This is a genomic window from Microbulbifer donghaiensis (genome assembly GCF_900129095.1).
GTDB classification, from domain to species: Bacteria; Pseudomonadota; Gammaproteobacteria; order Pseudomonadales; family Cellvibrionaceae; genus Microbulbifer; species Microbulbifer donghaiensis.
The window spans coordinates 1-57,267 of the sequence record NZ_FQVA01000004.1 but is presented as its reverse complement, the minus strand read 5'-3'; the positions used below and the strand labels follow the sequence as shown (position 1 = coordinate 57,267).

At 61.7% G+C, this 57,267-nt stretch carries 54 protein-coding genes and 1 other RNA gene (1 of these 55 only partly in view); 26 read left to right on the top strand and 29 right to left on the bottom strand.

The genetic code is table 11. From position 1 onward, the window contains the following. Positions 1–413, top strand: the end of a protein-coding gene (locus tag BUC36_RS14060; protein ID WP_073276279.1) for a UDP-glucose dehydrogenase family protein. It extends 919 nt beyond the left edge of the window; the window shows 413 of its 1,332 coding nt (coding positions 920–1,332); the start codon falls outside the window, past its left edge; its stop codon occupies positions 411–413. Between the two features lie 70 nt (positions 414–483). On the opposite strand, the gene BUC36_RS14055 is transcribed toward BUC36_RS14060, so the two are convergent. The 4 genes from BUC36_RS14055 to BUC36_RS14040 form a co-directional block, all read right to left on the bottom strand. Beyond that, a complete protein-coding gene (locus BUC36_RS14055) occupies positions 484–1,845 on the bottom strand; it encodes an O-antigen ligase family protein (protein WP_084536072.1) in 1,362 nt (453 codons plus the stop codon). Between the two features lie 361 nt (positions 1,846–2,206). Continuing rightward, complete coding sequence (locus BUC36_RS14050; protein WP_073276275.1) at positions 2,207–3,169, bottom strand: branched-chain amino acid transaminase; 963 nt, start codon at positions 3,167–3,169, stop codon at positions 2,207–2,209. A gap of 69 nt (positions 3,170–3,238) precedes the next feature. Beyond that, positions 3,239–6,091, bottom strand: coding sequence for a bifunctional [glutamate--ammonia ligase]-adenylyl-L-tyrosine phosphorylase/[glutamate--ammonia-ligase] adenylyltransferase (glnE, locus tag BUC36_RS14045; RefSeq protein WP_073276273.1), 2,853 nt, complete (start codon positions 6,089–6,091; stop codon positions 3,239–3,241). A 191-nt stretch (positions 6,092–6,282) separates the two neighbouring features. Beyond that, a complete protein-coding gene (locus BUC36_RS14040) occupies positions 6,283–8,058 on the bottom strand; it encodes a type IV pilus assembly ATPase TfpB (RefSeq protein ID WP_073276271.1) in 1,776 nt (591 codons plus the stop codon). A 154-nt stretch (positions 8,059–8,212) separates the two neighbouring features. On the opposite strand from BUC36_RS14040, the gene BUC36_RS14035 reads away from it, so the two are divergent. From BUC36_RS14035 to BUC36_RS14025, 3 genes are all read left to right on the top strand, one after another. Further along, entirely contained in the window at positions 8,213–8,890 is a 678-nt protein-coding gene (locus BUC36_RS14035) for a TIGR00153 family protein (RefSeq protein WP_073276269.1), read from the top strand. An 11-nt stretch (positions 8,891–8,901) separates the two neighbouring features. Continuing rightward, on the top strand, positions 8,902–10,176 hold the full coding sequence (locus tag BUC36_RS14030; protein ID WP_073276267.1) for an inorganic phosphate transporter: 1,275 nt from the start codon (positions 8,902–8,904) through the stop codon (positions 10,174–10,176). A 102-nt stretch (positions 10,177–10,278) separates the two neighbouring features. Next, positions 10,279–11,076: a PhzF family phenazine biosynthesis protein gene (locus BUC36_RS14025; protein ID WP_073276265.1), complete on the top strand. Its 798-nt coding sequence runs from the start codon at positions 10,279–10,281 to the stop codon at positions 11,074–11,076. A gap of 3 nt (positions 11,077–11,079) precedes the next feature. Here the strand turns inward: BUC36_RS14025 and BUC36_RS14020 are convergent, their stop codons facing one another. Then, the gene (locus tag BUC36_RS14020; RefSeq protein ID WP_073276263.1) at positions 11,080–11,538 is read right to left on the bottom strand and encodes a DUF6314 family protein; all 459 of its coding nucleotides are present in this window, start codon (positions 11,536–11,538) and stop codon (positions 11,080–11,082) included. Between the two features lie 18 nt (positions 11,539–11,556). Here BUC36_RS14020 and BUC36_RS14015 point away from each other — a divergent pair, with 18 nt between their 5' ends. The 4 genes from BUC36_RS14015 to ilvD all read left to right on the top strand — a co-directional run bounded on the left by BUC36_RS14015 (position 11,557) and on the right by ilvD (position 17,181). Continuing rightward, entirely contained in the window at positions 11,557–12,411 is an 855-nt protein-coding gene (locus BUC36_RS14015) for a carboxylate/amino acid/amine transporter (protein WP_073276261.1), read from the top strand. A 2-nt stretch (positions 12,412–12,413) separates the two neighbouring features. Continuing rightward, the gene (gene argE / locus BUC36_RS14010; RefSeq protein ID WP_200797283.1) at positions 12,414–13,577 is read left to right on the top strand and encodes an acetylornithine deacetylase; all 1,164 of its coding nucleotides are present in this window, start codon (positions 12,414–12,416) and stop codon (positions 13,575–13,577) included. Positions 13,578–13,894: 317 nt separating this feature from the next. Next, positions 13,895–15,217 carry an amino-acid N-acetyltransferase gene (gene argA / locus BUC36_RS14005; protein ID WP_073276259.1) on the top strand — a complete coding sequence of 441 codons (1,323 nt, stop codon included), beginning with the start codon at positions 13,895–13,897 and terminating at the stop codon, positions 15,215–15,217. Positions 15,218–15,345: 128 nt separating this feature from the next. Further along, on the top strand, positions 15,346–17,181 hold the full coding sequence (ilvD, locus tag BUC36_RS14000) for a dihydroxy-acid dehydratase (RefSeq protein ID WP_073276258.1): 1,836 nt from the start codon (positions 15,346–15,348) through the stop codon (positions 17,179–17,181). A gap of 266 nt (positions 17,182–17,447) precedes the next feature. Here the strand turns inward: ilvD and BUC36_RS13995 are convergent, their stop codons facing one another. From BUC36_RS13995 to lgt, 10 genes are all read right to left on the bottom strand, one after another. Next, complete coding sequence (locus tag BUC36_RS13995) at positions 17,448–18,098, bottom strand: energy transducer TonB (protein WP_084536070.1); 651 nt, start codon at positions 18,096–18,098, stop codon at positions 17,448–17,450. Positions 18,099–18,319: 221 nt separating this feature from the next. Then, a complete protein-coding gene (locus BUC36_RS13990; protein WP_073276256.1) occupies positions 18,320–19,654 on the bottom strand; it encodes a tetratricopeptide repeat protein in 1,335 nt (444 codons plus the stop codon). Between the two features lie 12 nt (positions 19,655–19,666). Next, entirely contained in the window at positions 19,667–20,290 is a 624-nt protein-coding gene (locus BUC36_RS13985; protein WP_073276255.1) for an energy transducer TonB, read from the bottom strand. Positions 20,291–20,296: 6 nt separating this feature from the next. Continuing rightward, positions 20,297–20,698 carry an ExbD/TolR family protein gene (locus BUC36_RS13980; protein ID WP_073276253.1) on the bottom strand — a complete coding sequence of 134 codons (402 nt, stop codon included), beginning with the start codon at positions 20,696–20,698 and terminating at the stop codon, positions 20,297–20,299. 119 nt (positions 20,699–20,817) lie between these two features. Further along, complete coding sequence (locus BUC36_RS13975) at positions 20,818–21,345, bottom strand: MotA/TolQ/ExbB proton channel family protein (RefSeq protein WP_073276251.1); 528 nt, start codon at positions 21,343–21,345, stop codon at positions 20,818–20,820. Between the two features lie 14 nt (positions 21,346–21,359). After that, positions 21,360–22,730 carry a MotA/TolQ/ExbB proton channel family protein gene (locus BUC36_RS13970; RefSeq protein ID WP_073276249.1) on the bottom strand — a complete coding sequence of 457 codons (1,371 nt, stop codon included), beginning with the start codon at positions 22,728–22,730 and terminating at the stop codon, positions 21,360–21,362. Further along, on the bottom strand, positions 22,727–23,509 hold the full coding sequence (locus BUC36_RS13965; RefSeq protein ID WP_073276247.1) for a DUF3450 domain-containing protein: 783 nt from the start codon (positions 23,507–23,509) through the stop codon (positions 22,727–22,729). Before BUC36_RS13965 ends, BUC36_RS13970 begins: the two co-directional genes overlap by 4 nt. A 287-nt stretch (positions 23,510–23,796) precedes the next feature. Further along, positions 23,797–24,309, bottom strand: coding sequence for a dihydrofolate reductase (locus BUC36_RS13960; RefSeq protein WP_073276245.1), 513 nt, complete (start codon positions 24,307–24,309; stop codon positions 23,797–23,799). A 10-nt stretch (positions 24,310–24,319) separates the two neighbouring features. Beyond that, the gene (locus tag BUC36_RS13955; RefSeq protein ID WP_073276243.1) at positions 24,320–25,153 is read right to left on the bottom strand and encodes a thymidylate synthase; all 834 of its coding nucleotides are present in this window, start codon (positions 25,151–25,153) and stop codon (positions 24,320–24,322) included. 3 nt (positions 25,154–25,156) lie between these two features. Beyond that, positions 25,157–26,011 carry a prolipoprotein diacylglyceryl transferase gene (gene lgt / locus BUC36_RS13950; protein ID WP_073276241.1) on the bottom strand — a complete coding sequence of 285 codons (855 nt, stop codon included), beginning with the start codon at positions 26,009–26,011 and terminating at the stop codon, positions 25,157–25,159. 94 nt (positions 26,012–26,105) lie between these two features. Between lgt and BUC36_RS13945 the strand changes: the two genes are divergently transcribed. The 5 genes from BUC36_RS13945 to BUC36_RS13925 all read left to right on the top strand — a co-directional run bounded on the left by BUC36_RS13945 (position 26,106) and on the right by BUC36_RS13925 (position 32,838). After that, on the top strand, positions 26,106–26,921 hold the full coding sequence (locus tag BUC36_RS13945) for an NRDE family protein (protein WP_073276239.1): 816 nt from the start codon (positions 26,106–26,108) through the stop codon (positions 26,919–26,921). A 400-nt stretch (positions 26,922–27,321) separates the two neighbouring features. Continuing rightward, positions 27,322–29,259: a L,D-transpeptidase family protein gene (locus BUC36_RS13940; protein WP_073276237.1), complete on the top strand. Its 1,938-nt coding sequence runs from the start codon at positions 27,322–27,324 to the stop codon at positions 29,257–29,259. 174 nt (positions 29,260–29,433) lie between these two features. Continuing rightward, positions 29,434–30,711 (top strand): L,D-transpeptidase family protein, encoded by a 1,278-nt coding sequence (locus BUC36_RS13935; RefSeq protein ID WP_073276235.1) that lies wholly within the window; start codon positions 29,434–29,436, stop codon positions 30,709–30,711. Between the two features lie 3 nt (positions 30,712–30,714). Then, a complete protein-coding gene (locus BUC36_RS13930; protein WP_073276233.1) occupies positions 30,715–31,920 on the top strand; it encodes a L,D-transpeptidase family protein in 1,206 nt (401 codons plus the stop codon). Positions 31,921–32,301: 381 nt separating this feature from the next. Further along, positions 32,302–32,838 carry a peptidoglycan L,D-endopeptidase MepK gene (locus BUC36_RS13925; protein WP_073276231.1) on the top strand — a complete coding sequence of 179 codons (537 nt, stop codon included), beginning with the start codon at positions 32,302–32,304 and terminating at the stop codon, positions 32,836–32,838. 104 nt (positions 32,839–32,942) lie between these two features. Here BUC36_RS13925 and BUC36_RS13920 read toward each other — a convergent pair whose 3' ends face one another. Then, positions 32,943–34,121 (bottom strand): imelysin family protein, encoded by a 1,179-nt coding sequence (locus tag BUC36_RS13920; RefSeq protein ID WP_234994999.1) that lies wholly within the window; start codon positions 34,119–34,121, stop codon positions 32,943–32,945. 42 nt (positions 34,122–34,163) lie between these two features. Beyond that, on the bottom strand, positions 34,164–34,829 hold the full coding sequence (locus BUC36_RS13915; protein ID WP_073276227.1) for a histidinol-phosphatase: 666 nt from the start codon (positions 34,827–34,829) through the stop codon (positions 34,164–34,166). Positions 34,830–34,978: 149 nt separating this feature from the next. On the opposite strand from BUC36_RS13915, the gene BUC36_RS13910 reads away from it, so the two are divergent. The 3 genes from BUC36_RS13910 (at position 34,979) to BUC36_RS13900 (ending at position 38,926) form a co-directional block, all read left to right on the top strand. Then, positions 34,979–35,668, top strand: a complete 690-nt coding sequence (locus tag BUC36_RS13910) for an RNA pyrophosphohydrolase (RefSeq protein WP_084536068.1) — start codon at positions 34,979–34,981, stop codon at positions 35,666–35,668. Between the two features lie 122 nt (positions 35,669–35,790). Continuing rightward, complete coding sequence (gene ptsP / locus BUC36_RS13905) at positions 35,791–38,052, top strand: phosphoenolpyruvate--protein phosphotransferase (RefSeq protein ID WP_073276225.1); 2,262 nt, start codon at positions 35,791–35,793, stop codon at positions 38,050–38,052. A 217-nt stretch (positions 38,053–38,269) separates the two neighbouring features. Beyond that, on the top strand, positions 38,270–38,926 hold the full coding sequence (locus BUC36_RS13900; RefSeq protein WP_073276223.1) for a hypothetical protein: 657 nt from the start codon (positions 38,270–38,272) through the stop codon (positions 38,924–38,926). 119 nt (positions 38,927–39,045) lie between these two features. On the opposite strand, the gene gcvH is transcribed toward BUC36_RS13900, so the two are convergent. Together gcvH and gcvT are read right to left on the bottom strand one after the other, a co-directional pair. Then, positions 39,046–39,432 (bottom strand): glycine cleavage system protein GcvH, encoded by a 387-nt coding sequence (gene gcvH / locus BUC36_RS13895; protein WP_073276221.1) that lies wholly within the window; start codon positions 39,430–39,432, stop codon positions 39,046–39,048. 87 nt (positions 39,433–39,519) lie between these two features. Continuing rightward, positions 39,520–40,608 carry a glycine cleavage system aminomethyltransferase GcvT gene (gcvT, locus tag BUC36_RS13890; RefSeq protein WP_073276219.1) on the bottom strand — a complete coding sequence of 363 codons (1,089 nt, stop codon included), beginning with the start codon at positions 40,606–40,608 and terminating at the stop codon, positions 39,520–39,522. Between the two features lie 351 nt (positions 40,609–40,959). Here gcvT and BUC36_RS13885 point away from each other — a divergent pair, with 351 nt between their 5' ends. Beyond that, positions 40,960–41,652, top strand: a complete 693-nt coding sequence (locus tag BUC36_RS13885) for a 2OG-Fe(II) oxygenase (protein WP_234994998.1) — start codon at positions 40,960–40,962, stop codon at positions 41,650–41,652. A gap of 60 nt (positions 41,653–41,712) precedes the next feature. On the opposite strand, the gene BUC36_RS13880 is transcribed toward BUC36_RS13885, so the two are convergent. Continuing rightward, positions 41,713–42,279, bottom strand: coding sequence for a CBS domain-containing protein (locus tag BUC36_RS13880; protein WP_073276217.1), 567 nt, complete (start codon positions 42,277–42,279; stop codon positions 41,713–41,715). A gap of 149 nt (positions 42,280–42,428) precedes the next feature. On the opposite strand from BUC36_RS13880, the gene BUC36_RS13875 reads away from it, so the two are divergent. Beyond that, positions 42,429–42,677, top strand: a complete 249-nt coding sequence (locus BUC36_RS13875) for a hypothetical protein (RefSeq protein WP_073276215.1) — start codon at positions 42,429–42,431, stop codon at positions 42,675–42,677. Positions 42,678–42,836: 159 nt separating this feature from the next. Here BUC36_RS13875 and BUC36_RS13870 read toward each other — a convergent pair whose 3' ends face one another. The 6 genes from BUC36_RS13870 to BUC36_RS13845 all read right to left on the bottom strand — a co-directional run bounded on the left by BUC36_RS13870 (position 42,837) and on the right by BUC36_RS13845 (position 49,483). After that, complete coding sequence (locus BUC36_RS13870) at positions 42,837–43,952, bottom strand: CNNM domain-containing protein (protein WP_073276213.1); 1,116 nt, start codon at positions 43,950–43,952, stop codon at positions 42,837–42,839. Between the two features lie 5 nt (positions 43,953–43,957). Next, a complete protein-coding gene (locus BUC36_RS13865; RefSeq protein WP_073276211.1) occupies positions 43,958–44,941 on the bottom strand; it encodes a rhomboid family intramembrane serine protease in 984 nt (327 codons plus the stop codon). An 83-nt stretch (positions 44,942–45,024) separates the two neighbouring features. Continuing rightward, on the bottom strand, positions 45,025–46,260 hold the full coding sequence (locus tag BUC36_RS13860) for a UbiH/UbiF/VisC/COQ6 family ubiquinone biosynthesis hydroxylase (protein WP_073276209.1): 1,236 nt from the start codon (positions 46,258–46,260) through the stop codon (positions 45,025–45,027). Positions 46,261–46,317: 57 nt separating this feature from the next. Next, on the bottom strand, positions 46,318–47,559 hold the full coding sequence (gene ubiH, locus BUC36_RS13855; RefSeq protein ID WP_234994997.1) for a 2-octaprenyl-6-methoxyphenyl hydroxylase: 1,242 nt from the start codon (positions 47,557–47,559) through the stop codon (positions 46,318–46,320). Beyond that, positions 47,556–48,929, bottom strand: coding sequence for a Xaa-Pro aminopeptidase (pepP, locus tag BUC36_RS13850; protein WP_234994996.1), 1,374 nt, complete (start codon positions 48,927–48,929; stop codon positions 47,556–47,558). Before pepP ends, ubiH begins: the two co-directional genes overlap by 4 nt. Continuing rightward, complete coding sequence (locus BUC36_RS13845) at positions 48,929–49,483, bottom strand: UPF0149 family protein (RefSeq protein ID WP_073276207.1); 555 nt, start codon at positions 49,481–49,483, stop codon at positions 48,929–48,931. Before BUC36_RS13845 ends, pepP begins: the two co-directional genes overlap by 1 nt. 205 nt (positions 49,484–49,688) lie before the next feature. Between BUC36_RS13845 and BUC36_RS13840 the strand changes: the two genes are divergently transcribed. The 4 genes from BUC36_RS13840 to BUC36_RS13825 all read left to right on the top strand — a co-directional run bounded on the left by BUC36_RS13840 (position 49,689) and on the right by BUC36_RS13825 (position 51,140). Further along, entirely contained in the window at positions 49,689–49,892 is a 204-nt protein-coding gene (locus tag BUC36_RS13840; RefSeq protein ID WP_073276205.1) for a TIGR02449 family protein, read from the top strand. After that, entirely contained in the window at positions 49,892–50,212 is a 321-nt protein-coding gene (locus BUC36_RS13835) for a cell division protein ZapA (RefSeq protein WP_073276203.1), read from the top strand. The genes BUC36_RS13840 and BUC36_RS13835 overlap by 1 nt, the downstream gene beginning before the upstream one ends. 128 nt (positions 50,213–50,340) lie before the next feature. Further along, positions 50,341–50,521: non-coding RNA, 6S RNA (ssrS, locus tag BUC36_RS13830), on the top strand. Between the two features lie 25 nt (positions 50,522–50,546). After that, positions 50,547–51,140, top strand: a complete 594-nt coding sequence (locus BUC36_RS13825; RefSeq protein WP_073276201.1) for a 5-formyltetrahydrofolate cyclo-ligase — start codon at positions 50,547–50,549, stop codon at positions 51,138–51,140. A gap of 104 nt (positions 51,141–51,244) precedes the next feature. Here the strand turns inward: BUC36_RS13825 and BUC36_RS19055 are convergent, their stop codons facing one another. Further along, positions 51,245–51,382, bottom strand: coding sequence for a hypothetical protein (locus BUC36_RS19055; protein WP_170833165.1), 138 nt, complete (start codon positions 51,380–51,382; stop codon positions 51,245–51,247). A 254-nt stretch (positions 51,383–51,636) separates the two neighbouring features. After that, positions 51,637–53,151 carry a threonine ammonia-lyase, biosynthetic gene (ilvA, locus tag BUC36_RS13820; protein WP_073276199.1) on the bottom strand — a complete coding sequence of 505 codons (1,515 nt, stop codon included), beginning with the start codon at positions 53,149–53,151 and terminating at the stop codon, positions 51,637–51,639. Positions 53,152–53,386: 235 nt separating this feature from the next. Here ilvA and rpiA point away from each other — a divergent pair, with 235 nt between their 5' ends. The 3 genes from rpiA (at position 53,387) to BUC36_RS13805 (ending at position 55,366) form a co-directional block, all read left to right on the top strand. Then, positions 53,387–54,061, top strand: coding sequence for a ribose-5-phosphate isomerase RpiA (gene rpiA, locus BUC36_RS13815; protein ID WP_073276197.1), 675 nt, complete (start codon positions 53,387–53,389; stop codon positions 54,059–54,061). Between the two features lie 96 nt (positions 54,062–54,157). Continuing rightward, on the top strand, positions 54,158–54,787 hold the full coding sequence (locus tag BUC36_RS13810) for a transglycosylase SLT domain-containing protein (RefSeq protein ID WP_073276195.1): 630 nt from the start codon (positions 54,158–54,160) through the stop codon (positions 54,785–54,787). 201 nt (positions 54,788–54,988) lie between these two features. Continuing rightward, positions 54,989–55,366, top strand: coding sequence for a DUF4168 domain-containing protein (locus tag BUC36_RS13805; RefSeq protein ID WP_084536066.1), 378 nt, complete (start codon positions 54,989–54,991; stop codon positions 55,364–55,366). A 59-nt stretch (positions 55,367–55,425) separates the two neighbouring features. On the opposite strand, the gene BUC36_RS13800 is transcribed toward BUC36_RS13805, so the two are convergent. After that, complete coding sequence (locus tag BUC36_RS13800) at positions 55,426–55,746, bottom strand: helix-turn-helix domain-containing protein (protein ID WP_073276191.1); 321 nt, start codon at positions 55,744–55,746, stop codon at positions 55,426–55,428. A gap of 305 nt (positions 55,747–56,051) precedes the next feature. On the opposite strand from BUC36_RS13800, the gene BUC36_RS13795 reads away from it, so the two are divergent. After that, the gene (locus BUC36_RS13795; protein ID WP_084536064.1) at positions 56,052–57,101 is read left to right on the top strand and encodes an AraC family transcriptional regulator; all 1,050 of its coding nucleotides are present in this window, start codon (positions 56,052–56,054) and stop codon (positions 57,099–57,101) included. Positions 57,102–57,267: the final 166 nt, after the last annotated feature.

Sequence of the window (57,267 nt, the reverse complement as noted above, 5' to 3'; positions counted from 1 at the left end):
TCACCGCGCGCTTCGGCGAAGACCTGAGCGGCAAGACCTTCGCGCTGTGGGGCCTCGCCTTCAAACCCAATACCGACGATATGCGCGAAGCGCCGAGCCGCGTGCTGATGGAACAGCTGTGGGCGCGCGGGGCAAAGGTGCAGGCGTTCGATCCGCAGGCGATGGAAGAGTGCCAGCGCATTTACGGTGTGCGCGACGACCTGCAATTGTGCGGTACAAAGGAGAGCGCACTGGCTGGCGCCGAGGCGCTGATCATCGCCACCGAGTGGCAGCAGTTCAAGGCGATCGACATCAAGGCGGTGACCGGCGGCCTGAAAGCACCGGTGATTTTCGACGGTCGCAACCTGTACGAACCGAAGCAGCTGGCCCGTGCCGGTATCGACTATTACTGTGTCGGCCGCCCGCACGTATAAGCCGGACAGCTAATTGCTCAGCAATAAAAAAGGGGCGCCAACGGCGCCCCTTTTTTATTGCTGAATACAATTATTCAGCTGATTGTCGGGGAAAATCCGCCCGCAGTATCTGGGTCGCGATACCCGCACAGACCAGCCCGAAGACATAGCTGCCGCTGGCAAAAAACAGATACGACTCGAAACAGTTGATCACCAGCCAGAACAGGGTAAAGCACAGGAAAAACAGCAGCAGGTCTCCCGGCAACTCACCGCGCCGCCAGGTCTTCACACTGCCTATCAATAGCCAGCCGACCAACGCCAGCAGCAGCAGGCTGCCCAGCAGGCCGTTGTTCACCTGCAGATCCAGATAACTGTTGTGCAGGTGCCCGAAGGAGTCCTTGAGATGCTGCGGCATGGTCGCCGACTGCTCGATCACCAGGCTGCGCCCCTTGCCACCCCAGCCGAGCAGCGGCCGCTCCTGTATCCAGGGCAGCGCCTCCATCCAGGTATGCAAACGGATACCGGTACTGGTAAACGGCGCACTGTCGAAATCCCCCGCCATCACCGCGTCGATAGTCTCTCTCTCATAGTCGAGCCGCTCGACAATGATGCCGCCAAACTTGGCCCCGACAGCGACCAGCGCGGCGACGGAAAGGACACTGATCACCGCCAGTCGCGGCCAGCTCTTCGCCCCCCAGCGGATAAACGCCGCACGCAGAGCGGCAATGCCGAGAAACAGCACCGCCAGGCTGAGCCCCAGCCAAACCCCGCGGGTCTGGGAATAGAGCACCGCCAGTAAGCAGATAGCGACCGCCACGAGCCACAGGAAGCCAAAGACCGAAAGCGGCTTCACCGCGCGGAACAGTCGCGGGGCCAGTACGATAAGCCCGAGCAGCGCGGTACCGAACAGCAGGGCCGTGTGCTGGGCATTGTGCAGGCCGAAATCGATACGCTGGCCGGTGGCGCCGGCCGCCCACTCGGCGAAGCCACCGCCGACCACCCAGGGCGCGAGCAGCAGCGCCACCAGCGCCACCGACCACAGCAGCAGCGTATTGCGGACGCTGCCCCCGAGCCAGCAGGCGATGGCGGCGAAGGCAAACCAATTGCCGAAGCGGTGCAACTTGGGCGAGGACTCGGCGAATTCCGGGTGCTCCTGCAGTATCGCCACCCAGGTCAGAATCTGGATCAGGACAGAGGCGCCGAACAGCCAGGCCACCGGCGAGCGGAGCAACTGGCGGCCGTGGCGAAACACGGCCCAGCCGGTGACCAGTACCAGCAGTATCTTGAGAGGGCCCACCTGATCGTCGGCGAGCGGCCAGATAAAAGCGCTGAGCAGTATGACCAGGCAACCGAACAGTTGCAGAGAGGGGGAGACATCCAGCAAGCGGTTCTGCTGCCAGATTGGGCGCTCGGCGCTGAGCAGCCTTCCCGAAACACTACCTAGAGAAAACAAAACCCGCTCCCGTAATGCGAAGTCGCTGACAGGCCGGGCACTGCGCCGACCGCCTTATGGGCATATATCGGCCCCGCTGCACAACCGTCATAGTTGATGTGGCGGCAGGACTCGCCCGCTGATAATCCGACACTCCTCCCTGAAGTCTGCGCCGTCACAAACCGCTCCGCGCCCGCTGGGTGTTCGCAGCATGCAGGCAGTGACAAACGAAAAAACCATCGCCCGACTGTCGCCTGCTGCACAGTCGAGGGATGGCTATTCTACGAAAAGTTGCGCCAAGGCTCTAGCGAAGACCGGCACCGGTGTGAGCGATCGCACACCGGTGCCCGGACGCGAGGCGGCGGGCCGCGAAAATCGCGACCTAGACTGCCGCCAGCCGGCCCGTCTCGCCGAGGCCGGAGTCTGAAACATCGCTCAGCCAGCCGAGGTGGGCCTGGCTGCGACCCTGTACCACATCGAAATACAGCCCCTGCAGGCGCTTGGTGATGGGCCCGCGGCGACCGGCGCCGATGGTGCGGCCGTCGAGCATGCGGATCGGCAGTACCTCCGCCGCCGTGCCGGTAAAGAAAGCCTCGTCGGCGATATAGACCTCATCGCGGGTGATGCGCTTTTCCACCACCTGGTAGCCGCACTCCCGCGCCAGCTCGATCACGGTGTTGCGGGTGATACCGTCCAGGCAGGAGGTGAGCTCCGGCGTATAGAGCACACCGTCGCTGACGATAAAGATATTCTCGCCACTGCCTTCCGCCACATAACCCTCCGGGTCCAGCAGCAGCGCCTCTTCGCAGCCGTTGCGGATGGCCTCCTGCAGCGCCAGCATGGAATTGATGTAGTTGCCGTTGGCTTTCGCCTTGCACATGCTGATATTGACGTGATGGCGGGTATAGGAGGAGGTATTCACCTTGATACCCAGCTCGCGCGCCTCCGGCGACATATAGCTGGGCCACTCCCAGGCGGCAACGATCACGTGGGACTGCAGGGCGTCGGCACGCAAACCCATACCCTCGGAGCCGTAGAAGACCATCGGCCGCAGGTAGGCTTCGTGCAGATTGTTCTCGCGCACCACCAGCTTATGCGCCTCGTTGAGCTGTTCGGCATCGAAGGGCATGGACATGTTCATGATTTTGGCGGAGCGGAACAGTCGCCGGGTGTGATCCTGCAGGCGGAAGATGCTGGTACCACTCTCTGTCTCGTAGGCCCTCACGCCCTCGAAGACCCCCATGCCGTAGTGCAGGGTATGAGTGAGGACGTGCACGCGCGCGTCGCGCCAGGGAACCAACTCGCCGTCAAACCAGATAACGCCGTCGCGGTCGGCAAAAGACATGGAAAACTCCTACAGATCCTGAAAAACAGTTTAATCGCATGGCAGAAGACGCGTCGGCGAATCGGTGATTCAGCCGAACAATTGCTGCCAGTTTTTCTGAACGGTCTTTCTTTCCGCTGTGAATTGGTCACCGTTAACTACTCCCGGCAATTGTTGTAATGCCAGGCGATGACCTTCAGATCGGTAGGCTTTGTAGGCGTCGATCAGATGCTCGGCTTGGTGGGCCGGCATCAGGCCCGCGTCAATGAGACTCTCGAGAATGCGGATATTGTCGGTATAGCGCACTATCGACGGCGCTCGTTGCGCCCAGGCCAGTGCAGCATATTGAACCAAAAACTCGATATCGACAATACCGCCCGGCCCCTGCTTCAGATCGAAGTTTTTATCATTGCTCTTATCCAGGTGCGCACGCATTTTATCGCGCATCGCGACCACTTCTTCGCGCAATTTATTCTCGTCCCGCGCCTCGCAAAGCAATTGCAGGCGCAGCCGTTCGAAGTCCGCACAGAGCCGCGCACTGCCGGCCACCGGCCGCGCGCGCACCAGCGCCTGGTGCTCCCAGGTCCAGGCGCTCTCGCGCTGGTATTTTTCGAAGGCCGTCATGGATGTCACCAGCAGGCCGGAATTGCCGGACGGGCGCAGCCGCGTGTCCACCTCGTACAGGGGGCCACTCAGGGTGCGGGTCTGCAGGATGTGAATCAGCCGCTGCGCCAGACGGGTGTAGAAGCGCAGGTTGTCGATACTGCTGGCACCGTCGGTGTACTGCTGTGGATCGGCGTCGTGCACGAAGACAATATCCAGATCCGAACCGTGCCCGAGCTCCAGGCCGCCGAGCTTGCCGTAGGCGATGATGGCGAAGCGCGTATCCTCCGCCGAAGTCCCGGGCGGCACCCCGTGTTTCTCCGCCATCTGCCCCCAGGCCAGCTCCAGTGATTGCTGCAGTATCGCCTCCGCCAGCCAGGTCAGGGCGTCGCTGACCTTCATCAGCGGCAGCACGCCGCTGACTTCCTGCGCGGCAGTGCGCAGGCTCTGGCTCTGATTGTAGTGGCGCAGCGCTTCCATCTGCGCCTCCAGGTCGGCGGGATCGACGCGCAGCATCTCGCGGCGCAGCTCATCGGCGATATCCGCCGCGGAGGAAGGCGCCAGCAGCCGGCGGGAATCCAGCAGCTCGTCCAGCAGTATCGGGTGGCGCGCCAGCTGCTCGGCGATCCAGGGACTGGCGCTGCACAGGCGCAGCAGCTGGCTGAGTACCGGCGGGTTCTCATTGATCAGCACCAGGTAGGCGCTGCGGCGCAATACGGAACGAATCAGCGGCAGTACCCGCGACAGCGCCAGCAGCGGTTCCTGCTCCTGCGCGGCTGCGGCCAGCAGCAGCGGCATCGTCTGATCCAGGCGCGCGCGTGACGCCGCGGGCAGCGCGGCGACCATGGGCGACCCACGCAGATCCGCCAGCAGATCCAGCGCCTCGCGCGGCGCCCCATAACCGCCCTCCTCGAGCGAGCGCAGATTGGCCGCTGCACTGGCGTCATCGGCACAGCTGAGCCAGAGCCCCTCCCACTCCTCCGCCGCGCTGGGTTCGGCGATCTCCTCCGGCGGCGCTATGACCGCATCGAACTCGCGCTCCACTACCACCCGCGCTTCAGTCAGCGCTTCCTGCAACTGTTGCCAGCCGTCGCGACCCAGCGCGAACGCCAGACGGTGCCGGCGCTCCTCATCGGCCGGCAATGTCTGCGTCTGCTGATCCCGCTCCGCCTGCAGGGCGTGTTCCACCCGGCGCAGCAGCAGATAGGCCGCAGACAGCCGTGCGGCCGAGCCGGATTCCAGGTGGCCGTCCTGCTCCAGCAGCGGCAACAGCTTCAACAGGTTGCGCTCGCGCAGCGCCGGTTCGCGACCGCCGCGAATCAGCTGAAAGGCCTGGGCGATAAACTCCACCTCGCGGATGCCGCCGCGGCCGAGCTTGATGTTGTCGGTCAGGCCGCGGGCGCGCACCTGGCGCTGGATCAGCGCCTTCATTTCGCGCAGCGCGTCGATGGCACTGAAGTCGATATAGCGGCGGTAGGTGAAGGGGCGCAGCAGTTCCATCAGTTCCGCCGCCACCGCCTCGTCGCCGGCCACCGGCCGCGCCTTGACCATCGCGTAGCGCTCCCACTCGCGCCCCTGGGTCTGGTAGTAGTCCTCCAGTGCGGCAAAGTGGCTGACCAGCGGGCCGCTGTCGCCGTAGGGCCGCAGGCGCATATCGACGCGGAACACAAAACCGTCGGCGGTGAGTGCGTCCAGGGATTTAATCAGGCGCTGGCCGAGGCGCTGGAAGAATTTCTGGTTTTCGATGCTCTGCTCGCCGTCGGTCTCACCCGGTTCCGGGTAGGCGAATATCAGATCGATATCCGATGACAGATTCAGTTCGCAGGCACCCAGCTTGCCCATCCCCAGCACCACCAGCGACTGGGCATTGCCGTCGCGATCGCGCGGTACGCCGTAGCGCGCCACCAGCTGGCGGTGGTGCCACACCTGCGCCGCCTGTATGCACTGCTCGGCCAGTTCTGTCAGCCGCAGACAGACCCGCGGAATATCCCACTGGCCGGCGAAGTCACGCCAGATCACCTCGGCGGTGACGCGGTTGCGCAACAGGCGCAAGTGACGGTCAAGTGCCCCTTCGTCTTCCAGCGCGTCGATATCGATCGCCACCAGGCCCAGATCGGCGCTTTGCAGCAGATCCGGCAACAGCTGCGGCTGGCGGCAGCACTGCTGGTAGAGAAAATCGGAGCCGATGAAACTGCGCGCCAGTGCCAGCTGTAAGGAGTCATCCTGCAACAGCGCTTCGGCTGTTGCGACCTGCTCCTCGCCCGCGGAGTCGCACCAGTGGCTCCAGCGGTCTCCAAGCTGTGAAATAAATTCGGCAGGGCAGCTTTTGAATAGCGGCATTTTCGACTTCCTATCGCGGCCATCGGCCGCTCCTATACGGGCAAAGAATCAGTGGCAAAGAATAGCGGAGCTCAATGCGAAGGCCCTGATGCCGGGGGGCGTTTGTGAAACGATTGCCGATCAGGCTGTTGAGCAAACGGCCACCGGCAGCAGGGCCGCCACCGGGATTTCTAATTGGTCCCCGGACGCCACTAGAAGGCTATATCCGGCGGCGGCGCCACGCGCAGCACTTCGGCCACGGTCGTGATGCCGGCGGCCACTTTCTTGGCGCCGGACAGGCGCAGGCTGTTCATGCCCTCGCGCATAGCCTGGCGGCGCAGCTGCTGCAGGTCGCAGTCGGCGGTGACCAGTGCCTGGATCGACTCGGTGAACGGCAGTATCTCGTAGATGCCCTGGCGGCCGCGGTAGCCGGTGTTGCGGCATTCCAGGCAACCCTCCGGGCGGTAGACGGTTTCCGGCAGCGGCGCCTTCCACGGGCGCACCAGCGCCTGCCAATCCTCCTCGCTGACCTTGTCCTTGCGCTTGCACGCCGGGCACAGGGTGCGCACCAGGCGCTGCGCCATCACCCCCAGCACCGTGGATTTAAGCAGATAGTGAGGCAGGCCCAGGTCCAGCAGGCGGGTCACCGCGGTCGGCGCATCGTTGGTGTGCAGCGTGGAGATCACCAGGTGGCCGGTCAGAGCGGCCTGCACCGCCATCTGCGCGGTCTCCAGGTCGCGGATCTCGCCCACCATGATGATGTCCGGATCCTGGCGCATCAGCGTGCGGATACCGGCGGCAAAATTGAGCCCGATGGCGTGGTGCACCTGGGTCTGGTTGAAGCTCTCCTCCACCATCTCGATCGGATCCTCGATGGTGGACACATTGACTTCGCTGGTGGCCAGCTGCTTGAGACCGGTGTACAGGGTGGTGGTCTTACCGGAACCGGTGGGCCCGGTGACCAGCACTATGCCGTTGGGGCGCGCCAGCATCGTCTGCCAGCGCGCCAGGTCGTCGCCGCCGAGGCCCAGGTCGCTGTAGGAGCGCGCCAGCACCTCGGGATCGAAGATCCGCATCACCAGTTTCTCGCCGAAGGCGGTCGGCAGCGTCGACAGGCGCAGCTCCACCTCGCTGCCATCCGGGCGCTTGGTCTTGATGCGGCCGTCCTGGGGTTTGCGCTTTTCCGCCACATTCATGCGGCCGAGGATCTTCAGGCGGCTGGTCACCGCGGCGTTGACCTGGTCCGGCAGTTCGTGGATCGGGTGCAACACACCGTCGATACGGAAACGGATGCGCCCGACGTTGCGGCGGGGCTCGATATGGATATCGCTGGCGCGCTGGTCGAAGGCATGCTGCAGCAGCCAGTCGACGATGTTGACGATGTGCTGGTCGTCCGCGTCCGGGTCCTTGAGCTTGCCCAGCTCCAACAACTGCTCGAAGTTGCCCGCCGCGGAACTGCCCTTCAGACCGCTGGCGCCGGAAATGGAGTTGGCCAGGGAATAGAACTCGACGCAGTAACGCTGGATATCCGCCGGATCCGCCACCACCCGCTGCACGGCGCGACCACTGGTATGCTCCAGTTGCTCCTCCCAACCGCTGGTATACGGCTGGGCCGTGGCCACCAGCAGCATGTCCTTGTTCGCCTCCACACACAGGATCTGGTGGCGCTTGGCGAACTGGAAGCTCATCACCTCGGTCACCGCGGCCACATTCACCTTCAGCGGGTCGATATGGTAGAGGCCGTGGGAAGAGGTATCCGCCAGCCACTGGGCCAGGGTATCGGTATCCAGCAACTTGCCCGGGCGCTTGAGGTTATCCAGCTCGCAACTGGCGATGTAGGTGAGCGGGTGCATCTGCGCCTGCTCGGCCGTGCGCGGGGTGCCGATCAGGCGGTTGGCGTCCATACGGCTGACGTAGCCCTGTGCGACCAGATCCTCCAGTATTCCGGGTAGATCCAGCAATCTGTCCGCCATTTTGCTCACTGCCATCGGGCAACCCCATCATCTATTCTTTTGGTGTCGACGGCGCATTGTAGCTCTATCGGCGCGCGGCGACAGCGCACTCTTCCCGCCCAATTACCGAATTTGCGGCAACTTGGGGTACCATGCCGCCGATTTTGCATCCAGAGCAACGGAGCTAACCATGCCCCTGACCAATATCGCCAACCTGTTTGGCCGCTCGCCGATCAAACCGATCGAGAAGCATATGGCTACGGCTCACGAGGCCTCAGCCGACCTGATCCCCTTTTTCGATACCCTGATGCAAGGTGATCTTGTGGAGGCGGAAAAGATTCAGCTGCGCATCTCCGCCAGCGAGAACCGCGCCGACGACATCAAAAAGGACCTGCGCCTGCACCTGCCGGACAGCCTGTTTATGCCGGTTTCCCGTACAGACCTGCTGGAACTGCTGCGCGCCCAGGACGAAGTGGCCAACACGGCCCAGGATATCGCCGGGCTGGCAACTGGCCGCAAGATGCAGATTCCGGAGTCTCTGCAGCCGCTGATGAAGACATTTGTCGCCAGCGCCGTGGCCGCCTCGGCGCAGGCTCTGAACGCAATCAACGAGCTGGACGAGCTGCTGGAGAGCGGCTTCGCCGGTCGCGAGGTGGATATCGCCAAGCGCATGACCGAGGAGCTGGACGACCTGGAGCGCAAGTCCGACAAGCTTGAGGTCGAGATACGCGCGGCGCTGTTCGCGATCGAGAAAGACCTGCCGCCGGTGGACGTGATGTTCCTCTACCGCATCATTGAATGGGTTGGCGATCTGGCCGACCGCGCCCACAGCGTGGGCAACCGCTTACAGCTGTTGCTGGCACGCTAAGGGGGCGCACCGTGGAAATCCTCAGTCAATACGGCACTATCCTGCTGATCCTGGCCTGTGTGTTCGGCTTCTTTATGGCCTGGGGCGTGGGCGCCAACGATGTCGCCAATGCCATGGGCACGTCGGTGGGCTCACGTGCACTGACGATCAAGCAGGCGATTCTGATCGCCATGATCTTCGAGTTCGCCGGTGCCTACCTGGCCGGCGGCGAAGTGACCGCGACGATCCGCAAGGGCATCATCGATTCGGAACTGTTCGTCGATCAGCCACAGTTGTTGGTGTACGGCATGCTGTCGGCGCTGCTGGCCGCCGGCACCTGGCTGATGATCGCCAGCATCCTCGGCTGGCCGGTCTCCACCACCCACTCCATCGTCGGCGCCATCGTCGGCTTCTCCGCCGTGGGCATCTCCGTGGACGCGGTGTCCTGGGGCAAGGTCGGCAGCATCGTCGCCAGCTGGGTGGTATCCCCGGTGCTCGCCGGCACCATCTCGTTCCTGCTGTTCCGCAGCGTGCAGCGACTGATCCTGAATACGGAAGACCCGTTCACCAACGCCAAGCGCTACATCCCCTTCTATATGTTTGCGGTGGGCTGGATGATCGCCATGGTCACCCTGACCAAGGGCCTCAAGCACGTATTGAAGGATGCGGACATCAAGCTGAACTTCCTGCAGGACGCGGGCATCGCCGCACTGGCGGGCCTGGTGGTGATGGCGGTCGGCATGGCGATGCTGAAGCGCATCAAGCGCGACCCGGAGCGCGAGAAGGAAAACCGCTTTGCCAATGTCGAGCGGGTATTCGCGATCCTGATGATCTTCACCGCCTGTGCCATGGCCTTCGCCCACGGTTCCAACGATGTGGCCAACGCGGTGGGCCCGCTGGCAGCGGTGGTCAATACCATCCAGAGCGGCGCCGTGGTCGCCAAGGCCACCATGCCATCCTGGATCCTGCTGCTCGGGGGCCTGGGTATCGTCGTCGGTCTCGCCACCTACGGCTTCAAGGTGATGGCCACCATCGGCAGAAAGATTACCGAGCTGACGCCGAGCCGCGGCTTCGCCGCCGAACTGGGTGCCGCCGCTACGGTAGTGCTGGCGTCGGGCACCGGCCTGCCCATTTCCACCACCCACACCCTCGTAGGGGCAGTGCTGGGCGTGGGCCTGGCGCGCGGCATCGGCGCGCTGAACCTGCGCATGATCACCACCATTGCCGCGTCCTGGGTCGTCACCCTGCCCGCCGGCGCCGGACTCGCGATAGTGTTCTTCTTTTTCTTCAAGGGCGTTTTTGGTTAAGAGTCGGCTAGCCGCCAGGCGATCGCTCTGATACAAAGGGGAAGCGTTCAGCGCTTCCCCTTTTTTATTGCCCGACGATTGCCCCAGAGAAAAGGATTTTCCATGCAACTGCCGATCTATCAGGCCGACGCCTTCACTTCGATATTGTTCGCCGGCAACCCCGCCGCCCTGGTACCGCTGCAGCAATGGCTGGCAGACGACCTGCTGCAGTCCATCGCCGCGGAAAACAACCTCGCCGAGACCGCTTTTACCGTACCGGCTACGGACGGTTTCGAGCTGCGCTGGTTTACCCCCGCGGCGGAAGTGCCACTGTGCGGCCACGCCACACTCGCCAGCGCGCACCTGCTGTGGACGGAACTGGGTTACCAGTCCGAGATGATCCGCTTCTTCACCAGGAGCGGCGAGCTGCGGGTGCGCCGCGCCGGCGACCTGATCCAGATGGATTTTCCGGCGCAGCCGCCGGCGGCACTTCCACTGGGGCCCGAATACCGCGCCGCACTCGGCGCGGAGCCGCAGCGCGCCCTGGCCGCCGCGGGCAATCGCGACATGGTGGTGCTGGAATTCGCCGACGCCGCGCAGGTGGCCGCACTGCAGCCGGACTTTCGCGCCGTGGCCGCGCTGCCCTACCGCGGCGTCATCTGCACTGCGGCCGGCGGCGACTTCGACTGCGATTTCGTCAGCCGATTTTTCGCACCGGCCATCGGCATCGACGAGGATCCGGTAACTGGCTCCGCCCACACGCTGCTGACACCTTTCTGGGCGACAGAACTGGACAAGACCTGTCTTCGTGCGCGGCAGATTTCCGCGCGCGGCGGCGAGCTGGAATGTGAATTGGTCGGTGAGCGAGTACTGATGCGCGGTCGCGCCGTCACTTATCTGCGCGGGCAAATCACGCTGTAGTAATCACCAGTAGTGGTAGTGCAGCCGTTCGTTCTTGCGCGGCCCGTGAATCTGCCAGATCAGTTCGATCTCGTTGTCGTGCAGCAGCAGTTCGGCGGTGTACTCGTCGGCCCCGCAGATATGCGGGGCGACCTGGCGAAAGCCGTGCGCCGTCACCGGCTGCAACTCGAACAGCAACACCGGCTCGGCCCGCCGCAGGTGCTCTAGGCGCACGGATTCCGGCAGCAGCGTCCAGCGATAGCGGTTGCGCATGTCCATCTGGCGGCCATCGCTGTGCGTAAAATGCGCGGACTCGAGGAACAGCACCTGCTGTTCGCCAGCGACCACCTCGACGTCGCCACGGGCGTGGCCACGCCAGTCAGTGGCGGAGCCGGGGCCATTGCTGGCGGTAAAACTGAATTCCCTAACCCTGGCGAGCCGCTGCCACAGCTGCGCCAGCGCCGTCGAATGATTATCTGTCACTAAACAACCACTGTATCAATGCCGTTACTGATATTTACCACCATCCTCTGGGCCTTTTCTTTCAGCCTGATCGGAGTCTACCTGGCAGGCCAGGTGGACAGCTATTTTTCCGTGCTGACGCGCGTGCTACTGGCGGCACTGGTCTTCCTGCCGCTGCTGCAGTGGCGCCGCTGCGACCCGCGCACCGCCCTGTCACTGATGGCCATCGGCGCGATCCAGCTGGGGCTGATGTACCTCTTCTACTACCAGTCGTTTCTGCTGCTCAGCGTGCCGGAAGTGCTGCTGTTCACCATTTTCACGCCGGTGTATATCTCGCTGCTGTACGATCTGCTGGCCGGGCGCTTCTCGCCATGGAACCTGTTCATTGCCGCGCTGGCGGTATTCGGCGCGGCGATCATCCGCTGGGACAGTCTGGATGGCAGCTACTGGCTCGGCTTCGCCGTTGTCCAGGGGGCCAACCTCTGCTTCGCGATCGGCCAGGTGGCCTACAAACAGTTTATGACCCGCGAGCAGGCACTGCCGGCGCGGCAGACATTCGGCTGGTTTTTTCTCGGCGCGGCGCTGGTGGCCACAGTGGCCTGGCTGGCCTTTGGCAAGCCGCAGTATCCGCAAACTGCGCTGCAGTGGGGCGTACTGCTGTGGCTGGGGCTGGTGGCTTCGGGCCTGGGCTACTTCCTGTGGAATAAGGGTGCCACCCAGGTATCCGCCGGCACTCTCGCTGCCATGAACAACGCACTGATTCCAGCCGGGTTACTGGTGAATCTGTTAATCTGGAACCGCGATGCGAATCTCGCCAGGCTCGCGTTGGGCGGCACCCTCATTGCCGCGGCGGTTATCGTCAACGAATGGCGCAACAAGCAACAGGGAATTTAGTTATGGCAACTATCGCGCTACCGGACCTGAAACAGCAACTGCAGCAGCTAGTTGCCTGCCCCAGTGTCAGCGCGACCGATCCAAAGCTGGATATGGGCAACCGCGGCGTTGTGGAACTGCTCGCAGCCTGGCTGGAAACGCTGGGATTCGCCGTCGAGCTTATGCCGATCGAGGGACAGCCGGACAAAGCCAATATGATCGCCACGCTCGCCGGTCGCGGCAGCGGCGACGGCGGCCTGGTGCTGGCCGGACACACGGATACCGTACCCTTCGATGCGGGGCGCTGGCAGTCAGATCCGTTCAAGCTGCAGGAGCGGGACAATCGCTTCTACGGGCTGGGCACCACCGACATGAAGGGATTTTTCCCCATCGCCATTGAAGCGGCCAAATCGTTTATCGACAAACCGCTGCAACAACCGCTGATCATTCTCGCCACCGCCGACGAGGAATCCTCGATGTCCGGTGCGCGTGCATTGGTAAAGGCGGGCCGGCCGCACGCGCGCTACGCCGTCATCGGCGAGCCCACCGGTCTCAAGCCGATCCATATGCACAAGGGTATATTGATGGAGGCTGTCCGCATCACCGGGCAGTCCGGCCACTCGTCCAACCCCGCCCTGGGCGCCAATGCCCTGGAGGCGATGCACGCGGCCATCGGCGAATTGCTGAAACTGCGCGGGGAATGGCAGAGCCGCTACAACAATCCTGGATTTGACGTACCGACACCGACCCTGAATCTCGGCTGTGTTCACGGCGGCGACAATCCCAACCGCATCTGCGGTTTTGCCGAACTGCAGTTCGACGTTCGGGTACTGCCGGGTATGCCGGTCGACGAATTGCGCAGTGAACTGGATCGGCGCCTGCAGGCCTGTGTAGAAAATGAAAAAATTCGCCTGGAACATGTACCACTGTTTCTCGGCGTCGACGCCTTCGAGCAGGATACCAATTCCGAGCTGATAAAGACTGCGGAAAGGCTCACTGGCCACAGTGCCGAATCCGTTGCATTCACGACCGAGGCTCCCTTTTTCAAGAGCATGGGAATGGATACCGTCGTGCTCGGTCCCGGTGATATCGACCAGGCGCACCAACCGGACGAGTATCTCGGCCTCGAGCGGATCGAACCGATGGTAGAAGTACTGCGCGGACTGATCGCGAAATTCTGCCTGTAATTTCCGCCGATAAGAATATAGAAGTCAGATGCGAACGACCCGATACCGGTGGCCGTTTGCGGGACCTTTCACGGCCATGGATGGCCGTGGAGAGCGTAGGGCCGGCCCCGCGAGCGCAGCGAGTGCTTTGGGTCCAGGGATGTATTTATGGGGGGCGCCTAGCTCGTGTCCCGTAAACGGCCACCGGTATCGGGGCCGCCTTGCACTCCCTTACGAAGCACAATTCCCGGAAGCCCGACCTCGACCATGGGTCGCTCCAACAAGAGCGAATTACGGTATATTCACCAGAGTCCAATAACACACGGAATACAAAGTTAGTGAGCGACAACAACGCCTCCCTGAACTGGTTTCGCCACGCCGCACCCTATATCAACGATCTGCGCGGCCGCACGCTGGTCATTGGTATTCCCGGCGATGCACTGGAACACGCGAACTTCCGCAACCTGGTCCACGACCTGGCCCTGCTGGTCAGCCTGGGCGTGCGCCTGGTTGTGGTCCACGGTGCGCGCGCGCAGGTGAATCGCGCCCTCGCCGAGTGCGGACTCGAAAACCAGTTTCACGGCAACACCCGCGTGACCGATCGCGAGACGCTCGAAGTGATCAAAGCCGCGGTGGGCAAGTTGCGTTTCGACATCGAAGCGGCGTTCTCCCAGGGATTACCGGATTCACCGATGGCACGCTCGGCCCTGAAGGTGATTTCCGGCAACTTTGTCACCGCGCGCCCGATTGGCGTTCTCGACGGCATGGACCTGCGCTGGACCGGCACAGTGCGGCGCATGGAAGTGAAAACCATCGAGCATGCGCTGGAACAGGGCGCACTGGTGTTGCTGTCTCCACTGGGCACCTCACTCACCGGCGAGCTGTTCAACCTGAACTATCTCGACCTGGCCGCTGAAGCGGCACGCGCGCTGCAGGCGGAAAAACTGGTGCTGTTTCGCGAGGCGCCGCAGCTGCTGATCAACGGGCAGGAAGTTCACGAGCTCAGTATCGTGCAGGCGGAGCAGGCAGCATCGCAGGTTCAAAGCGAAGCCCTGAGCTGCGCGATCCGCGCCTGCAATGCCGGCACGCCGCGCACCCATCTGCTCAGTTACAGCCAGGATGGCGCACTGGTACAGGAGCTGTTCCGCCGCGAGGGCGCCGGCACCATGATCTACCGGGACAGCTACGAAGTGATCCGCCGCGCGCGCATTACCGACGTCGGCGGTATCCTCGGCCTGATCCGGCCGCTGGAGAAGCAGGGCGTACTGGTACGCCGCTCGCGGGAAAAGCTCGAGGCGGAGATCGAACATTTCACCCTGGTGGAAGTGGATGGCACTCCGGTCGCCTGCGCGGCACTCTACCCAATACGGGAGCAGTCCGGCGAGACCGTCGCTGCGGAAATTGCCTGCGTGGCGATACATCCGGAGTTTCGCGGCGGCCGCCGCGGTGCCAAGCTGATGCATCACCTGGAACGCCAGGCCGGCGTGCTGGGTATCGACGAACTCTATGTCCTCACCACCCAGACAGAGCACTGGTTTATCGAACAGGGTTTTACCCAGGTGAGCGTGCAGGACCTGCCGGCATCGCGGCAATCGCTGTACAACATCCAGCGCAATTCACGGGTCTTGCGAAAATCCCTCAGCCCGCAACAAGCCTCTTAACTAACCGCCAGCACCGAAACACTTATCCTAATAAATCGCGCGGACCACCTGGTCTGCGCGAAACCATCCCTGCTCCAATCATTTTTTGCTAAGCTGTCGCTCCCTATTTGTACAGCCGGATTCTTACCATGCCTGAGTACCGCTCCCGCACCTCCACTGCCGGCCGCAATATGGCCGGCGCACGCGCCCTGTGGCGCGCTACCGGTATGAAGGACGACGACTTCCACAAACCGATTATTGCCGTCGCCAACTCCTTCACCCAGTTCGTGCCGGGTCATGTGCACCTGAAGGACATGGGTCAGCTGGTAGCACGGGAGATCGAGAAAGCCGGTGGCGTCGCCAAGGAATTCAACACCATCGCCGTGGATGACGGCATCGCCATGGGCCACGACGGCATGCTGTACAGCCTGCCGAGCCGCGAGATCATCGCCGATTCGGTGGAATACATGGTGAACGCCCACTGCGCCGACGCACTGGTGTGCATCTCCAACTGTGACAAGATTACGCCGGGGATGCTGATGGCCGCATTGCGGCTGAACATTCCGGTGATCTTTGTCTCCGGCGGCCCGATGGAGGCCGGCAAGACGAAGCTCGCCGAGCACAAGCTCGACCTGGTGGACGCGATGGTCATCGCCGCGACCGACTCGGCCTCGGACGAAATGGTGGCGGAATACGAGCGCTCCGCCTGCCCGACCTGCGGCTCCTGTTCCGGAATGTTCACCGCCAACTCGATGAACTGCCTGACCGAGGCGCTCGGGTTGTCACTGCCCGGTAACGGCACCCTGCTGGCCACCCATGCGGACCGCGAGGCACTGTTCCTGCGCGCCGGCCGCGAAATCGTCGCGCTGACCAAACGCTATTACGAACAGGACGATGAGCGCGCGCTGCCGCGCAACATTGCCAACCGCGCCGCCTTCGCCAACGCCATGGCCCTCGATATCGCCATGGGCGGATCGACCAATACCATCCTGCACCTGCTCGCCGCGGCGCAGGAAGGCGAGGTCGATTTCACGCTGGCAGATATAGACCGCTTGTCACGCGTGATTCCGCAGCTGTGCAAAGTGGCGCCGAACACCCAGAAATATCATATCGAAGACGTCCACCGCGCCGGCGGGGTCATGGCCATTCTCGGCGAACTCGAAGCGGCCGGGCTGCTGGACGCCTCCCTGCCCACGGTGCACAGCGAGTCGCTCGCCGAGGCTCTGAATTCCTGGGATATCCGCCGCACCGATAACAAAGCGGTGCACGACTTTTACCGCGCGGGACCCGCCGGCATCCCGACCCAGACGGCCTTCAGCCAGGATTGCCGCTGGTCGAGTCTCGACGGCGACCGCCAGAACGGCTGTATCCGCTCGGCGGAACACGCCTATTCCGCCGAGGGCGGCCTGGCGGTGCTGTTCGGCAATCTGGCCCCGGACGGCTGCGTGGTGAAGACATCGGGGGTCGACGAGGAACTGTGGCAGTTCGAGGGGCCGGCGCATATCGTCGAGAGCCAGGAGACGGCGGTGCAGCATATTCTCGACGGCAAGGTAGTGGCCGGCGAGGCGGTCATCGTGCGCTATGAGGGCCCCAAGGGCGGCCCGGGCATGCAGGAAATGCTCTACCCGACCAGCTACCTGAAATCCAAGGGCCTGGGTCAATCCTGCGCGCTGATTACCGATGGCCGCTTCTCCGGCGGCACTTCCGGCCTGTCGATCGGTCATGTCTCACCGGAAGCCGCGGCCGGCGGCACCATCGGCCTGATCGAAAACGGGGATACGATTCGCATCGACATTCCGGCGCGTAAGATCGAGGTGGTCCTGTCCGAGGCGGAACTGCGGCGCCGCCGCGACGCAATGGATGCAAAGGGAAAAGTCGCGTGGAAACCCGTAGAGCAGCGACCGCGCAAGGTCAGCAAGGCGTTAAAGGCCTATGCGCTGCTGGCCACCAGCGCCGACCGGGGAGCGGTACGGGAGATCGACTAATACAACCTGCGTTAAGAATGGAAGCGGCCAGAAATCGCTCCCTCAGAATGTTGATGAACCCCGCATTCCGTTCTGAGCTGGTGCAGTGGCGGCCAAGCACTAGGACGAGCATTTCGAAACGCTGTGAATACATCCCTGTAAGCTCCGTCGGCGACGTCCTGTCGCCGACGGTTCGAAATGCTCGCCCTAGCACTTTGCCTTAAATTTTGACCACATAACTTTGTCAGCTACGTATGGGAGCGGCCAGAAGCCGCTCCCTCTTTCCGCTACTGCGCGATTTTATAGGTGATGCGATTGCGCACGCCGTGGCGCTCAACCGGTACACCGTCTTCCAGCTGCGGCTGGTACTTGAACCTCGCAGCCGCGGCCACCGCGGAGCGATTAAAGATATCCGTCGGGTTACCGGCACTGTCATAACCCGCCACCGCGCGCGCATCGCGCACACCACCAGTCTCTGTAATGGTGAATTCCACTACCACATAGCCCTCGACGCCGCGGCGCAGTGCCGCCGATGGGTAGCGCGGCGCCGGCTTGAACACCGGCAGTGGATCCCTGGAAACGACACTCGGATCAACTTCACTGCCGCCCGGTGCCGGCGGACCGAAGCTGATGGGCGGCAATACCGTCTCGACATTCCGCTCGACCTTATGCGTAACCGGCTGCGACGGCGGGTCCATGGGCCTTACTGGAGGCTCCGACCGTTCAACGATGATCTTCATTTCCGGCAGATGAATCGGCTTGATCGGCGGATACATATCGCCCACCGGCTCCCTGTATTCCGTCGCGATCAATTGGCCCATAACCAAAATCAACAGCAACGTAACCGCAGCGGCAAAGACGAGATGACGGGCGTACCGCGCCAGCGAGTGAAAAGACAAAACAACGGGGTTGGAAGTCAGCAACATAGCTCTATCCATAACACCTCTCCTGATTATTCTCGGTGTTGAATCGGCAACCCAATCCTTAACGGGACTGGGGGATTTGGAAAAAGCTGATCAGCTACCCTTACCAATTAGTCGATTTACGCGAAATTGCAAATAATTCCCAATTGCAAGTCTATTTTTTATACAAGCTCAGTCGCGAGACATAAAAAAAGCCGCACATTGCTGTGCGGCTTTTTCGACGGAAGTAGAGGCAATCAGATTGCCAGCTGCTCCTCGCGCTTCTTCTCGCTCTCGACGAAGGTAATCCACTGCTCGGCGAACTTCTTGGAACGTTCGTCTTTCAGGGCCTTCTTGAGGCTGGCGAGCGCATCGTCGTACTTCTTCATGTTGGCGTTAGCCATACCCATAACGATGTACAACTGGTCCGGGCGCTTGATACCGCCCTTCTTCAGCGCCTTGTTGCCGACTTCGATGGCTTTCTCATTCTTGTCCAGGTCCAGGTAGATACTGGCCAGACGGGAATAGATATCGCCCTTGTCAGACATCTGCGCTGCAGCTTCCAGCTCGGGGATCGACTTCTGCAGCTCCTGAGCCATCTGGTACGCCTGAGCCAGGGTTTCCAGATTCTTGGAGGTGCGCTTGATCTTCTTCTCCTTGATGCCCTTGTCGATCACCTTGGCGCCTTTGTAGGGCATTTCATTGCCCATAAAGAGATAGCCCATGTTCAGCAGCTCTTTCTCTTTCTGCAATGCGCCGGCAAGGTACGCCGCTTCCATCATGTGCAGCTGATCCTGGTCGCGCTTCAGCTCGCCGTACATGCCCGCCAGCTGCTTGTAGTACTCCCCTTTCGGGTAGTGCTTGACCAGCTTCTCGAGAATGTTGGTGACCTTCTTGTAGTCGTTCTTCTCGTAATAGAGAAAACGCTGCAGGCCGAACCAGTTCTCCTTCGGCACCTTGCCCTCTTTTTCATACATCGACACCGCAGTGTTGACGTCAGACAGCGCCTTGGCTTCATCACCTTTCTGGTAATAGGCCTGAGCGCGCAGTGCGTAGGAGTCCGCGTTGATGTTCGGGGCAACCTTGAACCACTTGTTCAGGTAGTTCAACGCCTGATCGTAGTTCTCTTGCACGAAGTACAGCTGGGCGATCGTCAGCAAAGTACCCACTTCGAGGGCTTCGGGCAGGTTTTCTGCACCCTGAGCCAGCACTTTCTGGTAGGCGGCAATCGCGTCTTTGTAACGCTCCATGCTGTAGTAAACGAAGCCGTAGAAGTAGTACATCTGCGCTATTTCATAGCCGTTGTAACCACTCTTACCCGCTTCCATATCCCGCAGCGCGGCCAGGGCCGCCGGCCAGTTACTCGCGTCCGCAGCTTCCTGCACTTTACCGAGCTTTTTAAACACGTTTTCCCGCATCGCCGGTACTTTACGTGTCTTCTGCTCTGCGGCTTCCGCCTGCGCAAAGGAAGCGGAAATGCCCACAGCCTCAAGCACGGTGACACTTACCGCCGGTGCCAATACCAGGGGCAGCGCGACGGACGTGCGCAAGACGAACTTGGACAAACCTTTCGTCATGGTCGTCAACTTCATAGTGCTTCCCCTTTAGTTCTTGGCCAGGTTAAAGCTGATCTTGGTTTTTACACCAGGTACTTCGATCGGCTCTCCGTCGACCACCCGCGGCTTGTACTTGTACTTCAACGCCGACTTGAGCGCGGCACTGTTGAAGATAGTGGTGGGGTTGCCGTCCAAAGTGAAGGCTTCCACCACGCGCGGATCACGTACGGAACCGTTCTTGGTTACGGTGTACTCAACGATCACCCATCCTTCGATACCACGCTGCAGGGCACGACGCGGATACTGAGGCTGAACCTTCACGATTGGCAGGTAGTCACCCTCTTGGGCAAAACCGCCGATTCCACCCACCTTCAGGTCCGCATTCGCGCGCGGCGCTGACATGTTGATGGTGTCATCGAGGTTCGGCTCGTCGTACTCAGGTTCCGGCATTTCCGGCGGCGGAGTTTCCGGCTCGTCGGGCTTTTCCGGTTTGCTGGTATCGTACTGAGTTTCGATCTTCTGTTCAGGCATCACGACGTCAGCAACCTTGATCTGCTCCTCGTCTTCGGGAGCCTTCATGTTTGCTTCAATCAGCTGATGCATGGTGAAGATCAGGGCAAAAGTGGTGGCTACCGCCAGTACACCCGCCCCAAGTAGTCTTACCGGATTCATAAGCTGTTAACTCTTTTCTGTCGCGACCGAAACTTTCTCGATGCCGATCTTTCTGGCAGCTTCCGCAATCAGGGCGATCTTCTCGATACTCGCTTTTTTATCGGGCTGAATTACCAACCACCCTTTCGGGTTTTCTGCGTAGAGGCGCTCCAAGGTGAGTTTCACCTGACGCTCATCCACTTTTTCCTTGGCAATCCAGATCTCGTTGTTGTCGTTGATCGCTACCAAAATAGAGGCGGCCTTGAGTTCAGCGGTCGTCGCTTCCGGCTTGATGACATCGGCACCCGGCTCCTTGATAAAGGTCGCGGTGACGATAAAGAAGATCAGCATGATGAACACCACGTCCAGCATGGGCGTGAGGTCGATCGCTCCTGCTTCTTCTTCTGCCGTATTTTGTCTTTTGCTCATAGCAACTCTCTTAGCGAACGTTTCCGGCGAGGAGCCCTCGAGGAGCCCCCCGGCGAAAATATCTGGCTTGGCTAAACCTTCACAGCAAATAAGCTCGCCTATTCGCCTTATGTGGTGCCTTAGTGATCCATCGTCAGATGGTCTTCCAGCAGCTGGGTTTCGCGCTCTGATTTACGGGTGAGGTAGGTGTTGGCAAATACCCCGGAGAGGGCCGCAACCATACCTGCCATGGTAGGAATGGTTGCCATGGATACACCACTGGCCATCTGCTTGGCATCACCACCACCGGTAACCGCGAGAACTTCGAACACGTTGATCATGCCCCAGACCGTACCCAGCAGCCCGAACAGGGGTGCCAGGGCCACACAGGCCTGAATCATGTCCATATTGTCCTGAATCTTCTCGGATACCCGGGAGATCAGCGCCTCACGGATGCGGTGAGCACTCCAGGATTTGCGCTCGGGGCGCTCTTCCCACTGGTCCACCGCACCCTGAACGTCGCTCTTCAACCCTTTATTAAAGTAGAAGACACGTTCAAAAATCAGCGTCCACATAAAGAAGGTCAGGCCGGCGATCAGGAACAGTACTGGCCCGCCCGACGCCATAAAGGCGTTGACGGCGGCCCATGCGTCATTTAATGCGTGCATGTTGCCGCCTCCTCTTATTTACGCTCGGCGTTTTCCGCCACGATACCAGCACTCTGCTCGTCCAGGATGTGCAGGATACGCTTGGCGCGGCCGTTCACGATGGTGTGCATCAGTACAGTCGGGATAGCGACACACAGACCCAGAACGGTGGTTACCAGTGCGGAGGAAATACCGCCAGCCATTGCTTTCGGATCGCCGGCACCGAAGATGGTGATCGCCTGGAAGGTGATGATCATACCGGTAACGGTACCCAGCAGACCCAGCAGCGGGGCAACCATGGCGATGATCTTCAGCAGGTTCAGGCCGGACTCGATGGCCGGGCGCTCTTTCAGTACCGCCTCTTCCATCTTCAGTTCCAGAGTCTCGCCGTCGATACCTTTGTTCTCTTCGGCAACAGCCAGAACGCGACCCAGCGGGTTGTTGGTGTTCGGCGTAGAGGAACGCAGCTGGGCGTTAACCTTGGCACTCAGGCCGGACAGCACGATCAGACGCCATACAGCCAGCAGCATGGCGAAGACGCCCACCGCAGTGATGATGTAACCAACCGGACCACCCTGGTGCCAGCGCTCAACAATGCTCGGGCTGTTGATCATGGCCTTCAGGAAGGAACCACCGGTCGGGCCAGTCGGGTCAACACCGAACGGGTTGAAGCCGGAAGTAGCCGCCTGCAGGTCTGCAGCCATGCTCAGGTACTTGCCGTCGGGCTGACGGATCAGCTCGGCCATTTTGTGAGCGTCGCTCATTTCCAGGTACTTGCCGTCGGAAACCAGGTTGAAGTTACCTACGCGGACAACTTCCTGTTCAACCTGCTCGCCATCCGGCTTGATCACGGTACCGGTGAACTTGACCACCTTGCCGGACTCAACGGTCTCACGCTGCAGCTCGTACCACAGACGCTCGATTTCCTCGATGGTCGGCAGCTTGGTGGCGGAGTTCATTTTGTCGATCAGAGTGTCGACGAACTCAGTGCGGCCGGGGTACTGCGCAGACACGATGGAGCTGTCCAGGTTAGCGCGCAGGTCGCCAGCGGTAGAGGTCAGGTGACCAAACAGTTCTTTCAGAGAGCCCAGACGCTCGTCCAGCTGCTGGCGCTTCTGCTGCACCAGTACTTCCTGCTCCTGGTACTTCTGTTCCAGGCGCTCGGAGCGAGCTTCTTCAGAAGCGCGGGTGTTCTGCGCCTGAGTCAGCAGGGATTGCTGGTTGGCCTTCTGGCGACGGAAGTCAGCTTCGCGCTGCTGATGCTCCTTGGACTCGGCGATCTTGGACTGCTGAACCATCTTCAGCAGCTGATCCAGAGAAGTAGCCTTGTCCTGGGCAACGGCGGAGAAACTGATCAGGCCAGCCGCAGCTGCTACTAATACGCGTTTGGCGATAGAGGTTTTCATTGCGCTGCCTCCGGAGCCGGAATCGGCATGGTCATGATATCGATAGTGGCCTGTTTCTTGGCGATCTTCAGGCCGTTCATGAGGGCGCGGCGGTATTCGCCGGCATCGATCTCAACCCAAGCCTTCTGATCCTTGTCATAAGCCAGGGAGATCTTGGAGTCAGTGGTTTGCGCCAGCAGAGCAATACGACCGATCTGCAGCACGTTTACTTCGCGCTCCTGACCGTTCACGTTCAGGCTATCGCTATAGCTGTCGATCTTGCGGGCGTATTCCGCTTCGAAGTTGTACAGCTCCAGAACCTGACGGAATTTCTCCGCCACGGTGATATCGGAGCGGTCCATATTGTTCCTAACGTTCTCGAGGTTGGCCACACGCTCTTCGATCTTGAAGGGCGCGTCCAGCTGAACGAACTGCTCCAGGCCTTCCAGCATGCGCAGGATCAGCGGCTGGATCTGACGTTCGATCACGGTGACGTTTTCGATGGACTCGTCCAGCTCTTTCATAACGGCGAGCTGGTTGGCCAGCTGCTTTTCCAGCTGACGGTTGTAAACACGCAGACCATCGATCTCCTTGTTTACGACCTTGAAATCCTGCAGCAGGCTGCTGGTTTCTTCGGCAATCTTGTCGATACGCTTTTGCGAAGCCTGGGCGGCAGTGGTTTTCTGCTGCTCTACGGCAAGTACGTTATCGAGAGTATCCGCAGTGGCTACGCTGCCGTAGAGCGCGCCGGCAGACAGCGCAGTGGTCAGCGCCACAGCCATGAATCGCTTGGTTTTCATTAGACCCCCCAGTGGGTTCAATATTTCACAACATGGTCGCGATGAGTTAGCTGCCACAACGCGGTGTCCTTTTGTCTTAAAAACAGTGGTGTGAAGACAGCTAAGAGCCGCACATTGTAAACAGCCGATTTGATTATTCAAATGCCGATTGACAGTATCGACCCGCATGGGTAGCAAGGTAACAAACGGGTAACAATCCCGGGTCACATGCACACAATTGCGGCGACGTTCCCTGTTTATGCAGCGTCGAAACTTAACAGATCGATCACTAATCAATCAATCTGTTTTTATTTCAACCTGTCGTACTGAACTAAGCAGTAGCTATATTCATCCCTGTCCGACGCCGGGTAACAGTTGCGACTGGTCTCACCCCAACAGTCATCCAGCTCCGGAAAAAACGCATCCCCCGCAATCTCGGCATCCACCTCGGTCACATAGAGACGCCCGGCCAAAGGCAGAGCCTGCCGGTAAATCTGCGCCCCGCCAATCACCATGACTTCGGCGGCTGCCGCCTCGGCAGCGCACTGCTGCGCCCGCTGCAGCGCCAACTCGAGCGAGGGGACGCACTCTACGCCATCTGCACACCAGTCGGGGTTGCGAGTGATCACAATATTGACGCGACCCGGCAACGGCCGGCCGATGGACTCAAAAGTCTTGCGCCCCATCACCACCGGCTTGCCGAGGGTGGTGCGCTTGAAGAACTGCAGATCGCCGGACAGGCGCCAGGGCAGCTCGTTGTCGCGTCCGATGGCGCCGTTGCGCGCGACAGCGGCGATCAGGGCGATAGGTATCTCTTTCATCGGTGACTGCCTATACCGCCACAGGCGCCGGAATATGCGGATGCGCCTCGTAGCCACGCAGCTCGAAGTCCTCGAAGCGGAATGCGAACAGGTCGGATACATCCGGGTTGAGGTGCATCTGCGGCAGCGGCAGTGGCTGGCGACCGAGCTGCTCCTCCACCTGCTCGAGGTGATTCGAGTAGAGGTGGGCGTCGCCGAAGGTATGAATAAATTCACCCGGCTTGAGACCACAGACCTGGGCCAGCATCAGAGTCAACAGGCTGTAGGAGGCGATATTGAACGGTACGCCGAGGAAGATATCCGCGCTGCGCTGGTACAGCTGACAGGACAACTTGCCGTCCGCCACGTAAAACTGGAACAGCGCGTGGCAGGGCGCCAGCGCCATGCGCCCGGCGCGCGCATTATCTGCCGGCGATACACCTTCATCCGGCAGATCGGCGGGGTTCCAGGCACTGACCAACAGGCGGCGGGAATCCGGGCGGTTTTTCAGCTGCTCCAGCAGCTGCTCTATCTGGTCAATACGGCGACCGTCCGGCGCCGGCCAGGAACGCCACTGGTGACCATAAACGGGCCCAAGGTCGCCATCCTCCGCGGCCCACTCGTCCCAGATGCGCACGCCGTTTTCCTGCAGATAGGCGATATTGGTGTCGCCGCGCAGAAACCACAGCAGCTCGTGGATAATCGAGCGCAGGTGGCACTTCTTGGTGGTGATCAGCGGGAACCCTGCGGCCAGGTCGAAGCGCATCTGGTAGCCGAATACGCTCAGCGTCCCGGTACCGGTGCGATCGCTCTTGTGGGTGCCGTTGTCGCGCACGTGGCGCATCAGATCGAGATACTGCTTCATCTATTACTGTGCTCCGTCTTTTACCTGGGTGCGCCCCGCTTTATTTCCGCCCTTGCCTGCGCGCCCCTCGGGCAGTGGCTGGGTGCGGTAACTCCACACCAGCAACACGATACCGGCCACGATCATCGGCAGACTCAACAACTGGCCACGGGTCATCCAGCCGAACAGGTCATACCCGATATGACCATCCGGCTCGCGCACGAACTCGACCAGGAAACGGAAGACGCCGTAGAGGGTGACAAACAGACCGCCGACGGCCAGGCGCGGACGCGGCTTGCTCGAGAACCACCACAGCACCGCGAACAGCACCAACCCCTCGAGAAAGGCCTGGTACAGCTGCGACGGGTGACGCACCAGCAGCTCGGGATCACGCGGGAACACCATGCCCCAGGGCACATCGGTGGGGCGTCCCCAAAGTTCCTGGCCGATAAAATTACCGATTCGGCCGAGTCCCAGTCCGATGGGTACGAGCGGCGCAACGAAGTCGATCAGCGCCGGGAAGGTGGTGCCGATCTTGCGCGCGTAGAGGGTGGTGGCCAGCATCACGCCGACCAGGCCGCCGTGAAAGCTCATGCCGCCTTCCCACACCCGCAACAGCGACAGCGGATGATCCAGCAGCTCAGGCAGGTTGTAGAAAAACATGTAACCGAGCCGCCCGCCGACCACGACGCCGATGGCACAGTAGAGGATCAGGTCTTCGACTTCGGATTTGATTACCGGCGACCAGGGTTTGGTGCTGCGGCGCAGCGCCAGCCACCAGGCGGCGATAAAGCCGACCAGGTACATGAGTCCGTACCAGTGCACTTTCAGCGGGCCAATAGCCACGGCTACCGGGTCGATTTCGGGATAAGTCAGCATGGGTGAATCGAGATTATTGGCGAAGCGCGTATTATGGTCGCAAAGCGCCCCGCAGCGAAAGGGGCGCCTCCGACCGGCTCACCGTGAAAATACTATGTGTCTGTTGCTATTTGCCTACCGCTGCCACCCGCAATACCCGCTGTTACTGCTGGCCAACCGCGACGAGTTCTACGGCAGACCCAGCACTCCGGCCGGCCCCTGGGCGGACGGCAAACTGATTGCCGGACGCGACCTCGAGGCCGGCGGCACCTGGGCCGGCATGGCCCGCGGCCGGGTGGCGGCGGTGACCAATATCCGCGAGCCGGGCCGGCCGGCGCCGCCCGCGCCGCTTTCGCGGGGCGACATTCCGCGCAATTTCCTCCTCGGGAGCACGGATCCACAGCCATTCGCCGAAGCGCTGTCCGGGTCCCGCTACCGCGGCTTCAATGCGCTGCTGTTCCAGCACGGCGCCGAAATCGAGCTGATCTGCGCCGGCAACCGCCACACCCCCTTCGCCTTCATCGATGGTATACACGGCATCTCCAACGGCGCACCGGACGCCCCCTGGCCGAAAGTAGAGAAAGGCAAGGCGGGCCTGGCACGGCTAGTCGCCGGTATTGACGGCCGGGTCACCGAGGACAATTTCGTGCGGCCGGCGCTGCAACTGCTGCAGGACAGGAACACAGCCCCGCCGGCGCAGCTGCCAGATACCGGAGTCGGCGAAGCGCTGGAGCTGGCGCTGTCGCCGCTGTTTGTACAGATAGAAACTGCTGACTTTCCGGTGCCGCCCGCGGGCGGCGACACCGGCGGCTACGGCACCCGCGCGAGCACGCTGATCGCGATCGATCACCGCGGCGTCAGCCAGCTGTGGGAGAGAAGCTATATTGCCGGCGCGGCGGTCGAACCCCTGCGCCACTATATCCTCGACTGAATATCCTCGACTGAATATCCTCGACTGAGCGATCCCCGACCGACCGAATTCCGGCCGCCAGCCCGCTGTGGGATGGCAGCGCCCGGCCCGAATTGCCAGACTTTGCAGTCAGCAATTTTCCTCAGAACGTAATGTGTGAGGAAAGAAACGCCAAGCAAATTCCGCATTTATTGCCATACTTATTTTCACAGGCTGGATTTGGTTGATATACGCGCAAGCGGGACACCGACACCAGTCTATATAAAAGGAAGGTCGCGCGGGACGCATGACAAAGGCGAGTCGTCGGTAAACATCGACGAACAACAGGACCGGCTCGCCGCAGGTTGGGAAGGTATGAACGATCTGGCGCCCGGCATTTCATCAAGACAACACCGGGCCCCTGCAGTATCGCTGAGGTACCATGTCGTATTTCAACCCAGAGCGCCGCAAACGCAAATCACTACTACCGCTGCTGACTCTCGGCAGCCTGTGTGTATTTGCCCTTTATTACGCCTTTGCCGCCAACCAGAAAACGGTGCCGGTATTGCCGGAAAATGCCGTGCGCCCGCACCTGGTGCGGTGGCTGGAGGAGAACCCTGACGCCTGGCCGGCGCAGGATCCGATCTTTAATCCCGCCGCGGTGCGCCGCATCTACCAGCGCACTGACTACCGCCTGCTGTGGTTTGACAACTACAGCCTCAGCGACACCGCCAATGACCTGCTGAAGCAACTTACGGCGGCCAGCTCCGGCAATCCGAGCAGCATGGTGGACTACCGCTACCACCTCGGATATTTCGACCGCACCCTGCGCGATACGCCCCAGCGGCTGCAGATGGCCGCCGTACTCGACGTGTTGCTGACCGATGCCTTCGTGTCCTACGCCCAGGACACCCGGCTCGACAAGATCAGCCCGAAGAGTCGCCCGCCCCGGGACATCACCCCCGTTTACCACAGCGAAGGCGGCTTCCAGCTGGTCGGACTGACATCGACCCGCCAGCAGACATCCAGTGGCAGCAAATACTTTCGCGGCTACAACCGCTCCAGTGACAGCGCAAACACCAACAGCCGCTATTACACGCGCGAAAACGACGCCTACCGCTCGCGCCACTATTCGACGTGGGGCAACCGCAACTACAACAGCCGCAGCTACAACAGCGGCGGTTACAACAACCGCACTTACAGCGGCAGCAATTACGGCCGTATCTACTACAACCAGGGCAATCCAGCGACTGCTGGCGCCCTGTCGGAGAATAGCGAAGGCCCGTATATCGAGGAAAACTCGCCCTACGGCGGCGATCTCTATGCAATGCGCAGTGAACTGTCGCGGTTGCGGAACCTTTCCGCCAGCGGGCGCTGGCGCCCACTGCCGCCCGGACCCGCGATGACCATTGGCGCACGCCACCCCCATGTGGGCCTGCTGCGCGACATGCTTGCGCTGTACGGCGACTACCGCAGTTACTACGGGTACGGTGGTTATAGCGCCGCGGACCGCAATACATTCGACCGCGGCCTGAACGAAGCCGTACTGCGCTTCCAGAAACGCCACGGCCTCAAGCCAGACGGCATTGTCGGCCGCGAAACCCGCAAGCGCCTGAACCTGTCGCCGGCAGCGCGTGCCCAGATCGTCGAAATCAACATGCGCCGCCGCGAGTCACTGCCGGCAGATCTCGGCGACCGCTTTATCCAGGTCAATGTGCCCGAGTACAAGCTGCATTACGTGGAGGGCGACTGGGTCAAGCTGTCGATGAACGTGGTGGTGGGCAAGAAAAAACACGCCACCCCGGAGATCACCACCCGCGTCAGCAAAGTCGTGTTCAACCCGACCTGGACGGTACCGCGCAGCATCCTGGTCAACGAGATATTGCCCAAGGCCCGGGCCAATCCCGCCGGCATGGAAAACATAGGCTACCGGGTGGTCAGCGGCAGCGGCGAACACCTGCCACTTACGGCCAAGAACCTGTCCGCGGCAGGCGCCGGCTCCTACCTGATGCGCCAGCTGGGCGGTGAGGACAATATTCTCGGCCGGGTAAAGTTCGAGATCCCGAACAAGCACGATGTCTACCTGCACGACACCCGCGCGCGCAAATTGTTTGCGCTGACCGACCGCGATTACAGCCACGGCTGCATTCGCCTGGAGAAACCGCGCCACCTGGCCGAAGCCCTGCTGCGCCCCGAGGGCAACTGGGACCAGTGGCGCATCGACCAGCTGACCACTGGCGATGAGACCACCGAGGTGGACCTGACCAAAAGGGTCAAGGTTTACGTCACTTACTGGACCGCCTGGGTGGATGGCGACGGCCAACTCAATTTCCGCCCGGATATCTACGGCAAGGACGGGCTCGAGGCCAATCAGTTCTGACGACAGCGGGGGTGATCCCTGGGTCACCCCCCATATTCCGCGGCATATTCCATTTTCTCCCGCACGGCAATGCGGCGCATTCCCCAAAAGTATTAGGGGCCAACCGGTCACAAGTTACCAATGTGAGCAGGGCAATCAGCCTGGCTGATGAATTCCGGCTCACAGGGGTGACTTATGGGTGTTGGCAACCAACTCCAATTACTGCGCGACTGTCCTTGCGGCCGCCACGCTTCCCACCACTGCAGTGCACTGGCCCTGGCCCTCGCGCTGTCTCTCGCTGTCGAACTGCCGCCGGCCAGCGCCGAATCGCAGTTGGCCGCTGCCGCGAGCGAAGTCGGCAGCGCTGACGCATTCACGCCTTATGGCCGCCAATACGCATTGATGCGAGAGGAACTCGCGCGCTACAGCGCCCTGGCCGAGGACGATAACTGGCGACCTCTCGGCCCGGGCCAGACGCTGGCGCCGGGCATGCGCGATCCCCGCGTAGCGCAGTTGCGCGGCCTGTTGATGCAGTACGGCGACTACCGCCTGGACGACCACGCCGCGGCAAACCGAGACGCTGACGAATACGACGAACAGCTGCAGGAGGCCGTGCGCCGTTTCCAGCGCCGCCACGGCCTGAAGGAAGACGCACTGGTCGACGAGCGCACCCGGGCGCGCCTGAACACCAACCCGGCAGAACGCGCTCAGACCCTGGCCGCCAACCTCGAGCGCTGGCAACAGCTGCCGAAGGACCTGGGGCCGCGCTACATAATCGTGAACATCCCGGATTACAGCCTGCGCCTGATCGATCATGAGCAGGAACAGTTTCAAATGCGAGTCGTGGTAGGCAAGCCCAAACACGAGACACCGCAACTCACCACCCGCATGACCCGCGTAGTGTTCAATCCGATCTGGCGGGTACCGCCCAACATCGCCCTGCGCGAACTGCTGCCGAAAGGCAGTGCCCACCTCACCGCCGACGGTTACCGACTCGTCAATCACAGCGGCAGGGCGGTGCCGTTTACCCGGCGCAACGTCGCCGGCGTGCGGCGCGGCAAAGTGACGCTGCAACAGAAAGGCGGCCCCGGCAATGCGCTGGGGCGGGTCAAGTTCGTCATCCCCAACCGCGAGGCCATCTTCCTGCACGACACCAACAGCAAGCACCTCTTCAAGCGCGGCCAGCGCGCTTTCAGCCACGGCTGTATCCGCCTGGAAAAACCGCTGGAGTTCGCCCGCATGATGTTGGCGGAGCAAAACAACTGGAGCGAAGCGCGGATCGAGCGCGCCATGCTCAGCAGCCGCACCCAGGGTATCGAACTGGAAAACCCGATCCCGGTTTATATCGCCTACTGGACCGCCTGGGTCGACGACGAAGGACTGTTGCAGTTCCGCCCGGACATCTACGGCCGCGACGACCCCGAAGCGGCAGCAGATGCCACAACACAAAACGACAGCCGGGAAACGGAGTGAGTCATGGCACGCCGCAATGCCAGATACAGCACCGGTGCCAAAGCCGGCCGCTGGCTGGCAGTACTGCTGGCCCTGGCACTAGCGGCTATGCCGCCGCTGGTCGGCTCAGCGCGTGCGCCGCAAGCGGTGCCGGCTCTCGACCCCGCCGCTACCAGTGCGCAATTAGCCAGTGCGGCCGAGCGCTACCGAGAGCTGGCCAAAGACTGGCAGCCGATGACCGGCGCCGAGCCACTGCAGGCCGGCGACAGGGACGAGCGGGTGGTGCAGCTGCGCAGGCTGCTGAAACTCTACGGTGACTACACCGGGTTGCCCGGCCCGGTGACCGTCGCCGCCGCCGATCCACAGCGTTTCGACAGCGCGCTGCAGCGGGCGGTGGAACGCTACCAGCGGCGCCACGGGCTGCAGCCGAGCGGCACGGTCGCAGCCGATACGCTGGCGGAACTGGCAGTGCCGCCCACTGAGCGCGCGCGCCAGCTGGAGCTGAATGCCAAGCGCTGGAAGAAACTGTCACTGCCCAAGGAAGGGCGCTACCTGTTTGTCAATGTCCCGGAATACCATTTGCAGCTGGTCGAGAAGGGCACGGTGACACTGAGGATGAAAACGGTAGTCGGGAAAACCAGCAGCCGCACACCGACACTCCGCACCCGGGTTACCAATGTCGTGTTCAATCCCACCTGGACAGTGCCGCGCAGCATCCTGCTGACAGAAATGTTGCCGAAGGCCCGCAACAATCCCGAGGCCATGCACAAGCGCGGCTATCGCGTCGTCAACTACGGCAGCAGCAATACTGTCCCCATCTCCGCCGACGGCCTGATCCGTGCGGCCGGCGGTGATGCCACCCTGCGCCAGGTCAGCGGGCCGGGTAACACCCTGGGCCGGGTGAAATTCGTGATGCCGAATCGCCAGGCGATCTATCTGCACGACACCCAGGCGCAGAGCCTGTTCGATCTGCAGGAGCGCGCCTTCAGCCACGGCTGTATCCGCCTGGAGCAACCTGAAGAGCTGGCCTATGCCCTGCTGCGCCCGCAGGGCTGGGACAGAACCCGCGTCGCGCAGGCAACCACCGGGGATGAAACACTCAACATCAAGGTCGATCGCCCGCCCCGCCTCTTTATTACCTATATCACCGCCTGGATGGACAACCATGGGCGCCCCCACTTCCGCCGCGATATCTACCACCGCGACACCGAGCAGGAAGCGGCCGACTAGCTGAGTCACCACCGCATCAAGGCCCCAGATGCCCATCCTGCGCCCTGCCAACCCCGGTCATCCCGCTTCCGAGGCCCAAAACCGGCCTTCTCCCCCAATTTAGAACCAGGCAGTCACGGAAAAATTTTTTTTTAGTATCGCCCCCGTAATGACAACGCTGTCGCCATTTTTAGCCCGGCTTTTCCCACAGATCCCCGCAACTCGGTCCTTTGCGTAGTACACGGAGAAACAAAGTACCAGTGGATCTATTGGATTAATTGCGAATTACCAGAGATAGGTTTGTAACAGGTGGTTATTTTTTGTACATTTCTTCCCGTGCCCAGTGACGCCAAACGGCTCCAGGGCAGCAACGAGACACAAATGACGAGGCGGAGATAGGGTATGAAACAGGGTATTAACAGACGTCGATTCCTGGCTGTGACTGGCGCAGCAGCTGCTACTGTCGCCGCCGGACCGACTTTTGCAAAAGTAGGCAATGGCCGTACTTTGAAGATGCGTAACCTGCACACCGGGGAAAGGCTGAATACCGCCTACTGGTCAGGCAGTGATTATGACAGCGCTGGCCTGAAGCAGTTCAACCGACTGCTGCGTGACCACCGCGCCAACGAATCAACGCGTATGGACCCGAAGCTGTTTGACATCGTCTACAAGCTGAAGGAAAAACTGAACTATAACGGCGAGGTCGAGATTATCTCCGGTTATCGTTCACCGAAGACCAACGCCAAGCTGCGCGCAGCTGGCCGCGGTGTCGCCAAGCGCAGTTACCACACGCGCGGTATGGCACTGGACATCCGCATGCCGGGCGTCCCGCTGTCCAAGCTGCGCCAGGCAGCCCTGGATCTGCGCGCAGGTGGTGTGGGTTACTATCCGAAGAGCAACTTCGTCCACGTTGATACCGGCCCGGTTCGCCGCTGGTAACAACCGCAGCCACCGCATCAGCGGCAGCTGAAAACACAAACCCCGGCCTCGGCCGGGGTTTGTCGTTTATGGCAAACGATTCAGTAACCGATCGCTGCCGGCAATCACTCCCCGTCCAGCGGCAGCGCCACCGGCGTCATATCCTCTGCCGCCACCGGCACCTGTGCCGTCCCGGCCATCAGCCCGGCCATCTGCTCCAGCAGTTCCCGGGCCTGTGCCAACTGTCCCAGTTCCGCCAGCTCGACCGGATCCTCCATCTTCAGCAACAGTTCTTCGACTTCCGAGAACGTCTGGGTCAGGGCTGCGACCTGGTGGCGGTCCAGCAGCAGCTCGGCGAGCCCGTGCCCCTCACCCGGCACCCAATTCGACTGCAGGGTATCGAGTATTTCCAGCAGCGCCAGCTTGGAATCAGCCGCGCGACCGCTTTCCACATCGCTTTCGGAACTCTCCGGCAGGCGGCGCAGCAACTCTTCATCCAGCACCCGCGTGTGCGCGGCGCGGATCTGCTGCAGGCGGGACGCGGGGCTCAGGGCGAGATAGTGGCGCGACAGGTCATTGGCACTCGTGGGCCAGCGCCGGGCCAATCCCTCTACGTCCTCCGCAATACCGCGACCGATCAGTCGGGTCAGCTCGCGCCGGCGGTTGGCCGCCAGGGCTTCGGGCTTCTCCCCTTCTGTGACCTGCTGAAACTGCTCCGCAGAGCGCTCGCTGGTGGGTCCCCACAGCATGATCTCCAGCGCGTGAAAGCCGGTACTCGCCTCCTCGTGCGCCGTCAGGCGGTGCTGTTTGCGCAGGTTGACCAGGGTGAGTTCTATCGCGGTGTCGTTGACGATGCCGCTGTCGGAGTATCCCGGCACAGTGTCCAGGTAGCCGGGCTGTACCGGCCAGCTGTCCAGGGCGAGCAGCAACTGCCGCCCCTGGCCGCGGAGTTCCACCGGTGCGAACGCCAGTTCGATGTAGGGCATGGTCGCGGCGAACTCCCGGTGCGCCTGCAGCCAGGCCAGTTTGGCGGCCTCGAGATGGTCCTCGCTGGGTTGCTCGAGCAGGGTCGCGACTGCGCGCTCCAGCGCCTCAACTGCGCCGCGCGTATCCGCCAGCTGGGCCTCGCCCGCCTGCCAGATCTCCAGGGTCAGCGCTTCCGCCGCCTTCTCGTTGAATATCCGGGATTCCGCCTTCTGTTCCGCCGGCGGTTGCTCGACGCGCTTCTGTTCACAGGCTGACAGCCCCGCCAAAAGTGCAAAAAGCAGTACTAATTTTCCGCGCCGATGCATTCTTCCGCTCACAAAATTCCCCAAATCACTCAATTCTCGACGACTTCTGTCGCTCTATTGGCTTTCGCGCAGACTGATCACCGGCCAGCCGCGCGCTTCGGCCTCGGCGCGCAACCGCGCGTCCGGGTCTACCGCTACCGGGTGCTCCACCTGCTGCAACAGGGGCAGGTCGTTGATGGAATCACTATAAAACCACTTTTCGCTGCTACCGAATTCGGGGTTGTGGGCCAGCCATTGGTGCAGGCGCACGACCTTGCCGCCCTGATAGCAGGGTTCGCCCGTTACCCGACCGGTAAACTGCCCCCGCACCTCCTCCGGCTCTGTCGCCAGCAGCGTATCCACCCCCAGGCGCGCGGCAATGGGCTCCACCACAAAGCGGTTGGTGGCAGTGATGATCATAATATGATGGCCGTCGCGACGATGCCGACTGATTAACTCTTCCGCGCGCGGCAACCAGATTTCGCTGATCACCTCCCGCATGAACTCTTGCTGCAGGTTTTCCAATTGACCGCGGGAAAGCTGTGCCAGCGGTTCCAGGGCGAATTCCAGGTAGGCGAAGATATCCAGCTCGCCGCGCTGGTAGTCCTGATAGAAACGGTCGTTGGCAGAGCGGTAGCGGTCGACGTCGACGTGTTCGCGCTCCACCAGGAACTCGCCCCAGGCGTGATCGCTGTCGCCGCCAATCAATGTGTTGTCGAGATCGAAAATTGCCAGATGCACCGCGGTCTCCCCCGTAACTATAGATTCCCCACGCCAATTTCGCCGCCAAACGCGCACTGCGCGCCGCGGCGGGCAATTTTACCTCGCCAGCGGACACTGCACACCGACCAATTCTCCCTAATTGCCGTAATGCCCCCCGCTGTGGAACAATGCGGAGCAAGCAAGCGCGGCGACTGGCCGCGCGCAACAGAATTGAGGACGGTATTTTGGGCGACGGCAAGCCAGCGCAAGCTGGGCGAAAAAACCGCCGCAAATCCGCCAGACAGTCCAACCGCGCCGACAACCCCGGCAACAACCGCAAAAACCGGCGGCGCGGCGACGACAACAGCAGCAATATCGACGCCGAGGGCTTTCGCCCCAATGTCGGCATCATTGTGCTGAATGCCCGCGGCCAGGCGCTGTGGGCGAGGCGGGTGGGCGGCAAGGACGCCTGGCAGTTTCCCCAAGGGGGCATCAACCCGGGTGAAACCGCGGAGCAGGCGCTCTATCGGGAGCTGTATGAGGAGATCGGCCTGACCCGCGAGCAGGTCAGCCTGATCGCGTGCACCCGCGGCTGGCTGCGCTATCGGCTGCCGCAGCGCCTGATTCGCCGGCGCTCGGAGCCTCTGTGTATCGGCCAGAAGCAGAAGTGGTATCTGCTGAAGCTCGAAACAGAGGAGAGTGCGATCAGCTTTAACAATGGCTACAAACCCGAATTCGATCACTGGCGCTGGGTGAGCTACTGGCACCCACTCAGTAAAGTGGTGACCTTCAAGCGCGAGGTGTACCGACGCGCGCTGACCGAACTGGCCCCGCAGCAAATACAATTGGAAAGACGCTGGCTGCGCGATCAGGGCTAGCCCTGGTACTCGCAGCCGGCATTGCTGCGGCCGGAAACTATCATTTCTCGCGGATTGATAGAAAAGCGCTAAGTTTGCTTTTGGCCAGCTAGATTACTCCGTTAAATGGCGAGGACAGGCCTTTGCTCGGATCTCTGCGCAGTATCGTTCAGGAAGTCAACGCGGCTCGGGACCTGCCCGCGGTGCTGGAGATTATCGTGCGCCGGGTGCGCGAGGTGATGCACACCCGCGTCTGTTCCGTCTATCTGCGCGACAAGCAGTCCGGCAACTATGTCCTGATGGCCACGCGCGGGCTCAATCAGGACGCCGTCGGCCAGGTGCACCTGGCGCCCGGAGAGGGCCTGGTGGGCAACGTGGTCACCCGCGAAGAGCCTATCAACCTTGAGCAGGCCGAGGCCCACCCCGCCTACCAGTACTTCCCCGCCACCGGCGAGGAGCGCTTCAGCGCGTTTCTCGGCACACCGATTATTCACCACCGTACCGTGCTCGGCGTGTTGGTCGTGCAGCAGGCGGAGAAGCGCCGCTTCGACGAGGGCGAGGAAGCCTTCCTGGTCACCCTGTCTGCCCAGCTCGCCGGTGTGATTGCCCACGCCGAGGCGACTGGCGCCCTGGCGACTATCGGCCAGCAGCGGCGCGAAGCCAAGTTCAGCGGTATCGCCGCCTCCCCCGGCGTCGCCATCGGCCGCGTGCATATCGTCGCACCGCAGGCCAACCTGGCCACGGTGCCCTACAGCTGCTGTATCGACGTGGACGCCGAGCTGGAGCTGTTTCATCAGGCCCTGGCCAGTGCGCGCACGGAAATACGCGACGCCGGCGAACGCCTGAAGGGCGAACTGAACCGCGAGGAACGCGCCCTCTTCGACGCCTATATCAGCATGCTCGACGACAACTCCCTCGCCGTCGAGGTGTGCGACCGCATCCGCCAGCAGGTCAGCGCGCCCCGCGCCTGGGCCGAGGTGATGCTCGAACACGTGCGCCGCTTCGAGGCGATGTCCGACTCCTATTTCCGCGATCGCGCCGCCGACGTGCGCGACCTGGGCGCGCGGGTCCTGATGCACCTGCGCCAGCAGCAACAGAGCCGGCGGGACTATTCCGAAAATACCATCCTGATCGGCGAGGAGCTCACCGCCGCAGTGCTGGCGGAAGTGCCGCGGGAAAAGCTGATCGGCGCCGTTTCCGTAAAGGGTTCCGCCAACAGCCACGTGGCAATCATCGCCCGCGCCATGGGACTGCCGGCGGTCATGGGCGTGCAGGACCTGCCCTACGAAACCATCGACGGCGCCGAAATTGTCGTCGACGGCTACCGCGGCGAGCTGCATGTGCACCCCGGACCGGAACTCAAGCGCCGCTACGACAGCATCGTTGCCGAGGAGCGCGAGCTGGCGCGCAACCTCGACCACCTGGCGGGCCTGCCCGCGGAAACTGCCGATGGCCACCGGGTGCGCCTGTGGGTCAACACCGGACTCATGGCGGACGTGGTGCGTTCGCTCGAGCGCGGTGCCGAGGGCGTCGGCCTCTACCGCACCGAGGTGCCCTTCCTGCTGCGCGACCGCTTCCCGTCTGAGGAGGAACAGCGCGAGATCTACCGCGAGCAGTTGCAGGCCTTCGCTCCGCGCCCGGTCACCATGCGCACCCTGGATATCGGCGGAGACAAGGCCCTGGCCTATTTCCCCATTGAGGAGACCAATCCCTTCCTCGGCTGGCGCGGTATCCGCGTGACGCTCGATCACCCGGAAATCTTCCTGGCCCAGGTTCGTGCGATGATGAAGGCCAGTGTCGGCCTCGACAACCTGCGCATCATGCTGCCGATGATCAGCGGGCTCGGGGAGCTGGAAGCCGCCCGCAAGCTGGTGGAGCGCGCCTACCGGGAACTGGTTGAAGAGGGTTACGACATCGCCATGCCGCCCCTCGGCATCATGATCGAGGTACCCTCGGCGGTATACCAGGTGCGGGAACTGGCCGAGCACGCAGACTTCATCTCCGTCGGCAGCAACGATTTGACCCAGTACCTGCTGGCAGTGGATCGCAACAACAGTCGCGTAGCCAGCATTTACCATGCACTCCATCCGGCAGTGCTGCACGCCCTGCAGGAAATTGTCAGGGTCGGCCACGCCGCCAATACCAAGGTGGGCATCTGTGGCGAGCTGGCCGGGGATCCCGGCGGCGCGCTGCTGCTGCTGGCGATGGGTTACGATGTGCTGTCGATGAACGCCACCAACCTGCCGCGGGTCAAGGCGACACTGCGCGCGGTGCGCAAGGCGGACACGGAGAAGCTGTTACAACAGGTGCTTGGCCAGCAGTACCCGGAGGAAATTGAACAGACGGTGCGGGCCTACCTGAAAAGGATCGGACTCAAGGCGCTGTTGCAGCCGGCGGGGCAGTAGGCGGGGCAGTAGCGCCCTCTACTGCCGTGCATTCCACCTCTCACTCTTTTCCTTCGAAGTTAACGCTAATCACACTGTAATCGCGTGTAATTGCGCCAAACCGTTCTGCCCGTATACCGGTGTTACAATTCCGTCGCGGTCCCGCTTGTCGAAATTAAAGCCAAGGCGGGTTCCGATTTAGGGGTTAAAACATCCGGTATAAAAAGGCAAAAAAAACATGCTAAAGAAAATCACACTGCTGGCCATGGCCATGCTGGTTACAGCCTGTGTATCTCCTGTCTCACTGCAGGAACAGTCCGCCGCTCCTGAGTATCAGGTAAAGGAGTCGGTATTGATCTCCGTTATCGATCAACGCCAGCGCGTCAAGGAAGGGAAAGACAAGACCTTTGTCGGCAAGGCCCATGCGTCATTCGGCATTCCCGTCGACTGGCATGTTAAGCAGGTCCTCGCCACCGAGCCGGGTGACAAGGAAAAAGATCTGGCGCAATTCCTGCAAAGCCGATTGGTACACGGGCTGAACTCGTCCGGCTGGAATGCCACAGCCGTAGATTTGGCGGAAGTTCCACAGGAAGATGCGGTCAAGCAACTGATGGAACAGAACAACGCCAACAAAATGATCAGCCTGGTACTGAACGAGTGGTATTTCAGCCTCAATCTGAACTGGGTATCGGCCTTCAATTTTGACACCGACACCAACATCCTGGTCTACGACCTGCAGAATGGAAAACTGTTGGCGAAAAACATCAAGGAACGCGACGTTGTCGACGAACAGGCGAGCCAGTCACCACAGAACAATGTCCTGCTGGCCTACAAGGCCCAGCTGGATCAGATTGTGAACGACAGCGAAGTCCGCCAGGTCATGTCGTTCGACTGATCGCCATAACCAGATTCTGTCCCGTCCTGAAACCCGTAAACCCACTTCAGGGCGGGACACATACAAAAAAGCCGCTGCGACATCGCAGCGGCTTTTTTGCTTCTGGTCACCGACCGGGATTACTCCGCGGACTCGGCGCGATAGGCGTCCGCATCCAGCATTTTTTCCAGCTCGCTCACATCGCTGGGCTTCACGCGGAAGAACCAGCCGTCGTCATAGGGGGAGGAGTTGACGGTTTCCGGGGCATCTTCCAGCGCCTCGTTGACCGCGATCACCTCGCCGGAAATCGGCGAGTAGATGTCGCTGGCCGCTTTTACCGACTCGACCACACCGGCTTCATCACCGGCTGCCAGAGTGCTGCCCACTTCCGGGGTTTCGACGTAGACCACGTCGCCCAGTGCATCCTGGGCGTGGTCGCTGATACCGACGGTGACGGTGCCGTCTTCTTCCAGCCGCGCCCACTCGTGGCTGGCCAGGTATTTCAATTCGCTGCGAATTTCGCTCATGCTGTGATCCCTCGATTAAGCATCTGTAAATATTATCAAGCCGCTACGGGAAGCCCGCGAAGGGGCTCGCCCGCCGCCAGAAAGCCGTCAGATTACCGATTTGCCGTTACGCACAAAGCAAGGCTTCACGACCTTGACCGGCACCAGCTTCTTGCGTATTTCCACCTGGGCACTGTCCCCTACGGTCGCCGGTACCCGCGCGAGCGCGATAGAGTAGCCCAGGGTCGGAGAAAATGTACCGCTGGTGATGATACCGCGGTCTTCGCTGCCGTCCACTACCACCGGCTGATCAGCGCGCAGTACACCGCGTTCTTCCAGCACCAGGCCCACCAGTTTCTCTTTTACGCCGGCTGCCTTTTCCTGCTCCAGCGGCTTGCGGCCGATAAAGTTGCGATCCTCCGGCTGCCAGGCAACGGTCCAGGCCATGTTCGCTACCAGCGGCGAGGTCTCCTCATCCATTTCGTGGCCGTACAGGTTCATCCCCGCTTCGAGGCGCAGGGTGTCGCGGGCGCCGAGGCCGCAGGGCGCCACACCGGCGTCTGCCAGCGCGCGCCAGAAGCCCGGTGCATCCTCACCGGCCAGCATGATTTCCAGGCCGTCTTCGCCGGTATAGCCGGTGCGGGCCACGAACCATTCGCCGCGGGCCACGCTCTGGAACGGCTTGAGGCTGTCGATGGAAGAGATCCAGTCGATACCCAGCACGTCCTTGGCCTTGGCCAGCGCGTTCGGACCCTGGATAGCCACCATGGCCAGGTGCGGGCGCTCGCTCAGGGTCACGTCGAAGCCTTCTGCCTGCTTGTTCATCCACGCCAGATCCTTCTCGCGGGTGGCACAGTTCACCACCACCCGGTAGCCCGGATCGCGCAGGTAGACGATCAGGTCGTCGATCACACCGCCCTGTTCGTTCAGCATGCCGGTGTAGAGCGCCTTGCCCGGCGAGCCATCCAGCTTGGCCACGTCATTGGCCAGCAGGTAGCGCAGGTAGTCGCGGGCGCCGTCGCCGTCCACATCGACCACGGTCATATGGGAGACATCGAACATGCCCGCATCGGTACGCACTTTGTTGTGCTCTTCCAGCTGAGATCCGTAGTGCAGCGGCATGTCCCATCCACCGAAATCCACCATTTTGCCGCCCATGGCGACATGCGTGTCATACAGAGGCGTTCTGTTTCCCATCTTTTGTTCTCAATTCAGCAGGTTAAGAAAGCGGCGTATTCTAGCGGCTCGGCCGCTGGCGTGACCAGTCGGCCCACATCTAATACGTATATGATCTGCAAGCCTAGCAGGCACTGGGACTAAAACCTGCCGAGTGCCGCCGTTACCGCCAAAGATTCGGCGGCGCTCTTTAGCGAAATTGCCCGTCCGGCCGCGGCGGCTGGCAGGCCCCGATATCTGTGGCCGCCGCCCCAGCCGGGGCCGCGAATCGCGGCGCGTCAATATTGCTTTGCCCTGTCGGGTTTTGCGTGTATAAGAACGCACCCCCACGGGCGGCATCCCGCCGCTGTCCGCATTTCCGGAGCTCCCCGATTGAACGCCGCTATTTCTGCCCTCGCGGAGGACCGCCGCTTCGGTCCAGACGACGGCGACCCCATGGACCTGATCGCCGCTGCCCTGCGCAAGGACGGCTATATCGTACTGCCGGCACCGCTGCCGCCGGCGATGCTGGCGGGACTGCTGCGCCACTTCAGGTCCATCGACCGCGAGCGTTTCAGGCGCGCCGGCATCGGCCGCGAGGAGGAGCACCAGCTGAACCGCTTCGTGCGCAGCGACGAAATATTCTGGCTGGACAGCTCCAACCCGGCGGTGACCGCCTATCTGAGCTGGATGGAAACGCTGCGACTGGGACTGAACCGCCGCTTGTTTCTGGGACTGTTCGATTACGAGTGCCACTACGCCTACTACGACCGCGGCACCTTCTACAAGAAACACCTGGACGCCTTCAAGGGCAGTACCAACCGGGTGTTGAGTACCGTGCTCTACCTGACGCCGAACTGGCAGCCGCGCGACGGTGGCGAGCTGGCCATATATCCACCGGAAACGAACGACGCGCCATCGGCCGACCCCTTCCTGAAAGTGGCGCCGCGCTTCGGGCAAATGGTGATTTTTCTCAGTGAGGATTTTCCCCACGAGGTACTGACGGTCAACCGGCCGCGCTACAGCGTCACCGGCTGGTTCCGGGTCAATAACAGTCTCGGCGACAGTATCGACCCGGCACTCTGAGGGAAGGGAAGGGAATGGCGACCACCGGCAGCCAGGCCGCCGGTGGCCGCGGTATGTCACCTAGTGCGCCGGCGACACGGCGCGCTGGATATCGGCAAAAGTCGGCACGGCGTTTATCTGGATATCTGCGTGCAGTCGTTTGCCCACCTCAGAGGCACAGATCAGCCCACGCACGTGATGGTTGTGCAGATCGACCACCAGACAGTCTCGCTGACCCTGACGGCGCATCGCCTCCAGCACGTCACGGATGCTGCTTTTCTCCACCTGCTGGTAACTCAGGATCTTGAGTTCACTGCGCGCGCGCATCAGGTCGCCCACCGTCAGTTCCTGTCGCGGCACGCCTTCGGCCACGCGCTGCATAACGCGCTGGTAGGAAATATCGTCCGCGGTCAGCAGGCCGGTAAATACGCCCTCCCGGTCGAGCACCAGCAAGGCGCTCAAATGGCCCGCCTGCATCACCTGGGCAGCATCCAGGGCGGAAACTGAGCGGGTCAGCAAGGCGGGGTGGTGGCTCTTGAAATCCGACATAAAACTGAGCGCCGGAGAATCGAGGCTAAGTTCACTGAATTCATCGGGAAAAACGAGCTTGTCGAATTCGTGCAGCTGTAGAACATTCAGGTTTTTCATAATCGTAACTCACTGGTTCTTGTGCCCGGCAAAGCGAGGGACACAAACTAACTCGATAACGCTGCCTCCGCAGAAATACAGCGGACGCTAAGCAGTTGTTTGAAACAAAAAATGGAGAGTTACGTCAGTGAGGGGGGCGCGCGAATGGCATGGCCTTCGCGAGGCCTGGGCAGGGGCAAAAGCCCAACAGTGGAAAAGAGCGGCGCAATCTCCGCGCCTGGCCGCAGAATGGGGACGGCGACAGTGTGCAGGTCGTCATCGGCATCGTTGTCTTCGGCCGCGACACCGCCACCACAGCCTGGCGCCTGCAACAGGCTGGCAACATCGGGCGCAAATGCGTCGGCGGCGACGGGCGCGGCCTGTACTGTTGCGCACAACAATACTGCCTGAAGGACTAGATAGAGAATCCCGATTCGCACTATGTCGGCCTCAGAAAACCTCGTTGCCTTTGCGGGTGCCGATCACATGAAGCGCCTGAAAAAGAAGGCCATAAAATCGGCGAAGCTTACCTTGAGACTAAAAGATGGGGAGCGGGTTCCGCAATTTCAACCACCGGATCAATCGCGTTCCCTGTCGGCCCTGTCATCAATCTCTTTGCTATCTTGCTCCTGTTGCGCGGCTTCGTCTACCTTTAAGCCGTGCCTTTTCGCGCGCAATCGCCACAGGCGTTTCGCCACTTCCTGGCGGTCCGGTGTCTTGTCCGCCTCGTCCACGATCTCTTCGCCCAACAGGCTTTCCAGCAGATCCTCGAGCGTCACCAGGCCCTCGAGGCCGCCGTACTCATCCAGCACCGCACTGATCTGCACGCGCCGCGAAAGCATTTTCTGGAAGGCCTGATAAATTGTGGCAGTTTCCGGCAGCATCAACATATCGCGGCGAAATTCCGCCAGTTTCCTGTCCCGCTCGCCCTTGGCAAAGGCGAGCAACAACTCCTGCTTCAACACGAAACCGACCACGCAATCCGGATCGCCCTGCTCGTACACGGGGATGCGGGAAAAACGGCTCTTCTCCACATCCTCGTACGACTCCGTCACGCTCGCATCCTGGGACAGGGAATAGACCACCGTGCGCGGTGTCATGACTTCGCGCACGGAGTAATCGCGCAAGGTAAAAAACAGATTGCGCAAAATACTCGACTCGCGGCGTTCCAGCTGGCCCTCGGCCTCGCCAATCTCCGCCATCACCGCAAATTCATCGCGACTGAATCCGGTCAGCGTTGGCCCGCGGGACATACCGCGCGTCAACCATTCGGACATTTTCACAAAGGGATACAACAGCCACACCAGGAAACGCAGTGCGTAAGCGGTTACCGGTGCCAGCTGTCGCCAGTAGAGGGCACCGAGGGTTTTCGGAATAATTTCGGAAAAAACGAGAATCAGCAGAGTCAGCACCGCCGACGCCAGACCGAGATACTGATTACCGAAAACGCTGGCCGCCTGGGCGCCGGCCCCAGCAGCTCCGGCGGTGTGGGCAATCGTATTCAGCGTCAGAATTGCGGCCAGGGGCGCGTTGATATCGTCCTTGAGCTTGCGCAGCAAACGGCCGGCCCGGCTGCCGTCGCGCTCGAGCAGGCTGACATAGGGCCTGGTGACACTGAGAATAACTGACTCGGCAATGGAACACAGAAAAGAAAAGCCGAGTGCTATCAGCACGTAGACAATCAGTAAAATCATAGGCCTCAGGCTGCCCCGCTATCGGGGGAAAAATTTCGCGCGCCGCCGACCCGACAATATATCAACGCCAGTAAAATGCCGGCGACAAATCCGCCGATATGGGCGGCATTGGCTACGCCGACACCAAAGAACAGGGTCATCAGCCCGGCCGCGCAGAATAGCAACCAGCCGACCGCCAGCGGTACTAAACCGGCCGGCACATCGCGCCAGCCCGGTTGCCAGCGTTGCAGCACGAAAACACAGCCGACCAGTGCATAGACGACGCCGGACATTCCGCCGAAGACAACCCGTGGCGACCAGTAATACTGGGTCAGATTGGAGGCCGCCGCACTCAACAGCACCAGCGCGGCAAACGGCAAGGTGCCGGCGCGCGCTTCCAGCGGCCGGCCGAGAATCCAGATCCCCAGTGCATTGAACAGCGCGTGGGGCAGGGAAAAATGCACCAGCGCCGGCGTCCACAAGCGCCAGTATTCGCCGTGCGCCAAATGCCAGGCCAGGGTGGAATTACCCAACTGGAAGTCACCAGCGCGATCGGGATAGATCAACAGTGCATCCACCAGGTTGTTGGCGAGCAAAAACCAACCGAGAAAACTCAGCGCGATCAGGGTCAGGCTGAGCGGTGTTTTTCGCCAGGGCCAGGTCGGCAGCGGCGAGGCGACGGCAAGTTTCCTGTTTTCCTCTTCGTCCTGCCGGGCAGCGGCACCCGCACCCGCTTCAAAGTCCGCCGGCTCCTCCGTCGCCGCATCCGCGCCCGGCTCCTCGGCGGGGGCCTGCTCCAGATGCACATCGGCAAAGCGGATTTCACCGGCATCCCAGCGCTGCAACAGCGGCAACAGCAGCTCGCTCAGGCGCGGATCGAGACTGGAAAGAATCTGGTGATTGTTTTCCTCAGCGATGCGCAGCGGCAGGCGATAGCGCTGAATAAACTGTGCCAGTTCGCTGAGATCCTTGTCGATGGGAAACTGATAAACGGCGTTCCAGTGGCTCAAGAGTGAGGGGCCTTTTTTATGAATTCTCTGTCGGCAGTGGTGGGAGCGGCCCGCTGGAGTCGGGCCAAGCTCGCACCGAGGCGCTACACCGCCATTGCGCGCAGAATAATGCGTTTCTTCAGCAGCGGGCTGGCGTCCACCATACTCAATCCGGTATTGCGCAGCCAGCGCCAGTGCAGGTCGCCGGCACCGAACAGGGATTTAAAGGTGCTCATGGCTTTCAGGGTGGCCGCGTTGTCACCGCGGCGGCGGCGCTGGTAGCGCTCGAGCACCGAGGAATCTGCGGGTTCCAGGCCGCGTTTGAGCGCGCGGCCGATTTCATCGCTGAGAACGCGCACGTCCTGTAAGCCCAGGTTTACGCCCTGCCCCGCCAGCGGGTGGATGCTGTGGGCCGCGTCGCCGATCAGGACCGCGCCCGGTCCACAGTAAGATTCTGCGTGGCGCGCGCGCAGGGGGAAGGAGAAACGCTCGCTGACCGATTCCACGCGGCCGAGACGGCTTTCGAAGGCCTTTTCCAGGTTCAGACAAAAAGCCTGGTCATCCAGCATCACCAGTTCGCGCGCCAGATCCTCGTCGGCAGACCAGACCACCGCACAGTGATGCTCGTCGCCGAGCCCGGCCAGGGGCAGAAATGCCAGCGGCCCGGTTTTCAGAAAACGCTGCCAGGCGGTGTGTTGATGGGGCTTTTCACTGCGCGCCACGCACACCAGTGCCGTCTGGTGATAGTCCGTATCCCGCGAGCGGATGTGCAGCAGGTCGCGCACCTTGGAGCGTGCGCCGTCGGCACCGATCAGCAGGCGCGTGCGCAAGGTCTCCGCACTCTCCTCGAGACCTTCGACGAGGTTCGTGCGCTCGCTGCGCGGCTGCAAGTGCCAGAGGCCGCAGTCGCGCCACCAGCTTTCCAGGCGGAAACCACTGACCAGCTCGACATTCGGCAGGGCCTCGATGTGCGCGCGCAGCGCCGCCACCACCACATTGTTCTCAACGATGTGGCCGAGGTTTGGCATCTGCACATCGCGGCTGTTGAAGCGCACAGACCCGGTTCCCTCCGCGTCCCAGACACGCATCTCGGTGTAGGGACAGGCGCGGCGGTCACCGATTTCCTCCCAGGCGCCAATCTCCTCGAGCAGTTCGCAGGAGGCCTGGGTCAGGGCGACCACGCGGGGGTCGTAGTGATCCGCGGATATCTGCGGCACCTCGGTAGAAGCCTCCAGCAGCGCCACACGCAGTTGCGGATGGCGCACCGCCAACAGCGCGGCCTGGGCCAGGCCCACCATACCGGCGCCGACGATGGCGATATCCAAACGGTGTCTGATCATAAGTTGCCTATTCCGCTGATGTGAGCCGATCGATATCAAACCGACCGGTGGGCACAATTAAAGCCCAAAACCCGCTGCCTGACCGGCGAAACTCGCGCGCAGCGGCGGCGCCAGGGCCAACCCAAGCATACCCGCCTGGCGCAAACCCTGAATCAACAGGCTGGAGGAGGCAAAGAGGGATGGGATCCGGTCGCTGAAACCAATCGTCAGTTGCTGGTCCAGCTGCCGACCCCGACCATACTCCTCCAACAAGTCTAGCTGACCCGTTGAAATTTGCGCCGCACCCGCACCGGCCAGCGCCTGCACGAGACCGTAACAGTCGCGCAGCGTCAGATTGAAGCCCTGCCCCGCCACCGGGTGCAGAAAATGTGCGCAGTTGCCAACCAGCACCAGGTGGCGGCGCCACTGCTCCCGCGCCAGCGACAGGCTAAGCGGATAGCTGTGCAGGCTGCCGGCCCGCTGAATCCGACCGGCGCGCCAGCCGAAGGCGCGCTGTAGCCGCTCGACAAACGCGTCCTCGCTCAACTCGGCCAGCGACCCGGCCTCCGCTTCCGCGCAGGTCCACACCAGCGCCATGCGGTGCTGGCCGTTGCGTTTGGGCAATGGCAGCAGCGCCATGGGCCCCGCGTCGGTAAAACGCTCGTAAGCGACGCCGCCGTGATCCCGCTGCAGTCCAACTGTAGTGACCAGCGCCCGCTGCCGGTACTGCACCGTTTCGGTTTCGATACCCAGCTGTCGGCACAGCGGCGAATTAACGCCGTCCGCCACCACCAGCAGCGACGCCCGTAATTCGCGCTCTGCGCAGTCGTCCGCGGCGCGCCAGCGCAGCTGTGCGCCATCGACACCCATCTGCACCGCGGTCACCTGTGCCGGCGCCAACAGCCGCACCGGCGTGCCCGCCAGCGCGTCGTGCAGAACCGGGCCCAGCGCGGCATTTTCAATCACTGCGCCGAGCATACCCTGGAAGCTGGCGCGCTCTTGCCGCTCCGCGCACAGGGAGACCCCGAGCGCGTGACCGCGGTCGCTGACCTGTATGCGTCGGATTGGCGCGCTGTAGTCGCGCAACCGCGGCCAGAGCCCCAGTTCGGAGAAGACTTGCAGGCTGCCCGCAGAGATTGCGGTGGCGCGGGTATCGAAACTGGGCAACTGCACGCTGGCGCCCGCATCCGGCAGGGCCCGCTGCTCCAGCAGCGCTACCGACAATTGCGGGCAGTACCGGGCCAGCATCAGCGCCAGGCTGGCGCCGGCCATACCGCCGCCGACAATGGCGACATCCACCGTATGTAATTGCTCACTCACCACAGTTCCTCCTGCACCAGATCCTGTCCCTGGCGCATGGTGTATTCGATGTCCGCCACGGTTTTCGGCGCCGCCGCAGACAGCACCTGCGGGCCTTCTTTGGTCAGCGCCACATCGTCCTCGATACGAATGCCGATACCGCGGAATTTTTCCGGTACTGTATCGTCATCCACGGCAACGTAGATACCCGGTTCCACCGTCATGGCCATGCCGGACTCCAACTGGCGCCACTGTCCGTGCACGCGGTAGTCGCCGGCATCGTGCACGTCCATGCCCAGCCAGTGACCGGCGCGGTGCATATAGAAACGGCGATAGGCGCCGGACTCGATCAGGCCGCTGACCTCGCCGCGCAGCAGGCCCAGATCCACCAGGCCCTGGGTGATGACTGCCACACTCGCCGCGTGGGGTTGGTCCCAGTGATTGCCGATGCGGATCTGCTCGATGGCCGCGGCCTGCCCGGCCAGCACAATCTCATACAGCGCCTTCTGCTCCCCGCTGAAGCGCCCGTTGACCGGGTAGGTGCGGGTCACGTCGGCGGCGTAGCCGCGGTATTCACAGCCGGCATCCACCAACACCAGATCACCGCTTCGCAGCGCTGCGCTATTGCTGCAGTAGTGCATGACCAGCGCATTCCTGCCGCCGCCAACAATCGTCGGATAGGCGGGTTCCCGCGCACCGGCGGCGACAAAACCATGCAGTATTTCGGCTTCCAGGTGGTACTCGTACAGGCCGGGGCGGCAGCGCGCCATGGCGCGGCGGTGCGCCGCGGCGCTGATCTCCGCCGCGTGTGCCATCAGGCGCAATTCCTGGGCACTCTTGTACAGCCGCAGATCGTGCAGCAGGTGATCCAATCCGACCATTTCCGGCGCACCGGCGCTGCCGGGCGCCGCATCAATGGCCTGCAGGTAGCTCTGCAGCCGCCGGTCGAGCTGCGGGAAGTGTCCCATCGTAAAATAGATACGCTCGCGACCCTCGATCAGCCCCGGCAGAATGTCATCGAGGTCGCAGATCGGAAAAGCATCGCACAGACCACACTGCTCTGCCGCGCGCTCCGGCCCCAGTCGCGGACCGTCCCACATCTCTTTTTCCGCATCCCGCTCCCGGCAGAAAAGCAGTGCCTCGCCCTGGGTGCGTCCCGGCACCAGGACCAGCAGCGCCTCGGGCTCGTTGAATCCGCTCAGGTAGAGAAAATCGCTGTCCTGGCGGAACGGGAAATAGGTATCCCGCGAGCGCAGCTGTTCGCGAGCCGCGGGCACAATCGCAAGGCTGCCCGGCTCCATACTGGCGACCAGGCGCGCGCGACGGCGGGCGTATTCCGCCTTGGCAATTCCCGGCGGTGCCGTCTTGGTCGCGGTCATCGTCGCGCTCATCAGTGTACCGTGGGGCCTTTGCCGGATTTATCGCCGCGAACTTCGGTAAAAATATTCAGCGCCGCCATGCGCACATACTCCTGCAGTTCCAGCAACTGGCTTTCCGCCTCTTCGGTCGCCTCCACCTCATCGGCATCCACCTGCGCAATGGCCCCGATATCCTGCAGCGCCTCTTCGCTCGTGGGCAATAATTTGCCCTTGAAGGCGCCGATGCCGAAACCGTGTAAAAAACCCTGGCACCAGTGACCGAGGGTCAGGGCGCGCGCGGTAATATCCTGCTCATCAGTAAGCAGCAGCTGAAAATCAAAATTGCTGTCGCCGAGCTGCTGCTGGCAGTCTTGCGCCAGCTGCAGAAATTCCCGGTTCAGGTCCGCGGGCACGGCGTCCAGTTCCAGCAGCTCGGCCAGCTCCCTCTGCCAGCGCTTCTTGTCCGGCTTGGCACCTGCCGCCAAAATTCCGCTGGCAAATCCGTGCAGCTCGCTCGGACTGGTCTGTCCGCCGGCAGCGAGAATGGCGTTGGCCAGGGAGTCAAATCGATTGGCTGCTGAAGTCATGATTACTGCTCAGTATCCTTGCAAAGTGGTCAGAGTTTATTCAGAAAGCCCCAACGGCGTTCGGCGGCCCCAGACTAACTGGCAAAATTGTGATTGCCCGCGCGGGCGGGGCGATTGACCCACCCATACACCGGCAATATAGTAGCGGAATCCCTCGCAGTCTGTCGTGTTGCGAACCGGGTCTTTGATCTTATACGCAGGAATTATGGATAAGCTGCAAGCGCTAGAAAGCACTGTGGATTCGCTGATCGCCCGCTGCCAGCAGCTGGCCGATGACAACCGCGAACTGCGTCGGCTAGAAGCCGACTGGCAGCGCGAGCGCCAGCGCCTGATTAAAAACAATGAGGCCGCCCGCTCGCGGGTCGAAGCCATGATCAACCGCCTCAAGGGGCTAGCGCAAGAATCCTGATGGGTGACTCAGCAGCAACCGCCAAAACCGTAACCGTCTCCATACTCGACAAGGAGTACCGCGTCGCGTGCGCGGAAGACGAGCGCGCCGAATTGCAGGCCTCTGCGCGCCTGCTGCATGAGCGCATGTCGCGTATTCGCGCCAGCGGCTCGGTGATCGGCCTGGAGCGCATCGCGGTGATGGCCGCCCTGAACATCGCCCACGAACTGATACAGGCCAAGGCGGAACTGAGTCGCGTACCGCTGGAACAGGAAATGCTCGACCGCCTGAAGGAAAAGGTTCAATCCGCACTCGGCAAAACTGACCCTGCCGAGGACTGAGCAAAACACAAATTAATTTGCATTGCCCGAGCGCCGCAATTCCCACCGACAAACTTGACAGATCCGTCTCGAGCAAATTTCCACAGCAACCTCACTTAGCCTTTTTCCGGCCCGCGAGTTATAATTTTCTTGCCCTGGGGTGTTGGCCAGTTGACTATGTCCTCGAGCCGATAATCTGACCCTGGTGGTTTCCAGCGGATGCTGGTGTGCATGTCCGCCGCGTAGCGGAAAGCCTTATGTATTCCGGAGACCGCCACCTTGAACTTTACGGTTCAAGGCTACGTCTGCAGCCGCACACTCGGGGTTCCTAATTTCTCTCCAGTCTTTCCAACCCATGACCGCAAGCAAAGCCCGAACTGAAAAGGCTGAGTTGCGCCGCCGTATGCGCACCGCCCGACGTCAGCTCAGTGTTTACCAGCAGCGTCTGCACGGTCGCGCCGCCGCCATTCACCTGAGCCGCGACCCGCACATGCAGCGGGCCAAGCACGTGGGCATCTACTGGCCAATGGATGGGGAACTGGATGTGCGCTGGTTGTTCCAGCGTTTCGCCGACAAACACTTCTACCTGCCGGTACTGCCGGCGGAGCCGCACCCGCACCTGCGCTTCCGTCGCTGGCACGGCGGCCCACTGAGCTATCGCAACCGCTTCCGTATCCCCGAGCCGCTGCGCGGTCATACGCTGCCGCCAGCGCAGCTGGATGTGGTGCTGGTGCCACTGGTGGCATTCGACCCGAGCGGCGCGCGTCTGGGGATGGGCGCGGGTTTCTACGACCGCACCTTTGCGCTCAAGCGGCTGTTCCGCGGCGCCGGCCCCGCCCTGATCGGCGCGGCCCACCAACTGCAGTGCGTGGCGCATCTGCCCACCGAAAGCTGGGATATACCGCTGGATGCGGTGGTGACCGAGACGCGCATCTATCGCTGCCGCTGAGTTCCCCGGCAGACTCCGTATCCAGAAACGAAAAAAGGCCGAACGCAGCAGCGTTCGGCCTTTTTCGTTTGCTCGCGGACAGAGCGGCGCACCAGGCAAATTGCCTATCGGGTCACCACTCCCTGCTGCAGAGCCGCCGGCGGTTCTGGCTCCGAGGCGAAAACCTCGGTCAGACCGGTGCTGCTCAGCAGTACGCCCGCAACAAAGACAACCACGGCGATTGTCAGTGCATCGGGTTTCATTGGGACCATCCTGTAGATCGATGTTCTTGTTATGTGCGTTTCGCCCCGCGTTAGACTCGCTCCAACGCAAAAGTTCCACCGCAGAGAAGATACTTTAGAATCGGTGAAATAGTAATCGCTTAACGAGTGTTTTTTGCGAAACTTGTCGCATTTTTGTGCAAAAAAAATCGACAGGTTCGCCGCGCTGGTCTACGCGGCAACGAGAACATCCGGTCAGGACGGACTAAGCTGCCGGAGCTCCTCGCACAGCCACCTCAGCTGGCGAGGAAGAAGCGGTAGGCGGGATTGTCCGTCTCATCCCAGAAGGGGAACTGCAGCTGGTCCAGCATCTCCCGCAGCTGCTCCCGCTCCCCGGGTGCCACCTGCAGGCCGGCCAGCACGCGGCCATAAGCGGCGCCGTGGTTGCGGTAGTGGAACAGGGTGATGTTCCAGCGCCCCGCCAGATGCTCCAGGAACTTGCGCAACGCGCCGGGCCGCTCGGGAAACTCGAAGCGATAGATCACCTCGTCGCTCAGCCCCGGCGCGCGGCCGCCGACCAGGTGGCGGATATGCAGTTTGGCCATCTCGTTGTCGGTCAGGTCCGTCACGCTGTAGCCGCCGGCCTGCAGCTTCTCGACCAGCTGGCGGCGATCCGCATCAGCCGTCACCTGCAGCCCGACAAAGATGTGCGCCTCGCCGCCGTCGGCGTAACGATAGTTGAACTCGGTGATGGCGCGGTCGCCCAGGTCGCGGCAGAACTGCAGATAGCTGCCGGCGCGCTCGGGGATGGTCACCGCCAGCACCGCCTCGCGCTTCTCGCCGATCTCGGTGCGCTCGCTGATATAACGCAAGCGGTCAAAGTTGGTATTGGCGCCGCTGCACACCGTCGCCAGGGTGGCGTTGCGGCTGTCCGTCTGCTCCACGTATTTCTTCAGTCCCGCCAGGCCGACGGCACCGGCGGGTTCGGCGATCGAGCGCGTATCCTCGAAGATATCCTTGATCGCCGCGCAGATCTCGTCGGTGGTCACGGTAAGAACACCGTCCACCGTCTCGCGCAACACCCGGTAAGTCTCCTCGCCGATCTGCGCCACGGCAACGCCGTCGGCAAACAGTCCCACCTGCGGCAGCCGCACCCGCTCGCCGCTGTCCAGCGCCGCCTTCAGGCAGGCCGCGTCCTCCGGCTCCACCGCGTAGACCTTGATCTGCGGACGCACGTACTTGATGTAGGCCGCCATGCCGGCGGCCAATCCGCCACCACCCACCGGGATAAACACCGCATCGAGATTGCCGGAGTACTGTCGCAGCAATTCCATTGCCACGGTGCCCTGGCCGGCGATCACGTCCGGGTCGTCGTAGGGGTGCACGAACACCAGCCCGCGCTCCTCTACCAGTTCCCGCGCCCGCGCCGCCGCCTCGTCGAAGGTATCACCGTGCAGCACTACTTCGGCGCCGCGCATACGCACCGCATTGACCTTGATCTGCGGCGTGGTCGTCGGCATGACGATGGTCGCGCGCACCCCCAGCTGCGCCGCACCCAGGGCCAGTCCCTGGGCGTGATTGCCCGCCGAGGCGGCGATCACACCGCGGGCGCGCTGTTCCGCCGGCAGTTGCAGTAACTTGTTATAGGCACCGCGCACCTTGAACGAGAAGACCGGCTGCAGGTCCTCGCGCTTGAGCAGAATGCGGTTGTTGAAGCGGTGTGACAGCTGGCGCATCGGCTCCAGCGGCGTCTCGGTGGCGACATCGTAAATGCGCGCGTCTAAAATGCGCTTGATATAGGACTTGGGCATGGCGTACTTCGGTGGCCGTAGCGGTAGCGATTGAAAGCGGCGGTTAATTTCTGTGCGCGGCACCCTGTAATAGTGGCTCACTGAACGGATCAGTGAAGCCGGCAGGATGCGCGACACCGGACGCCAGTCTAATCCTCTGCCAGCATCTTTACTACCGATATACCGCCTGCGCGCGAAATTTTATCGCCAACATGGCAATTCGGCACAAATAATTGCAAAGGAAACTTTCCACAGTATGACTCAGGACGAATTGAAGCGGGCCACAGCCCGCGCCGCCGTGGACTACATCACCCCCAAACTGGAGGCCGATTCGATCGTCGGCGTCGGCACCGGCTCCACCGCCAACTTCTTTATCGACTACCTGGCGGAGATCAAGGGCCTGTTCGACGGCACCGTGGCCAGTTCCGAAGCTTCTGCGGAGCGCCTCAAGGCCCACGGCATCCCGGTCTACGACCTGAACAGCGTCGACGGTATCCAGTTCTATATCGACGGCGCCGATGAGGCCAATCCGGCGCTGCAGCTGATCAAGGGCGGCGGCGCCGCGCTGACCCGGGAAAAGATCGTCGCGGCCTGTTCCGATGAATTTGTCTGCATCGCCGATGAGAGCAAATGGGTGCCGATTCTCGGCGAGTTCCCGCTGCCGGTAGAGGTGATCCCGATGGCGCGCTCGTTCGTCGCGCGCGAACTGGTCAAACTGGGCGGAGACCCGGTTTATCGCCAGGGTGTGACCACCGACAATGGCAATGTCATTCTCGATGTGCACAATCTGAAGATTACCGAGCCCAGGGCACTGGAAGAGGCCATCAACAATATCACCGGCGTCGTCACCAACGGCATTTTCGCCCTGCGCCCGGCGGACCTGATGCTGCTGGGCACGACTGCCGGAGTCAAAACCTTTAGCGCCCAATAGATAGCCTTAAGCGCTCAATAGATAGCCTTAAGCGCTCAATAGATAGCCCTTAGCGCCCGATAAAAAGCCATTTCCGCCGAGTAAACTGCTGTTGCCATGACGAAAAACAATAACAACCGACTGATCGCCGCCCTGCTCGCCTGCGGCGCCCTACTGACCGCGGGCTGTGCCACCAGCCCGCCGAGCAACACCGACGATATCTGCTCGATCTTCCGCGAGAAGAAGGGCTGGTACGGCGAGGCCAAGGACGCGGAAGAGAAATGGGGCTCGCCGGTGGCCACGATGATGGCGTTCATCCATCAGGAATCCCGCTTTGTGCACGATGCGCGCCCGCCGCGCACCAAGATCCTCGGCTTTATCCCGGGGCCGCGCCCGTCCGACGCCTACGGTTACCCGCAGGCACTGGGCACCACCTGGCGCACCTACGAGCGCTCCTCGTTCAACTACGGTGCCGACCGCGACGACTTCGGCGATGCCATCGATTTCGTCGGCTGGTACAACAACACCAGCGCGCGCCAGTGCCGCATCAAGTCGAACGATACCTATCACCTATACCTCGCCTATCACGAGGGACACGGTGGCTTTAACCGGCGCACATTTAGAAATAAAGCCTGGCTGAAGCAGGTATCGAAAAAGGTATCCGCCCGCGCACAGCGCTACCAGCAACAGCTGAACAGCTGTGAGAGTTCACTGAAGCGACGCAAGAAATTCCTCGGGCTTTTCTAAATCTCTCGATTGCCGCCAACAAAAATTCACACGACTGGCGGCAAATGGCGCAACGCGCCGCGGAAACTGACTACCCTGAGCTGACAACCCCTCACTTTTGTATCGGTGGCGCCGGCAAAAGTCTGTCGTTGGTAACCCAATTGGGATGCTGGGCGCTCGCTCGCCGGATCGGCAGCATCCTCCGACCACTCGAGGTGCACAATGAAAACACCAGCCATCTGTCTCGCCGTGCTCGCACTGTTACTGGCTCTACCAATGGCCCAGGCGCAAAACGATGCCGCGCAGGTCACCGTACAGACAGTTTCATACAGCGATCCCCAGCTGCAAAAGTTCGCCGAAGCCTATCGCTCTATTGTCATCCTCAGCCGCGAATACGCTCCCCGCCTCAAGGCCGCCGCCGATATCCAGGAAGCCGAAGCGCTCAATCGGGAAGCACAGGGAAAGATGATCGCGGCCATTGAACAGGCGGGCCTGTCAAAAGACGAATACCAGCAGATAGCGAACAGCCTCCGTTCGGATCCGGCGCTACTTGAAAGAGTCAACAAACTGCTGCAGCAGGGGCAGGTGCCACAGCAGTAATAATCCGCTTCGTCGCAGTCCGGTTAAAAGCGCCCGGGCTGCGCCAGCGGATTCCCCCCTCAATCCCCTCCGTCGAGGGCCACATTCAGCACCTTACAGATGACCGGCAGGTGCTCCCGCACCCAATCGCGGTCGAACGAGCCCCAGTCCCGCAGCTCATAATAGCCATCGTTGTTGCGCACCCCCTGCTGAATGAAATCCACCTGGGTACCGTGTCCGGGCAGCCCTTTGGCGATGATGTCCTGCACCGTGCGCCGCGGCCAGCCGGTGGCTTCCTCCAGCGCGGGATTATTGGGCTTCGGCAGCTGCTCGATCAGGTGGGCGATCAGCATGCGCCGGCAGATGGTCGGGTTGAGCTGTCCGTGCAGATCGGTTGCCACTCTGCTCCTCCTGTCGGTATAAAAACCCTATTTGTAGCACATGGTCCTCCCCGTGTCCCGGCAGGCGACAAACCTGCCATCCCTGGCGCAGCCTTGGTGCCATCGATCCAGCCCCGGCCCCGCCATCCCTGGCGGGTCGCCGAGCCGCACACAGCGCGATGCGCTGTTAACGTGCGGCTCGGCCCTGACTTTCTCCGCCGCATTGCGCATAATCCGGCTTCCACATCAGCGAATACACGCTGAAAACAGAATAATGAGTACCCTGCCTCGCACTCAATGTAACAGGGCACTGGAGGGCTGAGACTGTGGAAAGCGACAACCAGGAAGGCGGGATCACCAAGCTCCGCGAGACAGAATCCGGCATCCTCACCGCGGTCGTGCGCGCACAGCTGGCCGGCGCCGAAGCCGCCGGCGTGGACTGCCATCAGCTGCTGCGGGACAGCGGCATCGACCCCGCGCTGCTCGACGAGCCGGACAGCCGTATCAGCCGCGAACAGATGGCGAGCCTGCTGCGCCGCGAGTGGGACCTGTTGCACGACGAGGCCGGCGGCTACCTCACCCGCCCCTGGAAGCCCGGCACCTTTGCGATGATGTGCCACGCCTGCATCAGCTGCCCGAACCTGCGCCGCGCGCTGCTGCGCTCCGGCCGCTTCGTGTCCATGGTCAGCGACGATATACACATCAAACTGGTGGAGGACGGCGAGGAGGCGCGACTGCTGTTTCACCACAGCAATGACAAGGGCCTGCCGAACCAGATGTTCGTCGAATCGCTGGCGCTGATCTGGCTGCGCCTGTTCAGCTGGCTGATCGACCGCACCATTTTGCTGGAGCGGGTGCACCTGGCCTTCCCGCCGCCGGACTACAACGAAGACTACAGCGATATGTTCCCCTGCCGGCACTACTTCTACCAGCGTGAGACCTGCCTGGTATTCAGCACCCGCTACCTGCAGATGCCGCTGGTGCGCGACGAGCAGCAGCTGGCCGACTTCCTGGCCCGCGCCCCCGAGTGCCTGCTGACCCAGTACAAATCCGACCACAGCCACACCGGCCGCATCCGCCGCATGCTGCAGCAGCAGAACGCCATTGAGAACCTGTCCCTCGACGACGTGGCCGCGCGCCTCTACACCTCGCCGCAGACACTGCGCCGGCGCCTGAAGGAAGAGGGCAACAGCTGGCAGGACATCAAGGATTCGGTGCGCCGCGACATGGCGGTGTATCAGCTCAAGCAGCAGGAAACCGCGGTGGCGGAAATCGCCGAGCGCCTCGGCTTCTCCGAACCCAGCGCCTTCAACCGCGCCTTCAAGAAATGGACCGGCCTGGCACCGGGGGCCTACCGGGAAAAATATCGCGGTTGATGTCCGGCGACCCAAATCAAAAAATCCCCGCATTCGCGGGGATTTTCAGTTTGCTGACAAAGTCACGTAGTCAAAATTTAAGGCAAAGTGCTAGGACGAGTGTTTCGAACCGTCGGCGACAGGACGTCGCCGCCGGAGCTTACAGGGATGTATTCACAGCGTTTCG

Coding starts and splice junctions, on each gene's coding strand:
- BUC36_RS14050 (WP_073276275.1), bottom strand. CDS start 3,169: ATGTCTTTTGCCGACCGCGACGGCGTTATCTGGTTTGACGGCGAGTTG.
- glnE (WP_073276273.1), bottom strand. CDS start 6,091: ATGCCGCTATTCAAAAGCTGCCCTGCCGAATTTATTTCACAGCTTGGA.
- BUC36_RS14040 (WP_073276271.1), bottom strand. CDS start 8,058: ATGGCAGTGAGCAAAATGGCGGACAGATTGCTGGATCTACCCGGAATA.
- BUC36_RS14035 (WP_073276269.1), top strand. CDS start 8,213: ATGCCCCTGACCAATATCGCCAACCTGTTTGGCCGCTCGCCGATCAAA.
- BUC36_RS14025 (WP_073276265.1), top strand. CDS start 10,279: ATGCAACTGCCGATCTATCAGGCCGACGCCTTCACTTCGATATTGTTC.
- BUC36_RS14015 (WP_073276261.1), top strand. CDS start 11,557: ATGCCGTTACTGATATTTACCACCATCCTCTGGGCCTTTTCTTTCAGC.
- argE (WP_200797283.1), top strand. CDS start 12,414: ATGGCAACTATCGCGCTACCGGACCTGAAACAGCAACTGCAGCAGCTA.
- ilvD (WP_073276258.1), top strand. CDS start 15,346: ATGCCTGAGTACCGCTCCCGCACCTCCACTGCCGGCCGCAATATGGCC.
- BUC36_RS13995 (WP_084536070.1), bottom strand. CDS start 18,098: ATGGATAGAGCTATGTTGCTGACTTCCAACCCCGTTGTTTTGTCTTTT.
- BUC36_RS13990 (WP_073276256.1), bottom strand. CDS start 19,654: ATGAAGTTGACGACCATGACGAAAGGTTTGTCCAAGTTCGTCTTGCGC.
- BUC36_RS13985 (WP_073276255.1), bottom strand. CDS start 20,290: ATGAATCCGGTAAGACTACTTGGGGCGGGTGTACTGGCGGTAGCCACC.
- BUC36_RS13980 (WP_073276253.1), bottom strand. CDS start 20,698: ATGAGCAAAAGACAAAATACGGCAGAAGAAGAAGCAGGAGCGATCGAC.
- BUC36_RS13975 (WP_073276251.1), bottom strand. CDS start 21,345: ATGCACGCATTAAATGACGCATGGGCCGCCGTCAACGCCTTTATGGCG.
- BUC36_RS13970 (WP_073276249.1), bottom strand. CDS start 22,730: ATGAAAACCTCTATCGCCAAACGCGTATTAGTAGCAGCTGCGGCTGGC.
- BUC36_RS13965 (WP_073276247.1), bottom strand. CDS start 23,509: ATGAAAACCAAGCGATTCATGGCTGTGGCGCTGACCACTGCGCTGTCT.
- BUC36_RS13960 (WP_073276245.1), bottom strand. CDS start 24,309: ATGAAAGAGATACCTATCGCCCTGATCGCCGCTGTCGCGCGCAACGGC.
- BUC36_RS13955 (WP_073276243.1), bottom strand. CDS start 25,153: ATGAAGCAGTATCTCGATCTGATGCGCCACGTGCGCGACAACGGCACC.
- lgt (WP_073276241.1), bottom strand. CDS start 26,011: ATGCTGACTTATCCCGAAATCGACCCGGTAGCCGTGGCTATTGGCCCG.
- BUC36_RS13945 (WP_073276239.1), top strand. CDS start 26,106: ATGTGTCTGTTGCTATTTGCCTACCGCTGCCACCCGCAATACCCGCTG.
- BUC36_RS13940 (WP_073276237.1), top strand. CDS start 27,322: ATGTCGTATTTCAACCCAGAGCGCCGCAAACGCAAATCACTACTACCG.
- BUC36_RS13935 (WP_073276235.1), top strand. CDS start 29,434: ATGGGTGTTGGCAACCAACTCCAATTACTGCGCGACTGTCCTTGCGGC.
- BUC36_RS13930 (WP_073276233.1), top strand. CDS start 30,715: ATGGCACGCCGCAATGCCAGATACAGCACCGGTGCCAAAGCCGGCCGC.
- BUC36_RS13925 (WP_073276231.1), top strand. CDS start 32,302: ATGAAACAGGGTATTAACAGACGTCGATTCCTGGCTGTGACTGGCGCA.
- BUC36_RS13910 (WP_084536068.1), top strand. CDS start 34,979: ATGCGGAGCAAGCAAGCGCGGCGACTGGCCGCGCGCAACAGAATTGAG.
- BUC36_RS13900 (WP_073276223.1), top strand. CDS start 38,270: ATGCTAAAGAAAATCACACTGCTGGCCATGGCCATGCTGGTTACAGCC.
- gcvH (WP_073276221.1), bottom strand. CDS start 39,432: ATGAGCGAAATTCGCAGCGAATTGAAATACCTGGCCAGCCACGAGTGG.
- gcvT (WP_073276219.1), bottom strand. CDS start 40,608: ATGGGAAACAGAACGCCTCTGTATGACACGCATGTCGCCATGGGCGGC.
- BUC36_RS13880 (WP_073276217.1), bottom strand. CDS start 42,279: ATGAAAAACCTGAATGTTCTACAGCTGCACGAATTCGACAAGCTCGTT.
- BUC36_RS13875 (WP_073276215.1), top strand. CDS start 42,429: ATGGCCTTCGCGAGGCCTGGGCAGGGGCAAAAGCCCAACAGTGGAAAA.
- BUC36_RS13870 (WP_073276213.1), bottom strand. CDS start 43,952: ATGATTTTACTGATTGTCTACGTGCTGATAGCACTCGGCTTTTCTTTT.
- BUC36_RS13860 (WP_073276209.1), bottom strand. CDS start 46,260: ATGATCAGACACCGTTTGGATATCGCCATCGTCGGCGCCGGTATGGTG.
- pepP (WP_234994996.1), bottom strand. CDS start 48,929: ATGAGCGCGACGATGACCGCGACCAAGACGGCACCGCCGGGAATTGCC.
- BUC36_RS13845 (WP_073276207.1), bottom strand. CDS start 49,483: ATGACTTCAGCAGCCAATCGATTTGACTCCCTGGCCAACGCCATTCTC.
- BUC36_RS13840 (WP_073276205.1), top strand. CDS start 49,689: ATGGATAAGCTGCAAGCGCTAGAAAGCACTGTGGATTCGCTGATCGCC.
- BUC36_RS13835 (WP_073276203.1), top strand. CDS start 49,892: ATGGGTGACTCAGCAGCAACCGCCAAAACCGTAACCGTCTCCATACTC.
- BUC36_RS13825 (WP_073276201.1), top strand. CDS start 50,547: ATGACCGCAAGCAAAGCCCGAACTGAAAAGGCTGAGTTGCGCCGCCGT.
- BUC36_RS19055 (WP_170833165.1), bottom strand. CDS start 51,382: ATGAAACCCGATGCACTGACAATCGCCGTGGTTGTCTTTGTTGCGGGC.
- ilvA (WP_073276199.1), bottom strand. CDS start 53,151: ATGCCCAAGTCCTATATCAAGCGCATTTTAGACGCGCGCATTTACGAT.
- rpiA (WP_073276197.1), top strand. CDS start 53,387: ATGACTCAGGACGAATTGAAGCGGGCCACAGCCCGCGCCGCCGTGGAC.
- BUC36_RS13810 (WP_073276195.1), top strand. CDS start 54,158: ATGACGAAAAACAATAACAACCGACTGATCGCCGCCCTGCTCGCCTGC.
- BUC36_RS13805 (WP_084536066.1), top strand. CDS start 54,989: ATGAAAACACCAGCCATCTGTCTCGCCGTGCTCGCACTGTTACTGGCT.